The following is a 57671-nucleotide window of genomic DNA, read 5'->3' as shown; positions in this document are numbered from 1 at the left end:
GTATCAAATGGTTAATATTCATCAAAAGGATGATTATTTATACCACCATAGTGTTAATGTTGGAATACTATCTTCAGCATTAGGAATGTCCTTAGGTTATAATAACAGTGATATACGGGAACTTGGTATTGGTGCAATGCTCCATGATATAGGGAAAACCAAAGTCCCAATGGAGATATTATGTAAGCCTGACAGATTAACTACAGAAGAATTTGATATTATGAAAAAACACGCAGAATATGGTTATGAGATATTAAAATCTCAACCTGGAATATCTTTAAAGTCTGCCCATGTTGCTTATCAACACCATGAGCGCTATAACGGCACAGGCTACCCTAGACAAATTCAAAGTCAAGATCAGCACGACTTTGCTAAAATCGTATCAATCACTGATGTGTATGATGCTCTTACGTCTAATCGAGTGTATAGAGCTTCTCATTTACCTCACGAAGCCTTTGAATTAATCTTAGGTGGTGGAGATTATCACTTTGACCACAAAATCATTAAAAAGTTTGTGGAAAATATCGCCATATACCCACTTGGTGTAACAGTGAAATTAAACACTGGTCAAATAGCAGTAATTAGCAGAATAAATCCAAGCTATCCACAGCGTCCCGTTGTTAGATTGCTAACGGACCCTAATGGAAAGCACTTAAAAATACCGTATGAAATTGACCTCATGAGCAATTTTACAATCATGATAGTTTCATCATCAGCAGGCTAGTAATTATAGCCTGCTTTCTTATTTTACATTATAAAATGTTTTGTAACAGTTTGTCGTTTTCTGTTCCATTAATGATTATAGTACGTTATAATGATTGGGGTTCTACATATTATTTGCATTTTTCCACATCGATAATTACATGCTTTTTTAATAAAATACTATCTTTAAAGGGGATATTGGAGAAACATGGAGATAGAATGGCAAAGTTTAATCTTCAGCTTTTTTGGTGGCCTTGGTGTTTTCCTATTCGGTTTACATTATATGTCAGATGGACTACAAAAAACTGCTGGAGAAAAATTGCGTAGAATGTTAGAACGCATGACAACAAACCCATTTATGGGAGTGGTCGCAGGAGCTTTAGTTACTGGCATTATACAAAGTAGTACTGGTACTACGGTCATGGCCATTGGCTTTGTAAATGCTGGACTCATGACACTTAAGCAAGCGATAGGTGTCATTATGGGTGCTAATATTGGTACAACAGTAACTGCCTTCTTAATCGGTTTCAAAATCAGTAAATATGCCATGCCAATGATTGGTGTTGGAATGGTTTTATTGTTCTTTACGAAACGTAAAAAAGTTAATTACTTCGGACAAGTCGTATTTGGTGCTGGAATGTTATTCTTAGGACTTAACCTTATGTCTGATGCTATGAGACCTCTTCGTTACTGGCCTGTTTTTACTGAGTTAATGACAACTTTAGGTGATGTAAAAATTCTTGGAGTTTTAGTTGGAATGATGTTTACTGCGGTAGTGCAAAGTAGTACAGCGACTATTGGTGTGCTACAGGAGCTTGCTTATCAAGGCGGAGTAACCTTCCACCAAGCTCTACCAATACTTTTCGGCGAAAACATCGGTACAACAATTACTGCAGCCCTTGCAGCTATCGGCGCATCTATTAGTGCTAGACGCGCTGCCTTGACACATTTTATCTTTAATGCTTTTGGTACAGTTATTTTTATAATATTCTTAACTCCAGTTGCTGCTTTAGTATTATGGCTTGCATCATACACTGGCGCCGATATAAAGTTACAAATCGCCTATGCACATGGTATTTTCAACATTACTAACGCTTTAATATTCTTGCCACTAACTGGTTTATTAGCTGCTGTAGTAACTAAGATGATACCTGGAGATGATATCGAAATTGAATTTGGCACGAAGCATTTAAATCAACATTTCCTTTCTACACCAAATATTGCACTTGGACAAGTAGTAAACGAGCTTACACGCATGGGTAATATAGCTCGCGAAGCATTTAATGACGCTACTGAATACTTCTTCGAGGGCAATCATAAACGTGCCGCAATTGCTAAACAAAAAGAAGCTTTAGTAAATGAGCTTGATAAGCGTATAACAGAATATATGGTTCAATTGTCACAAAGCTCTTTATCTGAAAAAGACTCAAGCCGTCATAACCAGCTATTTCAAACGATTAATGACATTGAACGAATTGGTGACCATGCAGAAAACATTCTAGAGCTTGGAGAATATAAAATTGATAAAAAGATTGTCTTCTCTCCAGATGCATATAAAGATCTCAAGCAAATGGTTGAGATTGTTGACGAGTCAATTCAAATGGCCATGGAAGCATTACAGAAGAACGATAAAGAATTAGCTCGCAAAGTCATGGAAAACGAAGAACGTATCGACAAATACGAGCGCGCCTTTAGAAAGGGCCACATAAAACGCCTAAATAAAGGAATATGTAGTGGCAATGCAGGAATAGTATTCTTAGACACCTTAAGTAATTTAGAAAGAATGGGAGACCACGCTTATAACATCGCCAGGTCTGTTCTAGGTGAATATTAGTATTTTTAAGTAATAAATGACAACTTGTTCTTCAAAAAGTGTAGGCAAAATGAAAACAAGACCTTAAGTGAACGCTTTGGTCTTGTTTTTTCTATTAATTGTTATTACATGTGTTTCCACCAGCACCAATACATTCCCAGTATCACACTAAACTGATGTCACATAATAAGGGTACACCATTGAGAAAGGAGGTGTAGCAAATGGGTGTAGGTCAAGAACGTCCAAGCAACTGGTTAGTAGTACCTGAAGCTTACCAAGCTTTAGACCAATTCAAATACGAAGTAGCTTCTGAACTTGGAATCCAAACACCTCAGAATGGTTACTGGGGTACGATGACTTCTCGTGATTGTGGAGCTGTTGGTGGTAACATCACTCGTAAGTTAGTTCAACTTGGAGAGCAACAACTTATGGGATCTCAAAGTAACATGCAGTAACATGAAAGCTCATATAGATTTGGGGCACTAGTTAGCTAGTGCCCCTTAGTATATTTAGTATATCTAACAGTTAATCATTTAACAGTTGATATTGTTCACGTATTCTTACTTGACCATATATTTGATTAAGTCTACGACACGACATGAATAGCCCCATTCATTGTCGTACCATGCGAATACTTTAATTGTTTTGTCACCAATTTGCATAGTTGTTAAACTATCAACAATACTAGACATGCTATTCCCAACGTAATCAGATGATACTAGAGGTTCTTCAGAATAACCTAAAATACCTTTTAATTCATTATTAGCTGCACTTTTAAGTGCATCGTTTACTTGTTCTTTAGTTACAGGTACTTTTAATTCCGCAACTAAATCAACTACAGATACATTAGGTGTAGGTACACGTAATGAAATTCCATTTAGCTTGCCAGCAAGTTCAGGGATAACTTTAGCTACTGCACTGGCTGCTCCTGTAGATGTAGGGATGATTGACTGTGCACATGCTCTAGCACGACGTAAATCTTTGTGTGGGTTATCTAAATTTTTCTGGTCGTTAGTATATGCATGTACTGTTGTCATTAAACCATGCTCTATACCAAAGCTATCATGTAAAACTTTAGCTATTGGAGCTAAGCAATTAGTAGTGCATGAAGCATTAGATACAATATGATGTTTTTCTTTATCGTACTCTTGTTCATTTACACCCATCACGATAGTTACATCTTCATTTTTGCCTGGAGCAGTGATACAAACCTTCTTAGCGCCTGCCTTTAAATGTAATGAAGCGCCCTCTTTAGAGGTAAACTTACCAGTAGCTTCAACTACAATATCTATGTCTAAATCTTTCCACGGTAGCAGCTCTGGATTTCTTTCTGCTAGCTTAGTGATTGTTTTTCCATTGACTGTTATTGTATTGTTGTCATTATCAGCCGAAATCTCCGCATCAAATGTACCATGAATAGTATCGTATTTTAATATGTGTGCTAAGATTGACGAATCATAACTAGCATTTATAGCTACTACCTCAATTTGCTCGTCACCTATTACCCTTCTGTGAACTAAGCGCCCTATCCTACCATACCCGTTAATTGCAATTCTTATCGGTTTCATAATTAACTCCCTTCAATAATAATTTATACTTGCTTCTCAAATTACTACTTACTATTTCCTGATATATTTCGACATTTATAATTTTAAATCCTGCTCAGAAACATATATATTTAGTAAATCTTTTTATACCTTTCATAGAAGTGAGTCACCCTTTGTATATAATGTCTAGTCTCCCCAAAGGGTATTTGTTCGATGCTTTCACCATCCCACACCCCATACTGTAACCATTCATCAACCCTAGTTGGACCACTGTTGTATCCAGCCAATACTAGAGGTAGTTTGTTTTCGTATTTATGATTTAGGAATTTCAAATACCACGTGCCTAAATATATATTTGTATGAGGTTCAGCTAATTCCTCAATATACGTATATTCTATCCCATTAATTTCTGCTGCCCACATAGCGGTATTTGGCATTACCTGCATCAAGCCTAATGCCCCTTTTTTTGAAACACTGTCTTTTCTGTATTTGCTTTCGACCATGATAACTGCAGCTACAAGCCTTGGATCTTGCTCTAGCAACTCTGCCTGCTCCCATATAATATCTTTATATGGGATAGGATATACCAGCTTCCAAAAGAAGTTAGTATTTAACACAATTAAGACTATGGCTAGCAGGAGCAACCACCAACGCTTTTGTTTAATAAAATTCATCTTATTCTCCCTTTAATATTGCTTCTACAACCTTTTGAGTTTGTTCTATAGTGCTAGAGGTTGTCCCATTGTTATCAATTATATAATCTGCAAGCTCTTTTTTTCTCTCTAAAGACATTTGTGAGCTTATTTTTGCTTTCGCATAATTTTCGTCAATAGCATCGCGCTGTATTAATCTTTTTACTTGAATTGAATGGGATATATAAACTAACACCGTTCTATCTACAGCGTGTTCATAGCCAGTCTCAAAGAGTAAAGGAATGTCTAAAAAGACGATTCCTTCACCCTCTTCTATTTTGGCGGCTTCTGCTAACACCAAGCTACGTATAACTGGGTGTGTAATTTGATTTAAACGCTCACGTGCCTTTAAATCACTAAAAATGATTCCCCCTAGCTTCTTACGATTTATTTCTCCAGTTACTTCTAGTATATCTTCACCAAACTCAGAAACTATTTGCCTGTAGCACTCCGTTCCCTGTTTGACAACATCCCTTGCCACTATATCAGCATCAACTACGTGATAGCCTAAGTTTTTTATAGCTTCTGTAACTAAGCTCTTGCCACTGGCAATTCCACCTGTAATTCCAATTTTCATATCATTATACCTCAACTGATATTATAAATTCTGATGCACTTAGTAAAAAATCTTAGTCAATCCCAAAATAATCAGCATTGTCCCTGGTAAATACGAAATCTTTTGAAATAGCTTGATACTGGAAAAAGTTCTTCCAAGCAACACACCAAAATATAGACAAAGAAAACTACAAATAGCAATTAGTACCGCAGTTTGTAATGGGGGAAATCCAACTAATGCTGCTCCAATCCCAGCACCAAAAGCGTCAAGTGATAAAGCCAACCCCAAAACAGCTGCCTCCGCTATACTAATTTCTCCTGATTTATCTATATCAGCCTTACTTGGCGTCTTCAATATTTGGATTAAGATACCTAGTCTCTTTACTTCTATAGTTATGATGTTATCAGACCCTGTATGCTTACGCTTTTCAGGTTTAGACTCTGAATTTTTCTTATCCTTTTGTGTTAACAGATTATAAATAGCCCAGATACCAATTGCAATTAAAATTATGCCACCTAAAGCTTCTGCTAAAGATTCTGGGATAACATATAATAAACCACTACCGACCTGTGTAGCTAATAAAATCATCAATCCCGATAGCAATGAGATTAGTAATAAAGGAAATATGGATATTCGTATATTTCGAAGACCATATGTCAATCCGACGCCAAAACTGTCTAGGCTAACCGCAAATGCTAAAACAAAAATAGATATCCACGTCATGCTAACTCCTCCTCATACCTAGAATATGGGCACATGAAGGAGTTGGTGCATGTAATAACTCTTAAGTTAGCTACTTGTTATGCTTATTATATTTATTATGCTTATTAAGCTTACGATTTCTGACATTTAGAGCAGTAATGAGTACCTCTGCCAGCTACTCTTGTTTTCAATATTTCCCTTCCACAGACGGTACATGGTTGACCATGTTTTTGGTAAACGAACAACTGCTGCTGAAACATCCCCATTTTACCCTGTCCGTTCACATAGGACTTAACGGATGAGCCACCAGCTTCTATCGCTTCAGCTAATACCTGTTTTGTGTTCTCATAGATACTTTTTGCTTTCTGCTTAGACAAATCTGCAGCTACTACCATTGGCGCTACCTTTGAACGGAACAATATCTCATCTGCATAGATATTACCAACACCTGCTACAACCTCTTGATCTAGTAAAGCTGCTTTTATATTCTTTTTCTTGCTCTTTAGTTTTTTATAAAAAACATCTGAAGTCCAATCCTCAGCAAATGGCTCAGGTCCTAGTTTGTTTATTGGAGGTCTATTATCAACTTCGTCAGTCTTCATTAAATCCATAGTACCAAATTGTCTAACGTCACGATACCTCAGCTCTGTACCATCGTCAAAGACGAATATTACATGGGTATGCTTTACCACTGGCTCCGAACTTGCAAACACCCCATAATTACCTTCCATACGCAAATGGGATATTAGAGTCCAACCGCCACTTAAACGAAATAATAGGAATTTCCCTCGGCGATCTATTGCAGTTATAGACTTGCCTGGCAAAATATTTTCAAAGTCCTCTAGCAGGGGACTGCGTACAATCCTTGGCAAAGATACTTTAACTTCTTTAATTGTTTTGTTTAAGACGAGCTGCGTTAATGTTTGACGTACCGTTTCAACCTCAGGTAACTCTGGCATTACTATCACCCACTCTATCTAATAGTTGTCGATTAATATTCTAACATATTATAATAGTTATCTTGTATTACTTCGCATCATACCAGTTATCTCCAATGCTAACGTCTACCTGCAAAGGCACTGATAATTTCGTGCAGTTTTCCATGATTTCTGGTACGAGCTTTGTCATGATCTCTAGTTCATGCTCAGGTACTTCGAATATTAGTTCATCATGTACCTGCAGTAGCATGCGGCTGTCTAGCTTGCGTTGCTTGATTTCTTCAGCCAGCTTTACCATAGCTAGCTTAATAATATCTGCTGCTGTGCCTTGGATAGGTGTATTCATGGCTGTTCTCTCTGCAAAGCTTCGTAGGTTAAAGTTAGAGCTATTTATTTCTGGCAAGTAACGTCTTCTTTGCAAAATAGTCTGGACGTATCCTTGTTTTTTAGCAACTTTAACTATTTTCGTCATATAATCATGAACGCCTTGGAAGTGCTTGAAGTATAATTCGATAAATTCCTTCGCTTCTTTACGGGCAATATTTAAATTCTGCGATAAACCGTAATCACTTATGCCATAAACGATGCCGAAGTTTACAGCCTTTGCCTGCCGCCTCATTAAAGATGTAACCTCGTCTAATGCCACACCAAAGACATCACTGGCTGTTTTCGTATGAATATCAATCCCTTGCTGGAATGCCTCTATCAAGTTCTCATCCTGAGCAATATGAGCTAGGATACGAAGCTCAATTTGAGAATAATCTGCTGCTAGTAGCTTCCACCCTGACTTTGCTGGAATAAAGGCTTTACGAATTTTGCGTCCCTCTTCTAGTCTTATTGGGATATTCTGAAGATTTGGCTCTGTGCTGCTAAGTCGGCCTGTAGCCGTAAGTGCTTGGTTATAGTAGGTATGGATTTTATTAGTATCTTTGTTAATCACCTTAAGCAAGCCTTCTATATAGGTTGATTGCAGTTTTACAAGCTGACGATGAAGCAAGATATTATCAACAATAGGGTGCTGGTTTGCCAGCTTTTCTAACACATCGGCGCTCGTAGAATAGCCAGTTTTCGTCTTCTTAATCGGTGGTAAACCAAGCTTGTCAAACAGAATAACACCCATTTGCTTTGGAGAATTTATATTAAACTCTTCGCCAGCAAGCTCGTAAATCTCCTGTGTAATCGTTGTTATTTTTTCTGTAAGCTCATCTCCGATATTTTCTAGGATATTAGAGTCTACATTGATACCCTGTCGCTCCATATCCGCAAGGACAAGGGAAAGCGGTAATTCGATATCATATAGTAGCGAGTCTAGGAAGTTTTCCATTAATTTAGCTTCTAAATTAGCAACTAGGCTGTTAACTGCATTGGCCTTCGTAGCTACATAAGAAAATAGCTGTTCCTTAGAAATCTTCGTAATATCCTTTCTATTTTTGCCATATACCGTTTCCTCTGTGGCACTCTTTACTCCATATGCATTTGCAATTTCTGCAAGCTCTTTATCGCTATTTGTAGGGTCTATCAAGTAATTCATCAACATAATGTCTGTCTTTATTTTACTCATAGAAATGCCTAGTCGTTTGCCTAAATAGTACGTCCTTTTAGCATCATAGACATAAAGAGTAGCTTGCTCTATTAGTTTAAGAAGATTTTTATCATCTAGAATTTGCTTGTCGCAAACAAAATTAATATCTTTTTGAGCTATTGCAATAGCTAAGATTTCATCGGTATGGTAGTTCGTGCCACTAGTCTCAATATAGATTGCAACAGGGCATGACTGATTTATTGCTGAGAGTGAAGCTTCTAGCGCTTGCGCAGAAGTGATTTCCGTAAATTCTATCTTTTGTCTATCTGCTATATTATCTGTTCCTCGCTCGCCGTCTATATCTAAACCAAGGCGGTCGATAAGCTGCTTGAATTCAAGCTCTTCAAATAGAGGTCGCACCTTTTCCTTTTGATATCCTTCATAGGAAGCTTTTTCCCAATCTATCGACAGGGGTACATTTGTATTGATAGTAGCAAGCTGTTTGCTTAAGATTGCCTGCTCTTTATTGTCTGTTAGTCGCTCCTTAAGCTTGTTACCGCTAATATTATCTATGTTTTCTAAAACATTTTCTAAGGAGTCGTATTCATGTAATAGCTTGAGTGCCGTCTTCTCCCCTACACCTGGTACTCCAGGGATGTTGTCTGAAGAGTCACCCATTAAGCCTTTCAAATCTACCATTTGTGTTGGTTTTAAATTATATTTTTCCATTAAAGCTGCTGCATCAATTACTTCCATATCGCTAATGCCTTTTTTCGTCATATAGACAACTGTTAGGTCATTGATTAATTGGAACGTATCCTTATCACCAGATACTAGGGCGGTTTTTACTTGCTCCGCTTTTGCTTGTTGTGCAAATGTACCCATGATATCATCAGCTTCATAATTAGCTAACTCATAGGTAGGGATATCGAAAGCGTCTATAATCGACTTTATAATCGGGAACTGCCCAGATAACTCATGTGGTGTTTTTTCTCGCTTCCCTTTGTAATCCTTATAGGTATCATGACGGAAAGTTTTCTTACCAGCATCAAAGATACAAGCTATGTAATCTGGCTGTTCATCCTCAAGTAGCTTTAACAGCATCATAGTGAATCCAAGGGCTGCATTAGTATAGACTCCCTGTTTATTAGATAGCATTGGCAAAGCATAAAAGGCTCGATTGGCCACACTGTTTCCATCTATAAGTAACAATTTTTTAGTCAATGTGATTTACCTCCATCTAAAACTTTCTGAAAGTATCATACCATAAAAGTAAGTAAAGAACATTATCAAGCATTGATAAATATCGCATCTAGACATTTATCTTACAAACAGAAAGAGTAGCATAAATTGTATGCTACCCAAAAAATTCCACATCAATAATTCTAGTCTATGACGTCTTTATAATCTCCTATTTTTATTATTCTTCAATTTTAATTATTCTCCAGTTTTAGAAAACTCTAATATGCGCTCACCTATTTGGTCACGCACACGTTGAAAGCATCGCCATATTTCTGCTTCTGTACCTTGTGCTTTCGCAGGGTCGTCGAAGCCCCAATGAACACGCTTAATGTGTGGCGGGGTTAACGGACAATGATCATTGGCATGACCACATAAGGTTACGATTAAATCTGCTTTGTTTAAAATCTCTGAATCAATTGTATCAGAAGTCTGCTTTGATATGTCTATACCTACCTCAGCCATTGCCTTAACAGCATTCGGATTTAATCCGTGGGCTTCCAAACCAGCACTATAAACCTCCCATTGATTGCTATCTAAATAGTGCTTTGCCCACCCCTCAGCCATTTGACTTCTACAGGAATTACCTGTGCACAGGAAATATATAATTTTTTTGTTCATAATAGCCTCCTTAACTTTTATGCTTATACTATTCAATTTCTTATATTGTACATTTTTTTATTATTCGTTTTCATGTTCAATAACAATTGAATTGCCAGCAACCTTTTTTGCTTGTTTTTTTAATGCTGCCGCCTTTTCTCCTACCTGAATCGCATTATTAAGTGAATCATCAATATAGGTAGCCCCTATAGATAATGTCGACAGCGGATACACACACTGCTGACCTATTCGATCAGTCGATACGATAGACTGTGCTTGCCAATCATCTTCATTATAATAATACTTTATTACCCTATTATATACTGCTATCGTTCGTTCAGCAATTTTGCGAGCAAGCTTCGCAGGACATATAATTACAAAATCATCTCCACCTATGTGACCTAGGAAGGCATCTTGATGCTTTTTAGTTACGTGCTTTAGAATTTTGCTTATCATAAGTATAAAGCGATCGCCGTGTTCAAATCCGTAGGTGTCATTGTAAGGCTTGAAAAAATCAATATCTATATACATTACAACATCTTTACTTCTTCTTAATAAGCGTTCTTCTATTTCTTTTTCAATAATTATATTCCCTGCGAGTCCTGTTAACGGGTTAGCATAACGAGCTTGTTCAACCTTCATTTGCGTAAGGCATTCAAGCAGATTCTGAACAGTAATAATGCCTAGGAAGTGGTCACGGTCTACAACAATAATAAAATCATACAAATGCTGTGCATCACGCTTCATAGCTTGCTTTGCTACCACATTAATTGGAGTACCTGCTTGGACAACCAGTGGACTAATATTCATTACGTCTTTGATTGGCTTTTTATAATACAGCGCTACTCCGTACCTAGCAATTAGTATTTTATATAGAGTTTGCCTGAGCAAGAAACCAATAGGCTTGCTAGCTTGGTCTAACACTACCACACCTTGAACATCTGATTGACTTTCAAACAAATTAGCGACTTGCTCAACTGTAATCTCGCCAGTAACTGTTGGTATGTCTGTCAACAAATCATTTGCGACTATATCTTTCTGCAGCCAATTATTTTTAATTTTTTTGTTGGATGCTTGAGAGATTGTTTGAATACTCTCAGTGCTAACCGTGGTTTTAGGATAACTTGGTCTGCCAATATAATATCCCTGTGCGTATTGTACACCGAGCTTAGTGACAACAGATAATTCGCTATGGGTTTCGATGCCTTCAGCTATAAGCTGAGAGTTAATTTTTTGTGTTAAATTAACAAAGGTATCTACCATTGCTTTCTTTACCATATCTTTATCTATATCTCTAACTATGGACATATCTAACTTTATAAAATCCGGTCGTATCTCTGCAATCGTTTGTAAGCTTGAATAACCAGCTCCTGCATCATCAACAGCTACTAAATATCCTTGATTTCGATAGTGATCAATCGTTCTGCGAAAGTTATGAAAGTCTTTAATAGACGTTCTCTCTGTAATTTCAAATACTATTTGCTGTGGTGAAAGGTTATATTCACTTAATAGTTGACGTGTAACACCTTTACTAAACTCTGGATCATTCATAACCGTAGGGTTAACATTTAAAAACAGCTTATGATTAGATTGCATATTACCAACCTTCTGAATCGATAGCTCACGTGTAATTTTCTCTAATGCAAATAATGCCTCTGTTTTTTCCGCAAAAGTAAATAGCTCCTGAGGAGAGTAAAAAAAGCTTTGTCTAGGCCCCCGACTTAATGCCTCCCATCCAAACTCAGCACCAGTATCCAGTGAGATAATCGGCTGGAATAGACTCTCAATTTTTTTGTTATTAACTATAGCTTGAAATTCTTTTGATATATGCTTGGGATAACTATTGTAAGATCTTTTTGAAATTTTATATGCTTCCTTTAAGGCCTTATAATATTGTCTATCTATTTGTTTAGGTGGCGGCGCAATTGTAGAAAAACCTAAATGCATGCCATAATATTCATTAAAATAACCTGGTAGTGTGTTAGTAAACTTTTGTTCAACGTCATATTCAAGTTTGGATAGACTTTTAAGCACGAGCTCCTCATTCAAGGTTTTTGTTGATAATATAACAACAAAGTCATCAGCCCACAAATGGTATATATCTACTAAAATTAAATCTGTCGTACTCATTTTTTGGAACTGTTCAGTGAGTATATTTGCAAATGCCTTTAGAAATTCCTGAGTATGCATATCGCCATAGCTATCTTCAACCTTTTCAAAATCCACTAAGTCAATATAGATAACATAAACATAATGATTAGAGCTAAGCTCGTCATATATACTTTTTAGTATCTTATGATTTTGTCCATAATTATTGGACAAGAACGGGCGCAAGCTATCTTTCACAATTTTCAGCACCATTAGTCCTCCGTTACTAAGCTTAAGGCATTTTCTTTTGTAGATTCATATAATTGCTGTAGGATAATAGTTAATTTCTCTGCGTCTGTAGCAGCCTGCTGGGACATTAAGTTCACTTTTTCCATTTCTATATTTGAGTTAGTTATTTCCAATGCTAATTGATCAAAGGATTCATTAGTTGAATATAGAACTTTCCGCACTTCCTCAATTTCTTTTAGTCCATCTATAGTAGTATTCGAATTATCCTTTATCATGTTGAATATTGTTACCATTTGCTCCTTTATTTCCTTAGAAACTTTTGATGTATTGCCTGCAAGCTTTCGCACTTCTTCAGCAACAACGGCAAAACCTCGCCCATGTTCCCCTGCTCTAGCTGATTCAATTGAAGCATTTAACGACAATATATTTGTCTGCTCTGCTAGGTGCAAAATGTTTTCCACATATTTAAGCAGCTCTTCGCTTTGTTTCTGCAAAGAAATAGATAAATCACTTTGCATCTTTGAAATATCAGTAACGCTGGCATATACATTGTTCATTTCTAAAAACTTTTCCTTGCTTTTCTCCATGATTTTTGTCATTTCTTCAAAGTTTTTTACGTGTTCAGAAAGCTGCTGTCCAACTGTTTGAAATGAACTGTTTAATTCTTGGGCGTTACTAACTGTATCCGTTAACTTCTCAGCCTGTAAAAGCATGCTATCCTTCTGAAATGCATTAAGCTGTAATAGCAGTGCCCTAATACTTAGAGTACGTATTCCTTGACTCGTATTTACAAGTATTGGGTCATACAGATTTTCTTCGCTTCTTGTCATCGCTTTTTTCACAACTGAATGCAATGCTTCGTCTTCGCTTATAAATAAGTAACTGGTATCCATAAGATAGGTTATAGATTTGTTAAGGAATAAATCATTACCAAATCGATGCCCTAAATGGCGATATAGATGAGCCCGAACAACGATACCTGCAATTTTAGAATGCTCCATAATAACAATTACTGTAGTTTCAGGATTCTTCTCAAACATTTCTGTAACTTCCTTTACCTTATGTAGTTCAGTAGCAAACATAGGTAAACGTGTTATTTCTGAATATGTACTTTTGTAATCTAATAATATGCTCATAGGAAAGCCTCTCTTCACCTTGTATTTACCGCACACTTTTTAAAATACCAGATGAATATTAAGTAAACGTAAATTTAATAACAAGATTTTGTTAAGTCATTTTTATCTGAAAAAAATAACCGTCCTATGACAGTTAAAATTTTTGCTTCATTAGATATTAGTTATTAGTTATTTAAGTCAAACTTTTTAGCTTCTTCTAGATATACTAATAATTCTGCTATATTAGTTACATGATCTCCGATTCTTTCTAAATGTCTACCTATGAACGCGTATTGAGTTGCTTCTTCAACTGATTTTGAATTTACATCTACTGCACTAAATAAATAATTTAGATAGTTTTTGTAAAGACTGTCTAGTTTGTCGTCTATAGCAGCTACCTCTTTAGCTAATTCGCCATTCTCTTCTAAATATGCTTGCATTATGCCACGCACCATTGACTGCACAACACTAGCCATTTCTGCTATTTTAACAGCAGTAGCGTCAGAGGGTTTTTTGTCAATTCTTACTGCAGCACTAGCGATATTTCTTGCTAAATCTCCCATACGCTCTAGACTAGCATTCATTTTTAGTGCAGTTATAACTTTGCGCAAATCTTTTGCAACTGGTTGTTGCTGTGTGATTAATTGAATTACCTTATCATCAGTGATATCTTCCATATCATTGATTTTCTTATCCCTGCTAATAACCTTTTCTGCTAATGCTATATCGTTTTCTATCAGCGCTTTTATAGACCTTTCAACTGCTTTATCAACTCGCTCACCCATTTTAAGCAGGTGTTTTTTTAGCTCTAATAAATCATGGTCAAATGTTTTTCGAACCTCAGCCATTAATTGTTCCTCCTTTAATCGATAACGTATAAATATACATATTATGAGTAAATCAATATATTACCCGAAACGTCCTGTAATATAATCTTCCGTCCTCTTATCACGAGGATTAGAGAATATTGTTGTCGTGTCATCGTACTCTATAACATCACCAGTTAAGAAGAACGCTGTTTTGTCAGATACACGGGCCGCCTGCTGCATGTTATGGGTAACAATTATAATAGAATAGTCTCTTTTTAATTCTTGAATAAGTTCCTCTACTTTAAGCGTTGAAATAGGATCTAGTGCTGATGTAGGCTCATCCATAAGAATAACTTCTGGTTGAACTGCTAAACACCTAGCAATACATAATCGCTGTTGTTGTCCACCAGATAAACCAAGTGCCGAATCATTCAGTCTATCCTTCACTTCATCCCACAGCGCAGCACGCTTTAAGCTTTTTTCAACTATTTCTTGTAGCTCTTCTTTTTTTCTAACACCGTGTATTCTCGGACCAAATGCTACATTTTCGAAAACAGATTTAGGAAATGGGTTTGGTTTTTGGAATACCATTCCTACTGCACTGCGTAACTCTACGAGATTTGTTTTATCATCGTAAATATTTACACCATGAAAGTTAATTTTCCCTTCAACTCTGACTCCTGTTACTAAATCAACCATTCTATTTAAAGTTTTAAGGAATGTAGATTTACCACAACCTGAAGGTCCAATAATAGCTGTTATGTTTTTTGATTCGATATTGAGATTAATGTTTTTAAGGGCATGTTCTGAACCATACCAAAGATTTAAGTTTTCAGTTTCGAATACAGTATTCAGATTAGCCTTCTTGTTTGACTCTTCCATAGCCTTTGTTGTCACGTTTTGACTCACTATATATCTCTCCTTATAATCTCTTATTATATTACCATGTTCTCTTCTTGCGGAAATGGTTACGTATTAAGATAGCTCCCATATTTAGAAATAATACTAATCCTATCAATACTAACGCTGTACCAAATGCTAATGGACGCACATCAGCTACCCTAGAGTGCTGCGTTGCTAGTATAAATAAATGGTACGGCAGCGCCATAAAACGATCGAAAACCGAAGACGGTAGTTGTGGTAAGAAATATGCCGCTCCAGTTAGAATTATTGGTGCAGTTTCACCTGCTGCGCGAGCCAAACCTAGAATCGAACCAGTCATCATACCTGGAACTGCAGATGGAAGAACCAACATGCGTATTGTTTGCCATTTGGTTGCTCCTAATGCTAATCCACCTTCACGGAAGGATTTTGGCACTGACTTTAGCGCTTCTTCAGAAGCAGTTATAATCCACGGAAGCACCATTAGAGCTAGTGTGCAGGCTGCTGCCAATAGAGATGTTCCAAATTTCAGCATAGATGCAAATAATCCAAGTCCAAATAATCCGTATACAATTGAAGGTACACCCGAAAGATTTCGAATACTTAAGCGAATTATTCTAACAAGTCGCCCTTGTTTAGCGTATTCGTTTAAATATATAGCTGCAAATACTCCTAACGGTACAGACAAGAACAGCGTTAACGAAGCTACATAGATTGTCCCTATAATTGCAGGCCTAATTCCACCAGCAGTCATATTACTACGTGGAGCTTGTGTGATAAATTCCCAGCTAAGAACATGCGCTCCTCCTCGGATTAGCCAATAAAGCAAAAGAAAAAGTACAGCAATGGTCATTACAGCAAACAGCGTGCATATTCCAAACCAAATCGTCTGGGTAATTTGTTTTCTATTATTAGTCATTACGCATCGCTCCTTGCTGTCGTTGTATCAAAATATCTGCGATAAGATTTACGGTAAATGTTATAACAAATAAAATCATCGCAACTACAAATAATGCGCTATAGTGCAGACTTCCCCAAGGCACATCAGAAGCTTCAATTGCAATGTTTGCTGTTAATGTACGGACAGATACTAGAAAATTTGGTATTGCTATATTCCATACATCTTTTACTGGCATACTCAAAGCATTTCCTGCTGCCATAAGCACAGTCATAGTTTCGCCTACAGCCCGGCCAAAACCAAGCATAACACTAGCGACAATACCTGATCGTGCTGCAGGTATAACAACCATTTTTACAGTTTCCCACCGAGATGCCCCTAAAGCAATTGCCGCTTCACGGAAATCATTTGGAACCGTATTTAATGCGTCCTCAGTAATACTAATAATTGTCGGTAATGCCATAATTGCCAGCATAATACTAGCAGTTAATGCTGTTCTACCATTAGACAAATCGAATACAGTGGCTATAATTGGAGAAACAATTACTAAAGCAATAAATCCTAAAATAACAGACGGGAAAATCGCCAATACCTCTACAATAGGTTTTAAAAATTCTTTAACTCTCTTTGGAGCTACTTCAGAAATGAAAATAGCTGTAGCAATACCCCATGGAATAGCAATTGCAAGAGCTCCAACTGTTACCATAACTGATCCTAATATAAAAGGTAACGCTCCATAACCAGCTTCTCTAGGAGAGGACGGCATCCAGCGCGTACCCGTTAAAAACTCCATAAGACCTACTTCTCGTAAAGCAGGCAAGCCTTCACGAATTAAGAAACCAAAAATCAATATCAAAATCATAACTGCTAAAGTTCCATTTAATAGAAACCATTTTTCTATAAACCAGTTTGAAATGTTGGATGTATAGGAGCTACTAGTCAAACGTTCAGCAGTTGTTAACTGTTTTTTTGCAGGTAATGTGCCTGTGTCTTGTACTCCTGTCTTTTTGCCCGAATTAATCGGTAGTTTCATCTAATATCCTCCTCGTGATAATCAAAACGTAGTAATCTCATATATATATAAAAGTAGTAAATTCTTATATATAACTAAATGTAGTAAACTCTTAAATTTGTAGTGTATTTTTATAAACATAGCAATAGGAATCACCTTTATATAAGGCAATCCCTTGCTATTGTACTTTTATTATCAATAAAGTAATTGAGTACTTTTTTTCAAGACTCTAGATGTAATTTAATATGTCACTTCAATTCCTAAGCTTCTAAATAATTCTTTGTTTGTAGAGTCATATGCAGTTGCTGGATCTACGCGGTAGAATCCTACTTCTGCTATAACTGCTTGACCTTCAGCACTTAACACCCACTGAAGATAATGGTTAGCTAAACCTTCAGGTGTCCCATTTACGTAGAAGAATAACGGACGAGCAACCTTGTATAATCCATCACCAACCGCTTGCTCATCTTGCGGAGAATACCCATCTACCATTAAAGCTCTAGTTTCTCCACCTACATATGCTACCCCAAAGTACCCAAGACCTGCTACATCTGTTTGTAATGCTTCATTGATGTTTGAAGAGCCTGGTAAGAACTGAGTATTTGGCGCCCAATCTGCACCATCCATTACAACTTCATTTACAAAAGCGTAAGTACCAGAGTTAGATTGGCGAGAATATACTGTGATTTCGCCACCTTCAGCCCAACCTAGCTGAGACCAATTTGTAATTGCACCAGTAAGAATATCACTAAGCTCTTGCATCGTAACGCTTTCAATTGGATTTGCTGAGTTAACACCTATTGCTACTCCGTCAACGCCTACGATGAACTCATGGACATCTACGCCTCTTCCAGTAGCATCATCTAATTCAGATTGTCTAATTGCACGAGAAGATTGCGCAATATCTAAGTCGTTATTGATAAGACCAGCAATACCAGTTCCTGATCCACCACCAGTTACTGCCAGGTTAGCATTTTGATTAACATTATCCATGTAATATTCAGCTAATGCTTGACCCATGTTCACCATTGTGTCAGATCCACGAACATCTAGGAACCCTGAAGGTAATTGCTCCGCTGGTTGTGCAGGTGTTGATGGTGATGAAGGCTGCTGTGGCTGTTGGTTGTTACTTGGTTCGCTGTTACCCCCACCACAAGCTACAATCAATAACATTAGTGCTGCGATTAACCCTAGTACTGCAATTCTTTTTAACATCTTAGTAATACCCCTCCTGAATTTATCTTTTAATATTTGTGCGAGGTCGTCCCTCACTTACAAATTCATTGTAACTTCTGTATGTTGAGGTGGTATAAACGCTTTGTAAAGGTTTTGTAAAGAAATGAAAAAGACTGCCTTTACAAAAAAGATGAATTTGAACGATACTAATGATAAAGTAACTACTTGCTATTTTAAATTCTTTCTTGTAAAATATAATTTGTAGCAATTTTTTGCCGGAGTGGCGGAATGGCAGACGCATACGACTCAAAATCGTACGGGGTAACTCGTGCCGGTTCAAGTCCGGCCTTCGGTACCAACACAAATAAGTGAGGCATAATCAACCTGTTGAAAGTTGATTATGCCTCACTTATTGTTTTTAAGTATCCATTTGATTGTCATATAGCTATTTGTTTCTTTGTGTCCTTTGTTTATCTTCCGTGAATTAACATTGGTAAGCATTTAACACAAACGTAAGTATCTTTACCGTCCACAACAGCGTGGATTAATACTCTATCATCCTCACTATTTGTACAAACCGAGCAAGCACGTTTTTCCTCAGACATTTTAAGTCCTCCTCACTAGAAATTATTTGCTTCTAATTGTCTTAAACCTTTTTTGTATTTCTAGTGTAACACAAGGAGCAAAAATTATTTGTGATACGTGGCAACAGCTTACTGTGAACTATATCACTAATTACTAATTTTAGGTAAAGTTATGCGGAATGTTGTTCCTATCCCAACATTACTATCAACATCAATCTTACCTTGATGCACATCTACGATATGCTTTACTATAGACAATCCTAGTCCAGTACCACCAGTAGCACGACTTCGATGCTTATGCACTCGATAAAAGCGTTCAAAAATTCTAGCTAAATCACTCTCTGGAATACCAATCCCATTATCTTCAACCTCGATAACTACATCCCGCTCATTATCAAATATACGCACAAATACCGTCGATTCTTCTTTAGAGTATGCAATTGCATTACTAATCAAATTAATAAATACCTGCTTTATTCTATCGTGGTTTACTAAGTGTAGAATTCGCTCCTTATTAGAGCATAAAGATATATCTACGTGGTTTTTATCTAACTGATTTCTGAGATTTTGGATTACTTCAGTGGCAATTTCTACGATATCATCGTCCTGCATCTCTAGTGCTGTATTGCTTTCAATTTTCGATAAGTCTAATAAGTCCTGAACTAAATTGCTCAACCGTTCAGACTCTTTGTATATGATATTGGTAAAATCCAAGGTTACATCCTTATCTTCAATCGCCCCATCAATAATCGTCTCTGCAAACCCTTTGATAGACGTAATAGGCGTTTTAATCTCATGAGAAACATTTGCCACGAATTCCGCCCGCATGTTTTCAAGGCGCTTTATATCACTGATGTCATGGAGTACAATTATTACACTGGTAATTAGGCGATTAATATTTTTAATAGGTATTATACTTATCTCAACAATACGTTCGGTAATTCCCTTAGTAAATGTTATTTGATCGCGAAAAACCTCGCCCTTAGTAAGGGTCTTCTCAATATCATTATTAATACCATAGGCCTTTAATAACTGGTGATTTTTCATAACAATCTGATCTTTTTTAACATTTAATATTTTTTCAGCAGAAGAGTTAACATATTCAATATTACCGTGCTGATTTACGACTATGACACCACTTAGCATATTATTTAATACGCCTTCTAGTTTGCTTTTTTCGTCTGATAATTCTGTTACTTTCTCTTTGCTAGATTGAATCATAAGATTAACATTTTCCGCTAAATCATATAGTTCATCTTTTCGATTAACAAAAATTCTATGATCGAATTGTCCCCTAGCAACCCACTTGATAACGGTAGTAATCCGATCCAATGGTAAGAATATATCTTTCCATATAAAACGGCCAACTAACAAGCCAATAATCGATAAAAAAGCAATAAAGAAGTATACTACAGGCATTTTGTACTGCAGCATACTATTTAACTTCGACTCTTGATTAAGCTTTACTACTATATAAAGTTCTTCATCAAATTGCTTAAGTTGATAAATCAACAGATTATCAATCAACACAAATTCATCTATTAGCGTTAATATGTATTCTTGGTTTTCTACTGTAGACAACATATATTCATCGACGGACCAATATGATTCTAAAGACATGTTATATAAAAAAATGTTTCCCATAGCATCTGACGATGATTTTATGAATCGCAAATAATCATACAACAAAGCTTCATCAGTAATTTGAGCCGCATATGTAATCTGATTCACCACTTTATCTTCTAGCAAACGTTGTACATCATTAACATACCAGCTCTTCCATACTGAATTAACCAAGGCAGAAGAAATTATAGTGATTATTACAAATGATAAAATTATTGTCCATCTTAAACTTTTTAACATACAAGCGACTCCTACTAAACGAATGGGATATTAAACTATACCTTATGGTCGAGCTTATAGCCTATGCCACGTACTGTTTTTATATATTTTGGGTTTTTCGGATCTTCCTCAATCTTTTCACGCAAATGACTTACATGAACATCAACAATACGTGTATCACCTACAAAGTCGTAGTCCCATACGGTATTTAACAACTGGTCTCGACTGATGACTCGTCCTTTATTTGTGGCAAGCACCCTTAAAAGTTCGAATTCCTTAGGGGTTAATTCTATAGTTTCGTTATTATAAACTACCTCATATGTAGCTGTGTTTATTGATAATTCACCAATAGAAATTGTTTCATTATTATCATCATTATTATTATCTTGTTGGTTATCCTCAACCCTTCTGAGAATTGCCTTCACCCTTGCCAGCAGTTCACGTGGACTAAAAGGTTTTGTCAGATAATCGTCTGCACCTAGTTCGAGTCCAAGTACCTTATCAAATTCATCATCCTTAGCCGTTACCATTATTATTGGTACCTTAACTTTATTTTGTCGAAGGGTTTTACACACATCAATACCATCCATACCAGGTAGCATTAAATCGAGAATTACTAGCGAAAGCTTTTCCTCTGACGCTATTGCTAATGCCTTCTCGCCATCGGAAGCTGTGATCGTATCAAAGCCAGCTTTTTCAAGATTATATTTAATTAATTTTAAAATTGATTCTTCATCATCTACAATTAAAATTCGCTTGCTACTCATAGTTATAGCCCCCATTTTTCATCATACATTGTGCAAATATTTAGTATATCTTATCAAAAACTTTGATTTTAGCATAACAAAAAATTATTAAAATGCAATATAATAGGGAAAAACAGAGAGAATAGCTCCCTCTGTTTTATAATGTTCATGTAAATATGCTATTTATATATTGATATAATTATAAGTTTGTTTACTGTTGTTCGTACTGCTTCTTACCTTCTTGGTATAAATCGTTACCAGCAACATCATTTACAACAATAGCTGGGAAATCTTCGACCTTTAATTTGCGGATTGCTTCCGCACCTAAGTCTTCATAGGCAACAATCTCAGCTTCTTTTATTGATCTAGCAATTAGTGCTGCTGCTCCACCAACGGCAGCGAAGTACACTGCTTTATGGGTGGTCATCGCATCACGCACCTCTTGACTACGTGAGCCCTTGCCAATCATGCCCTTTAAGCCCTGTTCGATTAATCTAGGGGCGTAAGGATCCATGCGATAGCTAGTTGTAGGTCCTGCTGAGCCAATTACTTGCCCTGGTTTTGCGGGGGTTGGCCCAACATAATATATTAGCTGACCCTGCACGTCAAATGGTAGTACTTCTCCGTTGTCTAATAGCTCTACTAAGCGTTTATGTGCAGCATCCCTAGCAGTATATATATACCCAGAGATAAGCACCTTGTCTCCGGCTTTTAGCTTTGTAACATCTTCATTAGTCACTGGTGTATTAATACGAATCCATTCCATCCTTAGCACCCCCTATAATTTTACCGATTTATGTCTTGCTGCATGACAGTTAATATTAACTGCTACAGGTAATGAAGCAATGTGAGCTGGGTATACTTCAACGAATACATCAAGGGCCGTTGTTGTACCTCCTAAGCCCTGTGGTCCAATCCCAAGCTTGTTAATTTTCTTTAATAACTCCTGTTCTAATGCTGCCATTTCAGGGTCTTGATGACGTTCTCCAATATTACGTAAGAGTGCTTTCTTCGCTATCATTGCTGATTTTTCAAAGGTTCCTCCGATACCTACGCCGACCACAATTGGTGGACATGGATTAGGTCCAGCTTCCTTTACCCTTTGAATAACGAAGTCTTTCACACCTTCAACGCCGTCAGCAGGCTTTAGCATTTTAATACCACTCATGTTTTCACTACCGCCACCCTTTGGTGCAATCGTGATTTTCAAGTCGTCACCTGGCACTAAGTCTAAATGAATGACTGCTGGTGTGTTGTCGCCAGTGTTTTTTCTGTTTAGTGGATGTTCCACGATTGATTTTCTCAAATAGCCTTCCTGGTAACCCTGACGAACACCTTCATTAATAGCATCTGTTAGGCTTCCACCAGTAATATGTACGTCCTGTCCTAATTCTACGAAGAAAACTGCATAACCAGTGTCCTGGCACATTGGTGCGCGCTCTGTTGTTGCTATTTCAGCATTTTCAATTAATTGTTCAAGCACACCCTGTCCCGTAGGGCTAGCTTCCTTTTCTTTAAAACTCTTGAAAGCTTTGATAACATCTTCCCCAAGGTCGTAATTGGCTGTCATACAAAGTTCTTTTACAGCACTGGTAATTGCATCAACCTGAACGTCTCTCACGCTAATTCCCCCTATTATATAGCAAAGCCCCTGGGATTTTTCCCAGGAGGTTTGCTTGTCTACAAAGCTTTTGAAGTTTCGCGAACCATATCTGCTGATTTCTGCAGGGCTTGCTTTTCTACTTCTGTCAATTCGATTTCAATAATTTTCTCTATTCCGTTACCACCAATAATCGCTGGAACACCTAGGTAAATACCGTCTTGTCCGTACTCACCTTCTAGGTATGCCGCAGTTGGCAATATACGCTTCTTGTCTTTAAGAATTGCTTCTACCATTTGGATAGTAGAGGATGAAGGCGCGAAGAAAGCACTACCCGTCTTCAACAGGTTTACAATCTCAGCTCCACCTTTACGCGTACGCTCAACAATTGCATCTAAGCGGTCCTTCGGAATTAATGTTTCAATCGGAATCCCACCAGCATAGCTATAACGTACAAGTGGTACCATCTCATCACCATGACCACCTAGAACGAATGCACTTACGTCCTCAAAGGAGATGTTTAGCTCTCTAGCAATAAATGTACGGAAACGAGCTGAATCTAATACTCCAGATTGTCCCATAACACGATGTTTAGGGAATCCACTAGCATCTAACGCTACCTTACACATAACATCAAGTGGGTTAGTTACAACAACGATATATGCCTCTGGTGAATATTTAACAGCTTCCTTCGTCACTGAAGCAATAATCTTAGAGTTCATTTGCACTAAATCTTCACGGGTCATTCCTGGTTTGCGTGCAAGACCTGCAGTAATAACAATAACATCAGAATCTGCAGTGTCTTCGTAGTTGTTAGTTCCAATAACTATGGAGTCAAAGCCTTCTACTGGTGCCGCTTCCATTAAATCAAGAGCCTTACCCTGTGGTACCCCTTCAGCGATATCGACTAACACGATATCCCCTAATTCTTTACTTGCAGCCCAATGAGCTGCCGTAGCGCCAACATTACCAGCACCAATAATTGTGATTTTGTTTCTCTTCTTCACTTACTTCATCCTCCCATACGTTATATATTAATTGAATTAATAACTTCTTACATGTTTTCGATAATCGCGTTAGCAAACTCTGAAGTCTTAAGCTCAGTAGCACCTTCCATTTGTCTAGCTAAATCGTAGGTAACGTGCTTACTTTGGATAGCTTTTTCCATACCGTCAACAATCATTGTAGCAGCTTCGTTCCAGCCAAGGTATTCAAGCATCATGACACCTGATAGAATAACTGAGCTTGGGTTTACCTTGTCTAAACCAGCATATTTAGGAGCAGTACCATGTGTCGCCTCGAATAATGCTATATGATCAGCAATGTTACCACCTGGTGCTAAACCTAAGCCACCTACTTGAGCAGCTAAAGCATCAGATAAATAATCACCATTCAGGTTCATCGTAGCTAATACGTCATACTCCTCTGGGCGAAGTAGTGCCTGTTGGAACATATTATCTGCAATGCGATCCTTAACTACAATCTTACCTTCTGGTGCTTTTCCATTAAAGTCGTTCCAAAGCTCGTCCTCAGTGATGATATAATCACGGAATTCCTGAACTGCTACTTCATATCCCCAATCCTTAAACGCACCCTCAGTAAACTTCATGATGTTTCCTTTGTGTACTAGGGTTACACTTGAGCGCTTTTGGTCAATTGCAAATTGGATTGCTTTACGGACAAGACGTTTACTTCCTTCAATTGATACTGGTTTTATACCTATTCCAGAATCTGGTCGAATATTCTTATTGAATTCTGTATTTATATAATTAATTATTTTGTTAGCTTCTTCACTGCCCTGACTCCACTCAATACCAGAATACACGTCTTCAGTATTTTCACGGAAAATAACCATATTAACCTTTTGTGGTTCCTTTACAGGACTTGTAACACCTTGGAAATAGCGAACTGGTCGCACACATGCATACAGGTCTAAAATTTGGCGAAGTGCTACGTTAAGGCTACGTATTCCCCCACCTACAGGTGTAGTTAAAGGCCCTTTAATTCCTACTATGTACTCACGCATTGCATCAATTGTTGCATCAGGTAGCCACTCACCCGTTTGATCCTTAGCCTTTTCACCAGCTAAAATTTCTTTCCAAACTATTTTCTTTTCGCCTGCATATGCTTTCTCAACAGCTGCGTCAAACACCCTAACAGATGCTGCCCATATATCTGGTCCAATCCCATCACCCTCAATAAAAGGAATAATTGGGTCATTTGGAATCTGTAGTTTACCATTTTCAATCGTAATTTTTGTACCTGTCACTTTCTCTACCTCCTAATTTAATCTGCTACTTAACTATTCTATAACAAGTAAGCATTATTGCTACTGTGTTTCATTAGTTGAAATTATATCCTAGTTACAGTGTTTTTTCAACAATTATCAGCAACAACACGTATTCATCTAGCAAACATTATTTTACCAAAACTTAAGTAAATCTAACCCTTTCAATAGTACTACGGCTATTCCTGCTCCAATTAGAGGACCAACGGGTACCCCTTTAAATAATACGATGCCAAGGATAGTCCCTAATATAAGTCCCACTGTGACTTCTGGATCGTCAGCAAGTAATCCTAGTCCAGCAGCACCAAGAATCGCTACTAATATGCCAGCGATAATAACTACCCATCCCTTGTGTGAGTTAATTACATTATATAAGTCCTGTAATCGAACATCCCCTGTAGCAATAGGAACTAGTACCGCCACCGTAATGACAATAATCCCTAAATTCAGCCCGTTTTCTTTCATCCATGGTAGCACGTATGGAGCTAGCATTGACCAACGGATTAGTAAAAGTATGATTGCGGCAATTACTACTGAATTATTTTTACTTAGCAACCCAAGCATAAGTAAAATCAATAAAAAAATCGTTTCCTGCGTCAAACTATCCACCTCAAATATTAATCAGCAAATTTAAAAATCTATGTTATATTGAATATAGTTACATCAGCGTCAAACTATAGAAAGAGGTTGCAAAATGAAATTGGACTCTACGCAACGCACCTACCTACTCTTAATACTATCCACCTTCATCTGGGGAAGTGCATTTATTGCAGCAAAAATATCTGTTGAGGAATTACATCCCATAACTGTCGCTTTTTTTCGCTTTTTAGGTGCTTCTATAGCGCTCTGGTGGTTTATGAGTAGACGCGAGCCTGTCCGCCCTAAGCTTCAAAAAAAAGACTTAATTATTTTCACAGTCTTAGGCCTAATCGGAATCTTTGGATATAACGTCTTATTCTTTTATGGGGTTATGCTCACTACTATAACTAAGAGTTCACTAATAATAGCTACGAATCCAATTGTGATTACGATATTATCAATCCTATTTCTCAAAGAAAGGCTATCCTTGCTACAGGCCTTTGGTATTAGTTTAGGTATTATCGGTGCCTTCACCATTATTACCGAAGGTTCCTTGCAAACATTTTTGCAGCTCGGTGTAGCTCCCGTTGATTTTATACTGTTAGGTGCTGTCTTTTGCTGGGCTATATACTCTGTTGTCGGCAGGGTTAGCCTAAATCGTTTTTCACCGTTAGTGGCTACAACTTACGCCTGTGTAGCTGGAACAATATTTCTACTTCCGTTTGGCATTGCAAAGCTAACCATCGATAGCCTAGCTCAGACAACCGTACTTACTTGGCTGTCAATATTACACATGGCGGTCATTGTATCGGCACTAAGCTTCGTGCTTTGGTATGACGGAATTAAAAAAGTTGGTGCAGCGAGGGCCGCGTCTTTTATTAATCTCATGCCAGTGTCAGCCATTATATTAGCTAGTATTATCTTTAATGAAAAAATCAGTCCTATACAATTAGCTGGAGCTGCATTAATTTTGTTCGGTGTATACTTAACTAATAGAAAAGCTGCCCCCAGTAGTATCAGGAAAAGCAGCGATTTGAGCTAGGTTTGAACTAAGCTTGAGCTAGGGTGGTAAAGGCAAAGACTTTACCACCTTCTTGATGTGTATATGTGAACATTTCCGTTATTTATCATTTTCGTAATCCAGTTCCTCATTGCCAGCTTGAACATACCTCTAGTTGTTGGAACCAATAAGAAAAAGCCGAATATATCAGTTACAAAACCTGGGGTTAGTAAGACTACACCACCAACTAAGATAGCCAGCCCATCTAAAATTAAATCGCTCGGAACCCTACCTTGCTGTAAATCTATTTGGGCAAGCATAAGTGTCTGTCTGCCCTGGCTTTTTGCCAAGTAGGCACCTAGAAATCCAGTCAACACTACGATACCAAGGGTAGTAAGGGCTCCAAAGATCTGCCCTACTTTAATAATTAAATATATTTCAATCGCAGGTACAACGATGAATAATAAAGCTAATATTTTAAACATTGCTCCCCTCCATCACATTTGTAATTAGTTCCGCAAATTCAGGATGCTGTTTCTTTAGGTTAATTGGTCGCCCGTGCTTTAGAAAAGCGTGCACCGTTTCACCTTCAGCTAATAGCTCCTGGCGTTCTTTATGGATAACCTTATAACGAAAAACCAGCTTTACGCCTGTAAAGGTAATAATCTGAGCGTGTACTTCTAAGATGTCATCGTATGTTGCAGGGCGTTTGTATTTGCAATTCAATTCAACTACAGGCATAACAACCCCTAGTTGTTCCATTTCTTTATAGCTATGGCCTGTTTCCCGTAGCGCGTTTGTTCTTGCCACTTCAAACCAAACTGCATAGTTAGCATGATAGACGACCTTCATTTGATCAGTTTCTTGATAACGTACTCTAATCTCCGATATATGAGCCAAGCAATACCCTCCTTAAATTATCTCTGCCCTTCCAGCATAGATTAAACCCCTAGATGCATCTACAGTAATTTCATCGCCCGTTTTTAGCTTTTGTAGAATACCCTTTGCGCCGACAATAACTGGAATACCCAGGCTAATCCCTACGATGGCAGCGTGTGAGGTAACACCAGATTCCTCAGTGATAATTGCCTTTGCTTTCCCAATTGCAGACATTGTATCTTTGTCAGTAGAATAAATTACGAGAATTTCACCGTCGACCATCTCTTTAATTGCTTGCTGATTAGATGTACATACCCTAGCTTTGCCACTTATACTTTTCTCTCCTACACCAATGCCTTTTCCTAGGATATCACCTATGGCATGGATTTTCATTAGGTTAGTCGTTCCAGGCTGTCCTACTGGCACCCCTGCTGTAATAATTATGATATCTCCACTTTTTATGCTCTGTAATTGCATAGCCGCATCGACGGCTACCCTAAACATTTCATCAGTAGATTTAGAGTCCTGTCCTAATACTGGTATAACACCCCATGACAATAACAGCTGCCTACTAACTATCGGACTTGGTGTAACGGCTATAATTTGTGAGTATGGCTTATATTTTGAAATCATTTTTGCTGTGTATCCGCTAGAGGTCGATGTTACAATCGCCTTAGCGTTTAATTCACTGCTTACATTCGCTACCGCTAAGCTCAAAGCACTGGTTACAGAGCTAGTAGCAATGCGCTCCTGCTCTTGACGGATAAACTTCTGATAAATAGCAGAGTTCTCTGTAGTTTCTGCTATTTGAGCCATAATCTTAACTGATTGAACTGGGAAATCCCCAGCAGCAGTTTCCCCTGAAAGCATTACAGCATCAGAGCCGTCAAGAATTGCATTAGCTACATCACTTGCCTCTGCCCTTGTCGGACGAGGGTTTCTTTGCATTGAGTCTAGCATCTGTGTAGCCGTTACTACTGACTTACCAGCTTTATTACAGCGCTTTATTATGTCCTTCTGCACCAATGGCACTTGTTCAGGTGGTATCTCCACGCCTAAATCCCCGCGGGCAACCATTATTCCATCAGAGACCTCTAAAATCTCATCAATATTCTCAACTGCTTCAGTACTCTCGATTTTAGATATAATTTGTATTTGTGAGTCGTGTCGATCTAGAATCTCTTTTATTTGTAAAACATCGAAGCCCTTACGAACAAATGATGCGGCAATGAAATCAACATCATTTTCGATACCAAATAAAATATCTTCCTCATCTTTTTCTGTTATACTAGGTAGTTTTGTATATACCCCTGGCAGGTTAATACCTTTTTTATTTTTTAAGACCCCACTATTAATGACACTACAGACAACTTCACTACCATTTATTTCAACAACCTTTAATTCAATTAAACCATCATCGATAAGAATACAATCGCCAATCGTAACATCACTAGCTAGTTCATTATATGTAATAGCAACTCTGCTTTCATTTCCGACGAAATCTCCTGGAGCGAGAATAATTTGTTGACCTGTTTTAAGCTCGACCCTACCGTTTTCAACTTCCTTCGTACGAATTTCAGGCCCCTTGGTGTCTATCATAACCGCTACTGGAATTCCAGTTTTTTCACTCGCCTGCCTAATTGTTTCTATTCTTTTTTTATGCTCAGCATGTGTACCATGGGAAAAGTTAAGCCTGGCTACGTTTATCCCTGCTTTTAATAATTCACTTAGCTGTTCTAAAGAATCAGAGGCTGGTCCGATTGTTGCTACTATTTTAGTTCTTCTCATAATCTTTTCCTCCACTATATTTATTATATTGATAATATTTTTGACAACTCGTAGGCATCTAAATCAAGCTTTGGCCTTTCAGTAAAGGCTTGCGTAAAAGGAATGCCAACAATTTGTTGATTAACTATTCCAACCATTAACCCAGATTGCGACTCAAGTAATAAATCAACAGCTTTAGCACCCATCAGGCTAGCTAGCCAGCGGTCGTAAGCCGTAGGAGTACCACCTCGTTGCACATGGCCTAGTACCGTTACCCTCGTATCTAAACCTGTATGTTTTTTGATTTTTTCAGCAACCATTTCACCTGAGCCGACACCTTCAGCTACTATAATAATACTGTGCTTTTTCCCTCTACTATAGCCTTTTTTTAATCTTGCACTAATATCTTCAAAGTTATAGGCAGCCTCAGGTATCACAATCGATTCCGCACCACCAGCTAATCCAGCCCGCACTGCAATATCTCCAGCATGCCTGCCCATAACCTCAACTACAAAGGTGCGGTCATGGGAGCTAGCAGTATCTCTTATTTTATCTATTAATGAAATAACCGTATTCACAGCGGTATCAAAACCAATTGTTTGGTCAGTGCCTGGAATATCATTGTCGATTGTTCCTGGAATCCCTATAACTTTAATCCCTTGTTTAGCAAGCTCCATTGAACCTCGAAACGAACCATCACCACCAATGACTATTAAACCCTCTATGCCACGATTTGATAGGTTTTTGATTGCCTTCTGTTGTCCTTCTTTACTTCTAAATTCTTCGCTACGTGCTGTTGAAAGCACCGTACCGCCACGTTGAATAATATCTGCTACTGAATGCACCTTTAACTCTTTAATATCATCTTCAATCAAACCCTGATATCCTCGATATATTCCATATATATCAATCTGATGATAGATACTCTTTCGCACAACTGCTCTGATGGCTGCGTTCATGCCTGGAGCATCCCCACCACTGGTCAACACTGCAATCCTATTCAAATGCACACCTCCAACCATAGCTTTACCTGTTTTTTCTATTATAGCCCTTACCAACATTCAAACACAACAATAGTTACAGTTTATGCAGACAATGTTTAGTTTTTTAACAAATTCTTTATAAAAACAATATAATTAGGTTCTATAATTAAAGCACCGGGTGCAGTTCCTCCCAGTGCTTACTTGGTAATGGTTATTGATAACAACCTATATCTTTATATTTAGTATAGCGATCCTTTACTAAATCGCCGTCAGACTTCGCTAGTAATTCTACAAGTGTTGCTTCTATAGACTTCTTAATATTTATAGCTGTATGTGGCAAGTCTTTGTGCGCGCCACCCAACGGCTCTTCTATAATTCCATCAATAATTTTAAATTGGTATAAATCTTTAGCAGTAATTTTCATCGTTTCTGCGGCCTTTTGTGCAAGCCCTGAATCCTTCCACAGCAATGCTGCAGCTCCCTCTGGCGAGATAACTGAGTAAATAGAGTTCTCTAGCATAAATATTCTATCAGCAACCCCCAGGGCTAACGCACCACCACTACCACCTTCTCCTGTGACGATTGAAATAATTGGAACCTTGAAGCCAGCCATTTCAAAGAGATTTTTAGCAATCGCTTCTCCCTGCCCACGTTCCTCCGCAGCTTTACCAGGATATGCGCCTGGTGTATCGATAAAGCAGATGATTGGACGGTTGAACTTCTCCGCTTGCTTCATCAGTCTAAGTGCCTTTCGGTATCCTTCAGGGTGTGGCATACCAAAGTTTCTCGCTATGTTTTCTTTCGTATCCTTACCTTTTTGATGCCCTATCACAGTTACAGGACGACCATTTAAAAAGGCGATTCCACCAACTATTGCTGGGTCATCTGCAAAGCTGCGATCTCCATGCAATTCAATAAAATCATCAAATATTTCGCTGATATAATCTAAAGTCGTTGGTCTCATACTATGGCGAGCAATTTGTGTTTTCTGCCATGGTGATAAATTTCCGTATATATCAAGCTCTAGTGCCCTAGCACGTTCTTCTAATTTAGTAATTTCATCTGTTAAGTCGATTTCTTTTTCACTTGTAAACTTCTTTAGCTCATCAATTTTTTGACGCAGCTCTAAAATCGGCTTTTCAAACTGCAAATCATTTTTCAATTCGTTCACCTCCAAAGGCATGCAACTTCAACACCGTACTTAAGAATTCACGCATATCCTTGCGGTGAACTACTTTGTCTAAGTGACCGTGTTTTACTAAAAATTCCGCCGTTTGGAAATCGTCAGGTAGCTTCTGACGAATTGTTTGCTCAATGATTCTTCTACCTGCAAAACCGATTAGTGCGCCAGGCTCTGCTACGTTGATGTCACCTAATGAGGCAAAGCTTGCCGTCACCCCACCTGTTGTCGGATTCGTCATAACAGACACAAATAAACCGCCAGCTTTATCATACTCTTTAAGTGCTGCCGATGTCTTAGCCATTTGCATAAGACTAAATATCCCTTCCTGCATTCTTGCACCACCTGAAGCAGAAAATAGAATAAACGGATACTTCTTAATCATCGCTTTTTCAATTGCCCTTGCAATCTTTTCGCCGACTACAGAGCCCATACTTGCCATGCGAAATCTTGAATCCATCACTGCAACCACTAATGGAATTCCCTCGATTGTTCCTTCACCTGTAATTACAGCTTCATTTAATCCAGTCTTTTCCTTATCTGAAGCTAGCTTTTCATTGTAATCTGGAAATTCTAAAGGATTACACGAACTCAAATCAGTATCATACTCGAAAAAATTGTCATTATCTAATGTATAGCTGATTCTTTCCTTAGCTGTAATTGGAAAATGGAAGTTACATTTTATACAAGTACGGTAATTCTTATCTAGCTCCTTTGCGTAAATAATAGCGCTACAATCAGAGCATTTTACTATGATACCTTGTGGTACATCCTTCTGTACTGCCTTTGCCGAAACAGAAGCGTACTTCTTTTTCTTCGTAAATAAATCCTTAAGCACCTTGTCACCTCACCTAATGTGCACCTTGTAATGCCCTATGCAATGCATCTTGAACTTCTTCTAGTTCACTTTCTGGAACTAAAATTTCGTATTGGTTTTTTGATCCACTAAGCTGTTTTACCTTTATGAGAAATCCTTCATCTGTTAAACGACTGCGAAGCTTTTCCGCTACTTTCTCCGTTGGAGATATGTAGATAACGGTCCACATGGAGTTTCCTCCTCTTATAAGTAGTGATATATAGACAGAATAAAGCAAAGCATACTGATTTAATCTAAAATTCAGTATGCCTATAGTTTTAATTTTAAGTTATGATATCACAAATTATGCCTATTACGCAATCTTTCATGCTTCTCCAAACAGTTCCTTTTTCACTGTTTTCAGATGTTTCCTCATGGCTTCTCTAGCTTTATTACCATCTTGCTCTTTTACAGCTTGTAAAATTTCGTAGTGGTCTTTAATAGATTTATGTGGCCGACCAGGAATTGTTAGACTTCCTTCTCTGCCCTTTCTTATGAAATCAGCGATTGTATGCATAACTCGCATGAGAATATCATTTCGAGAAGCCTCCGCAAGCGCATTATGGAAATCACTGTCTTCAGCTAACGGAATCTTTCCTGCCGTTACAAATTCTGTAGCCTTTGCTAAGATTTCTTCTAATTTCTCTATGTCATCACCAGTTGCACGTTCAGCGGCTAAGCACGCCATCTCACATTCTAGAATCTCTCGCACTTCAAACAAGTCATCAAGCGTGTCCTTCTCTTTTAGGATAAAGAAAGCCATTGACTCTACAATGTCGGCATTAGAGTGATTCTTAATGAATGTACCTTCTCCCTGACGACTCTCTAAATATCCTAATAGCTCAAGGGCACGCAGCGCTTCCCTCACGGACGATCTCGCCACGCCAAGCTTTGTAGCAAGGTCTCGTTCTGACGGCAGCTTATCACCTGGTTGAAACTTACCATCTATAATAAGCGAACGTATTTGTTGCATTATTTCTTCATACAACCGTTTTTTCTTCACTGGCTCTAGCATAATAATTTCCTACTTTCCTATTGCAGAAAGAAGCATGGTCTTACGCTCAATTTCATCAGGGTCAACTTTTATTCTAGCGACACCTGTCTCCATCGCTGCAACAGCTACAGCCTTAGCAACTGCTGGCGCAACTCTAGAATCAAATGGACTCGGAATAACGTAATCATCGTGCAACTCATCCTGCTTTAATAGGTTGGCTATAGCTTCAGCTGCTGCAACCTTCATCTCTATATTAATACAAGTTGCCCGTACGTCAAGTGCTCCACGGAAAATCCCTGGAAACGCAAGCACATTATTGACCTGATTTGGGAAATCTGATCTACCCGTTCCAACAACCCTCGCACCTGCAGCTTTGGCTTCCTCCGGCATGATTTCTGGTATAGGATTTGCCATGGCAAAGATAATTGGATCACGCTTCATCGATTTAACCATCTCTTGTGTTACAGCTCCCGCAACACTTACCCCGATGAAAACATCAGCATCAACAAGGCATTCTGCTAAATTACCCTTCACCTTATGCTTGTTAGTCATGCTCGCTATATCTTCCTTGATAGGATTCATGCCAACTTCTCGACCTTCATAGATAGCACCTTTTGTGTCACACATAATAACGTCTTTAACGCCTAGGTGCATAAGCAGTTTAATGATAGCTATGCCTGCGGCTCCTGCTCCATTTGCTACTACCTTAATTTCATCAATACTTTTGTCCACTAGCTTAAGTGCATTGAATAGCCCTGCTAGGGTGACTATTGCTGTTCCATGCTGGTCGTCATGGAATATTGGTATGTTCATCTTTTCCTGTAATTTCTCTTCAATAATAAAACAGTTAGGTGCTGCAATATCCTCTAAATTAATGCCGCCAAAGGTAGGCTCAAGATACTGTATAGCATCAATTAGCTTTTCTGGATCGTCATCATGACGAATACAGATAGGAAATGCATCTACTCCAGCAAAATCCTTAAAAAGCACAGCCTTACCTTCCATTACAGGCATAGCCGCCTCTGGACCGATATTACCTAACCCTAATACAGCAGTGCCGTCAGAGACGACTGCTACTAGATTTCCCTTTGCTGTATATTCGTATACTTTATCTACGTTAGCATGTATCTCCTTACATGGCTCTGCTACACCTGGAGAGTAAGCTAAGGATAAGTCATTAGCATTTCTTATTTGTACCTTTGCTTGTACTGATAGTTTACCTCTATTGTCTCTATGCATTTGTAAAGCTCTCTCTTTAAGACTGTTCAAAGCCTTCAACTCCTATACAATTGGTCTAGTGGTCCTACCACTATCATCCTTTTGTATCATTATAGCAGTAATACAGTTTGTTGTACAGAGGTTTCAATTAAAATATTGTTATAAAACAGTTAAAGTCATATTGGTCATTTTGATTTTTTTGTTTCTATATTATGGTCTAAATAACTGCCTATTGATTGATGAGCTATCCTCGCTGAAGCGGCAGCAGCAATGCCAGCAACTAAGTCATCTAAGAAAGTGTGGATTTGGTCTGCATGATTGTCAAGCTTTCTTATAATCCCTAATTTCTCCTTATCTAAATAACCAAAGCTCGTCAGACCAATCGATCCATATACATTAGTAATGCCAGCAGCTAAGACTTCATCTACACCATATAAAGGCTCATCCGTTTCAATAATACCCTGTAACGGCTCTGGTAGTAGGTTCTTTTCTGCAAGCTGATCTAAAGCAATCCCCGTATATAAAGTAAATTGTACTTCCCTCTTATTAAGTACGCGTAATATGCTTTCTTCACATACTTCTTTAGAAATATCTGCCACATAAGGAGATTGTAGCTTATATACAATATCAGCAATATCAGCTACAGTGACGCCTCTTTCCTGCAATAAGTTAACGATAGCTTCCTGCTGTTTATTCATAGCTCCCTCCAGAAATTTTATTGTATTATTTTCCAAATACTTTTGTAATTTATCTGAAAATTTTTGTAATCCATCTAAAAATTTTGTATTCTATTTAAAAACAATTGACTCTTTTGAAATAAGTTCTATTAGCTGCTCCATTAGATTGTCGCTATTACTAATATTATATTCAGCTTGTAAGGCTCGGTATTCTTTAGTTTTTTCATCAAATAAGATAACTGGGATAGAACCAGGATTTTTTCTCAAAACATTTAATAGTTTATCGAAATCGTCCGTCCGATTATTATATTCAAATTTAATAAATAACCTATTCGGCTCACTTTCTAGCTTCATAACGTCTGCAATTTTTACTGCGAGCATCTTCGTTACCTCATCCTGATGTTGCACCTTGCCCTTTAGCAATATAGGTGTATCTTTTTCTAGCATATGAAGGGTATCTTTATATAGTTCTGGGAAGACAACCACTTCTACTGTAGAAGTTAAATCTTCTATTACTAAAAAAGCCATCAGTTGTCCACGTTTTGTCATGATTTGCTGTTTACTTTGAATCATACCCATAATATTATGTGTACTATCGTCCTTAGCTTCTGGCAATTCACTAATACGCGTAACTTTATACCGCGTCATCAAAGGCCTAAATTTCTCCAAAGGATGGCCTGATATATATAAGCCTAGAAGCTCTCGCTCCATCTCTAATAGTTCATCATTTTGAAACTCTGGAACCTCAGGCAGCTTTGGTATTTCTTCCACATGACCTGCCTCTTCTAGCATGCCGAACAAGCTAATCTGATCATCAGCTAGTTCCTTTCTGCGTCGCGCCCCATAATCTAATGCTAATTCTAAACCAGCAAGATGCATAGCCCGACTGCCAAAGCTAGCAAAGGCACCACATTTAATTAAATTCTCCATAACATTCTTCTTACATACATGACTACTCATGCGTTCGCAGAAATCAAACAATGATGTAAATGGCTTTTGCTTACGTTCTTTAATAATCTCTAATAACACTGCTTGTCCTACACCTTTTACGGCAGCAAGACCAAATCGAATTGCTGCATCTGACACCGTAAAATTAGCATAGGATTCATTAATATCTGGAGGTAATATTGTAATGCCAGATTTTTTTGCGTCATCAATATATTGTGCAACCTTGTCCGAGCTGTTCATAGCACCAGTAAGCACAGCTGCCATAAACTCCAACGGATAATTTGCCTTCAAGTAAGCTGTTTGATAAGCAATTACCGCATACGCTGCCGCATGTGATCGGTTAAAGCCGTAGTTAGCGAAGGCTACAATTGTATCATAGACCTGATTGGCAACAGCTTTATCAAAGCCTGTATTAATACATCCTGTGACAAATAGCTCCCTTTGTTCATCTAGAACCTCGCGCTTTTTCTTAGACACAGCTCGACGCAATAAATCTGCTTGTCCTAAGCTAAAGCCAGCCATTTCCGACGCTATCCGCATAATCTGCTCCTGGTACACTATAATTCCATATGTATCCTTAAGGATTGGCTCAAGCATTGGGTGCGGGTATGTAACTGGTATACTTCCATGCTTGGACTTAATATATACAGGTATGTTCTCCATCGGCCCAGGACGATATAAAGCTAGTACCGCAACAATATCCTCAAAATTTGTCGGCTTTAGCTCCTTTAGTACATTACGCATACCAATCGACTCTAGCTGGAATACCCCAGAGGTATCTCCACGACTTAACAGCTCATATGTAGACGTATCATCATAGGTGAATGTATCTAAATCTATTGTTATCCCCTGTCTGTGATAAATATTTTTCAGTGTATCATTTATAATCGTTAAAGTACGTAAGCCCAGAAAATCCATCTTTAATAGCCCAATACTCTCTAATATATCCATCGGATACTGGGTAACGACACTATTATCATCATTGCCTTTTTGTAATGGCACATATTTAGTTAGCTCTTCCTTAGCTATTACTACGCCAGCTGCATGTGTAGAAGCATGGCGAGGTAATCCTTCAATTGCCATTGCTGCATCTAATAATTGCTTTATATTCTCATCCTGCTGATATACCTCTTTAAGACCTGGGTTTACCTCTAGTGCTTTTTCTATCGTAATCCCTAGGGTGTTAGGAATCATCTTAGCAATCTTATCTACGTCACCATATGGCAGGTTCATAACTCTGCCAGCATCACGAACAGCAGCCTTAGCCGCCATCGTACCAAAGGTAATAATTTGGGCTACCTTATCCTCGCCATATTTATTGACGACATAATCGATAACCTCTCCCCTTCTTTCATAGTCAAAATCTATATCAATATCAGGCATAGAGATTCGATTCGGATTAAGAAATCTTTCAAAGAGTAGATTATATTTAATAGGATCAATATTTGTTATACGTAAAACGTAGGCTACTATACTTCCAGCAGCTGAACCCCTACCAGGACCTGTGAGTATTTTATTTTCATGGGCAAATTTCATAAAATCCCAAACAATTAAAAAATAGCTATCAAATCCCATATTATTAATAACCTGTAATTCATAGTCTAACCGTTCTATATAAATCGACTGTTCACTATCGTCTCTATAACGCTCCTTTAACCCAAGATAACATATTTTTTTGAGATAGCTTTGATGGCTTTCGCCTTCTGGCACTTCAAAATGCGGCAAATGACGTTGGCTAAAATCTATCTTAAAATCGCACATGTCCATGATTTTCATAGTGTTAGTGAGCGCTTCTGGAGCATAGGAAAATAACCTATGCATCTCGTTATAGGTTTTTAAGTAAAACTCATTAGTTGGAAATTTCATTCTCGACTCATCAAGTAGGGTCTTGCCAGTCTGGATACACAAAAGCTTATCATGGTATATTGCATCCTCTTTACTTACATAGTGAATATCATTAGTAGCAACAACTCCAATACCGAGTTCTCTACCTAAATTCACTAGCGCTTGATTTACCGTTTTTTGCTCTGGGATTCCGTGGTCCTGAAGCTCTAAGTAGAAATTATCCTGACCAAACATTTGCAGAAATTCTTGGGCGACTTCCCGCGCCTTTTGTTGTTCATTATACATTAGCAGCCTTGGAATCTCTCCAGCTAAGCAAGCACTAAGGGCAATCAAACCATCAGCATGCTTAGCTAATAGTTCTTTATCAATCCTCGGTCGATAATAAAAGCCTTCAATACTAGCTTTACTTACTAAATATAATAAATTTTCATAACCCGTTTGGTTTTTAGCTAATAAGACTAAGTGATATGAATTGTCACCTTTATGCTTCTGTTTATCATGTCTACTACCTGGTGCAACATATACCTCACAACCAATAATTGGCTTAATTCCAGCATCTATACATGCTCGATAAAAAGGAATCGCCCCGTACATAACTCCATGATCAGTTAATGCAATCGCAGGCATACCGCACTCTTTAGACTTCTTTACTAAATCTTCAATCCTTCCAGCTCCGTCTAACAGACTATATTGTGTATGTGTGTGTAAATGAACAAACTCCATAGTCACTCCTCCTATGAGAATAAAGACGGTTTTTTGCTAATTGCAATGCTCAGTACGATACCCATACTGAGGTACGTAGCCAATAAAGAGCTCCCACCATAGCTAATAAAAGGTAGAGCTAGTCCAGTAATTGGCATCAGTCCAACTGACATCCCAATATTCTGATATACCTGAAATACAATTAGTCCAATGACTCCAGCTGCCACATAACTACCGAATAAATCAGTTGTATTTCCAGAAATTAATAGAATGCGGTAAATCAGCAGGAAGAATAGACATATCAAGAAACTAACACCTAGAAACCCTAACTCTTCACCAATTACTGCAAAAATAAAGTCAGTATGATGCTCAGGCACCCAACCACCCTGAGTTTGTGTGCCACTATTCAAGCCTTTTCCAGTTAGCTGTCCTGAGCCTACTGCTATTAGCGACTGTGTAACCTGAAAACGGCTACCTAGCGGGTCTGCCTCTGGATTAGCAAAAGATGTTAATCTATCTAACTGATACTCCTTAATAATCTTAAAAAATACATCTTCGTTTAAATAGTATAAGAATACGAGACTAACAATCAGGATTGTCACAATTAAAAATAAAATTAAAAAAATCCGCCAATTAACCCCTGCAATTAAAAACATGCAAATCATAATACCAACTAGCACCAATGCTGTGCCCAAATCTGGCTCCATCAATAACAGCAGAAAAGGCACGCCAACAATAATAAAGGAAACCAACAAATCCCTAATACGATCAATTTTACCTTCGTATTTAGCTAGTTCTTTAGCGAGCATAAGTATAACAAAAATCTTTACAAATTCAGAAGGTTGCACACGAAAGAAGCCCAAATCTATCCAGCGCTTAGCCCCTCCCGAGGTATGTCCCTCAATTTCAACATATAATAACAGCAAGATACCAACTATATATAATGGCAAAGCATATTGCTCAAATTTTCGATGATCAATCAGGGTTACTGCTACCATAACAACAGTGGCAATTAGCACCCATAATAGCTGCCTTTGTGCAAAAAAAGAAAACCCTTCATCCGTTCCGCTACTAGTAGCACTTTGGATAATTGATACACTAAGAACAGCAAACAAAAAAATAATCAAAATAATTACAAAGTCAAAATTTCTCCAATTCTTCTCAGTTAGTAGTTTATATACCATCGTCCACACTTCTTCCTAATTGCTCTAAATAAATATTATGTTAACACACTAGAGCAAAGAAAAAAAGCACCCTTTTTCAAAGACTGTAGCCAGTGAATTAGCTAATGAAAAAGTTTACTTTTCTTCAATCATATCAAAATCACCCATATATAGTTCTACACGATGCAAATGGTCATACATCATTTGTTCTGCTAAGGTTGAGTTTTGTTGCTTAATTGCCTGATATATCTTCTTATGCTCATCATATAACCGCTTAGGCATGCCATACTGCTCGAACAACAATCGTCGATTTGCTTTCATCGATATCTTCATATTATCTGCAACTGTATGCATAAGTCTAATAAGAAGGGAATTACGCGAGGCTTCAGCGACAGCAAAATGGAAATCCCAGTCTGCTCGTTCTCCTAAGTTTCCTGCTAATATGTCCTTTTCCATTTCCATTAAAGCCTTTTCCATCTTTGCTAGTTCTTCTTCTGTTCTTTGTCTTGCTGCAAGTCCTGCGGCGCCAACTTCTAAAAATTTACGCACATGCAGTACTTCTAACGATAAATCTCGTTCAAGTAGTAGCATCATGCTTAGTGGCTCAATTGTGTCATCAAGTTGGGTTTGCCTGATATAAGCTCCTCCGCCTTGCCTAATTTCCACAATACCCATCGCTTCTAAAACTGTAAGGGCTTCTCGTACAGCTGATTGTCCGACCTTTAGGTCTTCCGCTAATTCTTTCAATGTCGGCAGCTTATCTCCTGATGATAATTTCCCATCTTTGATTAAATCTTTAATTTGCTCGACTATTTCTGCATATATTTTTCTAACTTTAATTGGTTTAAAGCTCATACCAATCACCCCATTTTCGGAAGCCTCCTATAACTTTTAACTACAACCTTACGAAAACATAACAGTAACATAATATATTACAACTCAGTTCTAATCAACAGTATTATATAACACCATGTAGAAAAATTTTTTTGGTTCGAGGCAGAGGGAGTTGCTCCCCCTGCTTCTCACCATTAAAGTTTTATTTTTTCATTACATCGGTAAGTTGACACCAAAGCCCATAGCAATTGCAACAATCGTAAGGACACCAGCCATAAATAGATAGTATGCTAGAGGAATTAACGTTTTACGAATAATTTCTCCCTCTCTATCCATCAGACCAACGGTAGCTGAAGCTGCTACAACGTTATGAACAGTAATCATATTACCTGCTGCTCCACCAACTGCTTGAACTGCTACAATAATAGACTGAGGTACACCAATTTCAGTAGCTACACCAAATTGGAATAACGAGAACATCATGTTACTTACAGTATTACTACCTGCAATAAATGCTCCAAGAGCTCCAATAATTGAAGCGAAGAACGGCCATGCACCACCAGCAAGAGCTGCTGTTCCAGCTGCTAACTCTAGAGGCATGCTTTGAAGATCAGACCCCATACCAGAGTTAATGAATACACGTACCATTGGTAAAGCAAATCCTAATGCTGCAGATGCTGCTAATACAGTCTTAGCAGATGTAGAAATCGCTGCACTCATCTCTTTCCACTTCATGCCTTGAATAAAGAAGGTCAAGAAGATAACCATGACGAAAATTCCACCTGGCGAATAAACTGGCTGCCAGCCTTGGGAAATTCCAGTGCCAAGGATATCACTAATTACCCAGTTTACAGATGTAAATGCTTCTGTAATCGGTTGCACAGTTCTACTAATAACAAGGAAAGCACCAACTAATACGTAAGGAATCCAAGCTTTAGTTAAAGTCATACCAGGTCTTTCTGCACCAGCATCAATTTCAATTGTTCCAAACCATTTCTTATCCCACTCGTTCTTAGGAGCAAAATCCCAAGAAGTTTTTGGAGTTAAGAACTTGTTCTTTGCTGCAATTACAACGATACCTAATCCAATTAATCCACCTAGTAATGATGGGAATTCAGGTCCTAATAGATATGCTACTGCCATATAAGGAACTGTTAGCGCAAGTCCAGCAAAGATAGCGAAAGGAGCTGCCTCTAAGCCTTCCTTAATTGTTTTGTTTTTACCAAAGAACTTAGTTAATAACATTACTAAGAATAACGGAATGAAAATTCCAATTAATCCGTGGAATACCGCAACATTCACACCAATTTGGTACAAATATTCAGACCATTCCATACCAGCTGCAGCTACAGCTTCTCTTACAGCCTCAGTATCAAGACCACTGTTAACACCTACTAAAATCGGTGTACCAACAGCCCCGAAGGATACTGGTGTACTTTGGATAATTAACGCCATTGTAACTGCTGCCATCGCTGGGAAACCTATAGCAACAAGTAATGGTGCTGCGATTGCCGCTGGTGTACCGAAGCCTGCAGCCCCTTCAATAAATGCTCCAAACATCCAAGCGATAATGATAACCTGGATTCTTCTGTCGTCAGTAATATCCATAAACCCACGACGAATTGTACTAACTGCTCCACTGTTCTGTAGTGTGTTTAATAGCAAGATTGCTCCAAATACAATCCATAGTAATGAAATTGCTACATACACACCCTGGATAATAGAAGCTGCTACAACTGTTCCTGTAGTACCCCAAACTGTTAAAGCCAAAATCGACGTAACCGCTAACGCTACTGGCATAGCATACTTAGCTGGCCATCTTAGAACAACTAAGAAAATAAATACCGTAATAATAGGTGCTGTTGCTAACAATGCATACATGCTTTAACCTCCTCAATATTGTGTACTTCTTATAGTCTTACTACTCTCTGGTGTTTTGTCTATTGATGCTCTTGTCTTTCTTTTTGTGTTTCTCTTTGTCTTTTTCTCTCTGTTCCTTCTTAACTATATTACTTGTTGACTTCTTCTCTTTTTCTATTTTCTCCCATTAACACCTCCTTAACATCGTAACTCGTCTGCTAATGCTTCTGCAGTTCTCTTTTTTTTCTACATCTACCTAAAGATTTCCTGCCTCTAATTTCAGATTATTCATTAGCTGAGAAAAATCCCATTTAGCTACTTTTCCAGTATTATCATTAGCCTTTTTAGCCTTTTGTATTCCTTCTCTTTTCCATAGTTAATCCTATCCATTTTTCTCTATATAATTATGTCTAATTTATAGTTTCTATTTCTCTTTATTTCGATATGATTCAGCTAAAATTTCCATTGTATGCATGATTGGAAGCTCTGATTTTATCTGATCGTTCCCATCTGCAAATTGCATCATGCAAGATCCACATCCAGTAACTATGGTATCAGCACCAGACTTGGCGACTGCATCAGATTTAGTCTTGTGTATATCCATCGACAAATCAAAGTGTGTTAAGCTAAATGAACCTGCACCACCACAGCAGCGATCAGCATTCTGCATCTCAACAAATTTTAGTTCAGGAATACTTTTTAATAGCTCCCTAGGTTCAGAATGAACACCCATACCGCGTTTTAAATGACAAGGGTCGTGATATGTTACCGTGCGATTAACTGGTCCTAGATTTTCAGGATTATACTTTATAACGTCTGTTAAGAAGTATGCTATATCGTAAACCTTTGCTCCAATCTCCTTGGCCGTAGACTCAAGTTCATCTCCACTTAGCATCTCTGGAAAATACTTTTGCCACTGACTTCCACACGTACCACAGGCCGTAATTATTGCATCTACGTCATATTTTTTCATAACATTGACGTTAGATTTTGCTAGCTCTGTAGCAGATTTACGATCACCATGTATATACACTGGCGCACCGCAGCAATGCTGATCCTTAGGTATAACAACGTCAATTCCATTAGCATTTAAAATATCGACTAACGATTTTCCTACGTTAGGATATATATAATTTATTGAACAGCCTGTAAACAAAGCAACTTTCATAGTCTTTTTTGCTGCTTCTTTAGCTTTCTCTGTTGCTTTATTCGCCTCTGGATAACGATCACGGAACGGTTTAGTCGCTAGATTAGGGTATACCTTCTTCGTATTTAATATAGGAAACCTAAGCTTACCCTTCCTATCTATGGCTATCGGACTAAAGACAGCCCCTGTTTTCATAGAAACATCAAATAGCTTTGGTCGTTTCACAAGCTCAAAAATTGCTCTTTTCACCTTTGGTAGACCGCGCTGAGCAACCAACGCCTGCCTTGCTGCAATAATAATCTTCGTGCAATCTACACCACAAGGACAGGTAACTGAACATGCTTTACAGGTTAAACAATTTAATAGTCTCTTCTCAAGACTTTTTGAATAGCCTAGTTTACCTTTCAACACAGCCGCTGCAAGCTGAATTTTACCCCTTGCTACATCACCTTCCATTTTTGTTTCTTTATAAATAGGGCAAGCAGCCTGGCAATTACCACATTTCATACATTTGATGATATCTTCATCTAGTTGCTCTAGTAAATATTGGGCCACATTACTCACTCCTCTGAACCATTTTGCCTGGGTTTAACAGGTATTTCGGATCAAGTGCTTCTTTGACCTTCCTCATAACCTCTAGACCTTCTTCTCCTAATTCCCAGCCGAGGTAGCGCATTTTTGCCATACCAATTCCATGCTCACCCGTCAGTGTTCCTCCTAATTTAAGTGCAGCTTCGAAAATCTCATCAACTGCCTTATGAACACGTTTCATTTCTTCTTCATTTCTCTCGTCTGTAAGGATTGTAGGATGTAAGTTTCCGTCTCCCGCATGACCAAAGGTTCCAATCCTCAAATCATATTTTTCAGCTATGCGCTTCAGTTCACGCAACATAGCGGTAATCTCACTACGAGGAACAGTTGCATCCTCTAGTACAGTTGTCGGACTAACTTGCGCCAACGCAGGTAATGCAGCTCTACGAGCAGCCCACAGCTTATCTCTTTCAGCATCTGTCTGAGCAATTTGGATATCTCCATTGTTGTTTTTGACAACTTCCTCTACAACCTTAGCTTCCTTCTCTACAACCTCAGGAATACCATCAACCTCTATCAGCAACACTGCCTCAGCATCCGTTGGCAGACCTGCCTTAACATAGTTTTCAACAACATTAATTGTTGTATTATCTAAAATCTCAAGGGTTGCAGGTATTACTTTACCAGCAACTATACTAGAAACAGCATTACCAGCATCATCTAGTGTTTTAAAAGAAGCTAACATGCTTTTTCTAGTCTCTGGTGCAGGTATTAATTTAACTATAATTTTTGTAATAATTCCTAAAGTACCTTCAGAACCTGTAAATAACTTTACGAAATCATAGGCAGTAACATTTTTAACTGTTTTCCCGCCGAATTTTACTAACTTACCGTCAGCAAGTACGATTTCTAAGCCCATAATATAATGCTTCGTCACACCGTATTTAAGACCGCGTAAGCCACCTGAGTTCTCAGCAACACTGCCGCCCATAGTAGCTGTCTTAACAGTCCCTGGGTCAGGTGGGTAGATTAACCCATGCTTCGATACTGCATCATTTAAATCTTGAATAATTACTCCTGGTTCAACTGTTGCAGTTAAGTTCTCAGCATCAACCTCGATGATTTTATCCATCTTCACCATCAGCAGTACAATACCTTTATCTATCGGAATTGTTCCACCACTGAGATTTGTGCCAGCTCCACGAGTATAGATAGGGATATTGTACTTATCCGCAATCTTAGCAATTTCGATTACATGCTCTGTTGTCTCAGGCGTCACTACTGCATCAGGTTGTTGACTAGGCATGTCAGGTGTCGCATCATAAGAATAACTAACTAAGTCAGCGTCCTCATATAGTACATTATCACTACCAATTGCAGAAATCAATTCATTAATAAGTTTTTGGTTCATATATATCCTCCCTTTTGTATAGGCATTTATAACCGTCTCATTTCACTAGTTAATATAACATAGATTGTTAAATAATTGCTATCTATTGATGGTCTGACCAATAGTGCGTTGTTAGATGTAGTTTATATGAATTCAAAATAGTAATATAGTCTTTATGCAAATTAAAAGAGCATAACCAGATAGGTCATGCTCTTTTTGTATATGATACAGGTATGCGCTTGTATGTATAACAGTTCAATTTACTAGTGATTCACTAGGCATTAGCGCCAATAACACCATGTCAGCAATATAGTCACAGTGCTTATTTCCGTTTTTTTCATCACTATCCAATTAATTAAAAAAATGATTTATTATGGTTGCCAACATTTTGTCTTTTATATACATTTATAGAGATATTTTTTTGACTTTGTTTGACTTTTTTTGACTTTCGTTTATTGTGTTTAGCTTACTTTTCTAAAACCTGGGCTGTTAATAATGATTTACAAACTAATTGTTCACCATGATATACTTCTATATCAGCCTTACCAAACTTTCTACTACTATCGATAACCCGCGATTTTACAGTTAAATTCACATCAATTTGAACAGGCTTTAAAAAGTAAATAACGATATTTTCCACTACTAAGTCGCTATTTTTTGTTTTTCTCAATGCTGAATATCCAGCCTCAGTAATCAGCATCATAAGCACACCACTGGAAACTCCACCTAGCTGATTTGACATTTGTGGTGTTATTTCACCATGCAAGCGGATAGATCGATCATCTACTTTTTCTTCTGTAAAGTTAGACAGTACAATATCCTCGATAGTCTGTCCAATTTGCGGCTGTTTTTGAATGTACTGCAATGCCTTGATTACGTCTTGCCTACTGATGACCCCAACTAGCTTTCTATTCTCGACAACTGGCAATAATTCAATCCCTTCCCAAACCATAACATGGGCAGCCGATGCGACAGATGTTTTCATAGCAACAGTAATCGGATTTTTAGTCATAACCTTTTCTATAGACATATCTTCTTCTTGTCCTAAAGTATCCTTTGGAGTGACAATCCCTTGCACACGCATGACCTCATCAACTACAGGAAAACGGCTATGCTCTGAGGCTTCTGCGAGTGTACTATAGTCCTTAACAGTATCGTATATAGACAAATAGCTAATTTCTGCACTTTTAGACAATATATCTTCAATTAGGACAATTTCCTTTTTAATTAATCGATCGTAAATTGCCCGATTAATTAGAGAAGCCACCGTAAATGAATCATAGGTTGAAGTGATTATCGGTAGCTCGAATTCATCAGCTAGCCTTTTTATCTCTTCAGTTGTTTCAAATCCACCTGTAATAAGAACTGCAGCTCCTTGCTTAATAGCTACTTTATGCGCTTCATTTCTATTACCTACAATTAATAAGCTACCAGGGTCAACATATTTAAGCATAGCGTCAATTTCCATGGCGCCGATTACAAACTTATGTAGTGTTTTATGAAGTCCTGAACGCCCCCCAAGTACAGAGCCATCAACGATGTTTACAACCTCTGCAAATGTAAGCTTCTCAATATTTTTCTTTTGCTTCTTTTCTATACGAACTGTACCAACACGCTCTATTGTACTAACATACCCCTGTGCTTCTGCTTCCTTGATTGCTCTGTAAGCTGTTCCTTCACTGACATCTAAATCCTTAGCAATTCGACGCACAGAAATTTTGTTGCCTACAGGAAGGTCTTCGATATATTTAAGAATTTGTTCGTGTTTTGTTGGCATACTGCACCTCCGCTTATTACCTGTCTCATTTAATTTTTGTTTATAAATATAATAATATCCCTTTTGTTTACAACTGTATTATAACTGTTAATCATAACTAATACAACAGTAAACACACCAACCACACACAAATTCCGACTATTTCACACATTTTTTATAAAATAAAAAAGCTTCAATAGTAGAAGCTTATTATAAAAAATATAGAAGCTTAAAATAAAATGTTAATGCTTAAAATAAAAACAAGAAAGAGCCTCCAACTAGTCCTACAGAAATCATAATTATTACAATTATCATTACCACTCTCATGATATTAACCCTTCTTCTTTTCTTTTTAGACATTACTGGTTCATTACTACGTTTTTTTGATGTTGACATAAAAAAGCCTCCCCATGATAAAAATATACCTAAACTTGATACTATAAACTATTATGCCAAGTAAGTCGCTTGGTGTAAAGTATTGGAGGAATTATTCTGAAACACTTTAAGCCTGAGAGGGCCTATTTTGAAGCAGAAGCTCTTGAATATTCACTTGGTCGTACCTTATTCAAAAAATTGCCTGACGTAGGCGTTCCTGTCGAAATGATACCCTCACATAACAGAGTAACTGGTATTCCTGGTAAAAATCCAATAGATGCATACAGAAATGCTAAACGTACTATAGTGGTTGGTGTGAAAAAATCTATGGAACTTGATATATGCAAACCCTCAGCAAACTACCAGTTCTCAATGTCGACTGGTTGTATTGGTAGCTGTCATTACTGTTATCTACAAACAACTATGGGAAAAAAACCATATATTCGTGTCTATGTCAACACAGATGAAATATTAGATAATATCAACCAACACATTGAAAAGAGGGCACCTAGACTGACCTTTTTTGAAGCTGCAAGTAGCTCCGACCCAGTAGGTGTAGAGCATCTAACTGGCTCACTAAAAAAAGCGATTAACTTTTTTGCTAAATCAAAATACGGTCGATTACGTGTTGTTACTAAATTCGCTCATATAAATTCGTTACTTAAGCTTGAGCATAATGATCATACTCGGTTTAGGTTTAGTCTTAATTCTAGCTATGTTATTCGTAATTTCGAACAAATGACCGCAACCCTTGATGAACGGATTGAAGCTGCCGAGAAGATAGCTAGCGCTGGGTATCCCCTTGGCTTTATCTTAGCGCCTATAATGCATTATGAGGGCTGGCAGGATGATTATGAGGACATGTTCAATAAACTAAAAAGAAGGCTAGATCCTTCGTCGATCAAGGACCTAACCTTCGAGCTAATACAATATAGATTTACTAAAGCAGCAAAGAAAGTAATACTTGAACGTTTTCCTAACACAAAACTCGATATGAATGAGGAAACACGCAAATACAAATGGGGTAAATATGGGCGCGGAAAATGGCTGTACCACAATGAACAAGCGGCAGAATTAGATGCTTTTATGCGCTCGCAAATCCAAAATAAATTCCCCACAGCTAGGGTTCAGTATTTTACCTAAACCAGCTTATTGATTTAATTTTTTAATTTCTGCTTTATATGTTTCTTCATCGATCTCGCCAGCTATAAGTTTTTTCCTAAGATCTTTCTGGGCCTGCGATGCATCTGCAACCTGCATTTTAGGTTTCGACTTGGCAACTGCTTTTCTTGGTTTTTCTTCGTTGTTCGCTGCTTGCTGTTTTGGCTGTTGCTTTGCTTGTTTCTTTGGTTGTTTCTCAATTACTTCTTGCTCTTGATTACGTTTGCGAGTTTTTCTATCCTGCTTCTCACTTGGCTTACTCTTTAATACTAGAAAAAATACAAAACCAATAATAATCATTAGTGCTACAAAGCCAATTAACATATTATCGCCTTCCCTAGCCTGTCCACCTTGATTTTGTGGCAGGTTTGTAGGTCTGTTATCTGCTTTGTCATATGCTATATCTATTGTTATTGGATTATCTACATTTACATTTGTGTGCGTAACATCCCTAAGGGCATATTCAGCAGGCTCAACTCTAGCATTTCTTCCTGCTGGTGGAATTTGCAAATCAACCCTAACCTCTTCAGCATTAAATTCTGGCGCAAACTCAAAGTCAAAAGATTTTCTGGCTCCATCAATAGTGAATGGGTTGTAATAATATTGAACAGTTAATCTATAATCCTCATTGGGCATGATTGGATAATCCCTTAAGTCTAGGTGAATATGCCCGTCCGACAACACGTGAGGTGCTGGGAAATACCTACCCGCTTGATCTGTTCGCATCTGACCTACAGCATAGACGAAAAAATTAGGTTCATCAATAGGTGCTGGGTAACTCAATGTTGTAATCGGTTCATTTGTGTTGTTTACAACGTCTGCAATGTTAATAACTAACACTGCTGGAATCTCTGAATCAAACCAACCTGGCGGATGATCAAACTCTGGTCGAATTGATAACATTATACTTTCAAAGGTAAAATCGTCTTGCTCTTGTGCAAAAACTATCGCTGGGCCTGCTAACAGACTTAATAGCATAGCTATAGCTATCACTGAACATCCCAGCTTTTGATAAATATTTTTTTTCATTAAAAATGTGCCCCCTCAAGGTTCGCTTATGATATCAATAAAATGCTATCGTAAACTTGTGAAAAAAATATGAATTTTGTTATTTAGACAATATTACGTCACAATTATCACACTCTTATTTCACAAATTATGTTTAAATTACGCATTAGTAAGCTTATTGCTGCGGATAGTTATTTTTTTGCGTCTGAATTCTTTAATAATTGTAACAACGGTATTAACGCATACAATTTGCTAGAGGGCAAGCTTTTAATAAGTGCGATAGCTTCATCCCTAACGTCTTCCTTAAACTCTTCTATCTTGGGTGCTGATTTATTAAATTGCTTTTGTAATTGTTTTGCAGGAGCATTTGTAGGTGGTTTTTCATATGGCTGTATATCTTCTATTTCGTTCATTGAAAAATTATAATTTTTCTTTTGATCCAAATCGTAGAAGAGAAAGCTTCCACTCTGTTCGTCAGCATATAAAACATTTCCCACGTGTACTTGATGACCCTTACCTTTTTCCACAGTAATAATGCGTAGCAAGGTTTTATTTTTTTGCCATAGTGTTAGCTTTTCAGAAACCATGTGTTAAACTCCCTTTCTAAAAGGTTAGATAGTATGAGAAATATTATAACATATCATTCGTTTAATATATTCTAAAACTACAAGAATATAATAGCAACCATATTAATTATAATTACAAATAGCGCTAATTATAATACAATTTAATTACGCAAAGTATAAAAGCTTCGAAAATACGTTAATACTAACATCTGTTAGGAGGCTACCAATTCACCATGATACGATACTTTTTATTTGTTGTTCTCTCTGTTGCAACAGTATTCATAATCGGCTCACAGGTTGTCCAGCAAACCTTCCCAAACCATTACAACGACAGCTTGCCTAGTAATCAATTAGAATCAAGTAATCATGGAGCATTAGCTCCACTGGGAATTAGTACTCTCGAAAACCTATTGTACGAATATAACAACGCACTACAATATGATTATAATGCACTTGTTAAATCGGGTATAGTTAATGCTAGTACTTTAAATATTCGACTTCACCCAAATACAAATTGGAACTCTGCCATACTAGCAACTGTATCAAAGGGTGAGCAACTAGATATTATCGGCGAACACTCCACATGGTATCAGGTTTCTTATAACGGAAACATAGGCTGGGTCAGCAAGAGGTTCATTACACCCGCAATTGAATTATTGGCTATAGACCGTTCTGGTATTAATCTAGAAATTATCAATAATAACTCGTTAAAGCTTACATCAAACACACCATTTGAAGCTGTTTTGAGTGATAATAATAACGGTAAGTATACCATTTATTTTAACAACATGTTACTACCTAATAGTATTTTCGATTTGAATCATTTTGACATCCCATTATTCAGAACATTTTCAAATCAGCTGGAAGTTTTCACTCGTGGTTGGACCTATGCAACACTAATACAGGATACTGAAACTAGTTATACCTTGTCCTTTACTCCCGTTGTGTATCAAGCCGCTTTGCTTGAATTAGATGACCGCCAGCAATTAAAATTCATTACCAGCGGACGACCTGATTATAGCTTTACTATCGAGGAAAATCAGTTAATACTAAGCTTCACAAACGATGTCTCAATAGAATATAATGCTTTAGATATAAATAATTCAGCTAAAATTACTGAAATACAACGTAGGCCACAGGATATTATTATTGAAGCAAAACAATCCGTAACGTGGAAGGTTTTTAGTGATAGTAGCTCATTGACAATAGATATTAGCAATCGTGGCATTAAAGGTAAACGGATAATGCTTGACCCTGGCCACGGAGGCTCAGAGGTAGGTACCTATGGTAGACAATCGGGTGTGCTAGAGAAGGATTTCAATCTTAACGTAGCATATTTATTAAAGGCAGCTCTCGAAGACGCTGGAGCTGTTATCAGCATGACCCGCTACGATGACAACACTGTATATCAAGGCAAGTATTACGAAACCTATAAGGATTTAATGAAGCGCCTAGATATCACCTGTGACTTTGAAGCAGATCTCTTTATTAGTATTCATGCTGATAATTTCCCGGCTGACCTATCTATAAATGGGACAGCAGCTTTCTATTACGATGGCAGTCCACACTCGTTTCAAAGTAGAGAGCTTGCACTACTGCTTGGCTCGCATGTATCTGAAGCAATTGGAACTAGGTGGCTAGGTGTAAAGGAGCAGTCTTTTGTTGTTGTGCAGCATAACCCTTTCCCATCAGTGCTTATGGAGCTAGGTTTTCTCTCTAACAGACAGGATGAGGCCAAGCTAATCGACCCAGCTTACCAGCAGAAAATGGCTGAAGCTATGACGCAGGCAATTATCGACTATTATGAATAGAAAAATGTATAAAAAACAAATAACCTCTACTTTGAAATAGTTAGGTGAAGGAAGAGTTATCTACCTTCACCTATTATAATTTCACCCTTCGTCATCATCGTCCTCTTTTTCAATTAATTCTAGACAATCCTCTAGCTTAAATTGAAGTAGCATTTCTTTCTTAATCGTATCCCGTAGTATTTTATTCACACTCTTATTGACTAGTAATAAGTCTTCTAGTCTTTGTTGTTTGACTCGCTGCCCATGGAGCGTACCAAGTACAGATTGAAGCTTCTCCGCTTCAGCATTTATTACATGAGCTAATGCTAACTCCTCAAAGGCAATTGATGCTAACAGGATATTGATTACATCATCACGGTCTAAACGTATATCTGGAGTGATATTTGGAATTTTCGGCATCGACATTATGAATTCAACTCCTTATGTTCACATGCAACTAAAGTTTCTTTATTATACGTTCTAATTTAGTCGCTTGCTTGTATGTTTGCCCAACCGTAATCAGTAGCTGCTTCATATACTAAAGTATTGGCTATACATTGAACAAAGCATTAGGAGTGAGTTTATGCTTGTTAATTTAAAACGCTTAACATTTACAGATGCAACGGTTTCTCACTGCCTTCTTCCCCCATCATTATTTAACCAGCTTGGATTAGAAGAACATGAAACCTATACATTAGTAGCTGGAAAGCTTCACACAGAAGCTAGCTTTTCCTACGAACAGAATACGTCAAGTGCTGAGCAGCTTGCTCACAGCTTACAAATACCGAGTTTACTTCTAGAACATCTGTCTTTATACGAAGATATGCAATTGCATATTTGGAAAAAAGATGACAAAATCCATCTGGGGCCTGTTGTTGGTGTGTTTTTAAATACACGGTACATACAGGAGCTTGAACAGGGAGAGGAGACACCTACTCTAATCCAAAATCATATGCTTGCTAATGAGCATTCCAAATGTGTCACCTACTTTTTTTCAGTAAACGATATCAATTGGTTTGATTGTATAATCCACGGTTATAGCTACAATATAAACACAAAAACATGGCACAAGAAATGGTACCCAATGCCTGATGTTTTATATGATCGGGGTGCTTCATTTGAACCAGAACACAAAGCACTGGTTAAGCATATCCGTCAGCAATTTAGCTATGACAAAACCATAAAAAAGATTAATAGCTTACATTACTTGGGTAAATGGCAGCTTTATAAAGCACTTTCTAAATACAGCTTCATTAAACCATACTTACCAGAGACCATAGAATATAAAGAATTGGCTGACATCACTTGCATGCTAGAACGCTATTCATTACTATTTATTAAATCATTTTATGGTAGTCGCGGACGTGAAATCATTACCATCGAGAAATCTGACCAGTATAAAGTAACCTACTACGACAATAATCTAGGTCTAAAAGCGCTACATTTAGAGAGCTTACAGGAGGTTCTAACTTTACTTGAGACACTAATACTTCCAGATAAAAGATACTTGATCCAACAGGGAATCAATCTACTACACTACGAAAATCGACCTACCGATATTCGTGTATTAACGCAAAAAAACAGCGCAGGTGAATGGGAGGCCGTTTATCGCCACGTTAATATCGCTGGGGAGAATTCCTACATTACAACCCTAGACTCCGATGATATGTACTATCAAGACTACTACGAACATTTTCGTAGCCATAGTGCCCTCCTTCCCACACAAACACAAATCAATCAAGTTGCTATCGAAATCTCACAGATTATTGAAAGAGAGCTTGGTCCAATGGCAGAAATGGGTCTTGATATTGCCATCGATAAAGATTATCAAATCTGGTTTATAGAGGCTAACAGTAAACCAGAGAAGTATCCAGGCCCCGGCATCTATAATAGCGATTATCCTACAAAGCAGTTCTATAACATATTAGAATATGCAAAATATTTAACAATTACAAAACACCCAGCAAAGGAGCTATTGCAATCACTTGTAATTAAACCTTCTACCCTTACTAACGAAGCTGATTATGAAGCTAGCCATGAACAAATACCGTCAGTTTCTGTCCCAGAATTGTTATATCAGTATATGTCAGAATCTAAACAAAAAACGTTCTATTTGGCTATCGGGCAATGGCGTGCTCCTGTCATCTTTACACCTAACTCCACAGATAACCAAATAATAATTCCCTATCACTTATTAGCAAAGTATTCCGACCTCTTCAACATAAAGTGTAGCTTTAAATGGAGCAACAACACCCTTACCCTTGGCCCTGTTATTGGTGTTTTTGTAAGCAATGGTAATATTAGACGAATGCGACAGCAGAAACCGAAATTTCGCCATTATGAGCTTTCTAATGCTAACAATAGCTGCAATACCATACTCTATTATTTTTCAATTAAGGATGTAGACTTTGTTAACCAGCGAATCTTAGGGATGTATTACGATTCAGATGATAAGTGCTGGAAGCGTAGAGCTTTTCCGCTACCAGAAGTCTTTTATGATCGCGGTGGAGGCGTACTTGCGAAGCAAAAAATAAAATCTCAATATATTCGCGAGCAATTAAATAATATTCCTAACATGAAAAAAATTAACCCACAACACTATTTTGACAAATGGTTGACCCATAAAAAACTAATAAATCAACCTGACATGATACCATTTTTGCCACCAACAATTAATTATGAAAGCATCGACAGCCTAAAATCTATGCTTGATAAACATAATCATCTATATGTTAAGGATAGCTTCGGTAGTAATGGTCGAGGCATCTTAAAGGTTAGCAGATTATCAGAACATGAATATACGTATAGCTACTTTTCCAATAGGGTCTACGAAGAAACAGTAGGCTCAATTAAAGCATTACACAGTGCAATTGAATCGTTCATTAATAGTGAACACTTGGTAATCCAATACGCTATACCACTAATCGAAATTGACAATCGAAGTATAGATTTACGAGCGACTATGCAAAGAACTGGCAGAAACGAGGTAGACATACTTTCACTACCCGTTCGTATGGGCTGTCAATATTCACCGATTACAAGTACACAGTCTGGATCCAACGTATTCGAATTTAATAGCTTTTTTGAAGATTATCTAAGCTATACTAAATCAGAAATTGAAGCCCTAAGGCAAAAAATCGAATCCTTCCTCCACACCTGCTATTGCTCAATCGAAACCTGTTATGGAGTCTTTGGCGAAATAGGCATCGATTTTGCCGTTGATGTTAATGGGCGGATATGGTTTATCGAATGCAACGCTAAGCCTGGATATGATGCTATGTATAAATCCTACGATAGAAACACAATTGAAAAAACATTTACTAACCCACTTGAATATGCAAAGATAATTACAATGTACAATTAAAAAGCCTAATTTTTTAAGAAATATTAGCCTATTTTCATTAGCAAAAAAAAATAATCTGCATATTATAAATCGAAAATAAAAAACGCCTAGGAGGTTTGCATATGTCATTCCCACAAATACCTGATGTTAAGCCAGAAATTGATCTCTCCCGTGAACAAGTAGTCAATATTTTATTAGCTTCAATTGCTTTTGAAGAGCTTGCTTTAGCACACGTGGTTAATGCAGAAGCAGAGAAAATCCAATCTGTGCTCGGAACATTAAAGGGTCAATCGGTTAAAAACCCCAAGCTAGAAGACCTTGAAGCTATCAATAAGAGCGTTAGCACTACTTTGCGAAACGTAATTAAAAAGGAAATGCTTTTACAATTCAAGCTAGAAGATGTGTTAGAAATTCCTGAAGAAGATATCGATAAATACTAAACGCTTTGACTTAAAAAAGGATCTCATTAGTAAGATCCTTTTTGCTTTGGAAACGTAACTTCATTTGGTTTGTTTGGAATGTATATTAAAGGTACTGGATTTTTGCCTGTGTTATTATTTTGCTTCTTATAATTTTGCTTTTCTAGTATAGACTTATCTCTTTGCTCAGAAAATATAGTTTTTATATCTAAAAGCACTTTTTTGCAGATAGCCTTGTATTCTTCTGATAATGGCACTTCTTCAAAGCATCGCAAAAGCTTAATAATTTCATAGCTTAGAGAATCTATTTTATTAAGGCTCAAATTATTGTCCCTACTATTATCTACATTCATTCTAAAGCTTACCCTTGTAATGATATATAATACTTCTAAAAACTGATGCACTACAGCTTCAAAGTCATAATCCTGCTTGTTTATACTCTTAATGTAAACCCTTTTATTCAAAGCCTTCCTAATAAATATAAGACAAGAGCGCAATAATAGATAGCATTGTTCTTGATTTGCAGGTAACATATTGTGACTACCCTCAACTGTTCCAAAAAACATAGCTGTTGTAAGTTTTTTTTTTACATGAAAAGAATGTACCTGCTGTAGCTTTTGTAGAATATCCACCAATGAAGTAATATATTCCGTATCCATAGAATTAATATACTCTTCATCGATTTTACTAATCTTATAGCTAATATCTTGCATATTAAATACATCTAGCTCTGTTATGACCATGACCTGTTTTGAAATAACTAGATACATATTTTGTATGCTATTAATTTTAAAATTTATTGATTTATCTACTAATGCCCTGGTGTCTTCCATAAAAGTAGCACCCTCTTAATGAGTAATATTTTAGAAATGAACCACGTGTGTACTTGAAATGAGCCACCATGTTCATCAGATAGAGCCACTATGGTCATGGCGAGAGCCACCTCTTGTATAATGGATAAATGCACCATCAGGTGCAAATCAAATACAGGAGGTCAAACCAAATGACCAAATATCGAGAAATCCTTAGGCTTAATAGTCAAGGTATGAGCCAACGCAGTATTTCATCTAGCTGCCAGTGCTCACGAAACACCGTCAAGAA

At 37.6% G+C, this 57671-nt stretch carries 53 protein-coding genes and 1 tRNA gene (1 of these 54 running past the window's edge); 10 read left to right on the top strand and 44 right to left on the bottom strand.

Annotated elements, in window-relative coordinates; genetic code table 11:
* The 3 genes from BHF68_RS14630 to BHF68_RS14620 all read left to right on the top strand — a co-directional run.
* On the top strand, positions 1 to 724 hold the 3' portion of the coding sequence (locus BHF68_RS14630) for an HD-GYP domain-containing protein (RefSeq protein ID WP_069644417.1). Its footprint begins 365 nt before the window's first position; 724 of the gene's 1089 nt are visible here — the last part of the coding sequence; its start codon lies beyond the left edge, outside the window; the stop codon is at positions 722 to 724.
* A 186-nt stretch (positions 725 to 910) separates the two neighbouring features.
* Complete coding sequence (locus BHF68_RS14625; protein WP_069644416.1) at positions 911 to 2536, top strand: Na/Pi cotransporter family protein; 1626 nt, start codon at positions 911 to 913, stop codon at positions 2534 to 2536.
* Positions 2537 to 2736: 200 nt separating this feature from the next.
* A complete protein-coding gene (locus BHF68_RS14620) occupies positions 2737 to 2970 on the top strand; it encodes an alpha/beta-type small acid-soluble spore protein (protein WP_069644415.1) in 234 nt (77 codons plus the stop codon).
* 105 nt (positions 2971 to 3075) lie between these two features.
* Here the strand turns inward: BHF68_RS14620 and BHF68_RS14615 are convergent, their stop codons facing one another.
* The 14 genes from BHF68_RS14615 to BHF68_RS14550 form a co-directional block, all read right to left on the bottom strand.
* Positions 3076 to 4083, bottom strand: a complete 1008-nt coding sequence (locus tag BHF68_RS14615) for a glyceraldehyde-3-phosphate dehydrogenase (protein WP_069644414.1) — start codon at positions 4081 to 4083, stop codon at positions 3076 to 3078.
* A gap of 110 nt (positions 4084 to 4193) precedes the next feature.
* Complete coding sequence (locus BHF68_RS14610; RefSeq protein WP_069644413.1) at positions 4194 to 4736, bottom strand: lytic transglycosylase domain-containing protein; 543 nt, start codon at positions 4734 to 4736, stop codon at positions 4194 to 4196.
* A 1-nt stretch (position 4737) separates the two neighbouring features.
* Complete coding sequence (gene coaE / locus BHF68_RS14605; protein ID WP_069644412.1) at positions 4738 to 5331, bottom strand: dephospho-CoA kinase; 594 nt, start codon at positions 5329 to 5331, stop codon at positions 4738 to 4740.
* Positions 5332 to 5370: 39 nt separating this feature from the next.
* Positions 5371 to 6033, bottom strand: coding sequence for a sporulation membrane protein YtaF (ytaF, locus tag BHF68_RS14600; protein WP_069644411.1), 663 nt, complete (start codon positions 6031 to 6033; stop codon positions 5371 to 5373).
* A gap of 110 nt (positions 6034 to 6143) precedes the next feature.
* The gene (gene mutM / locus BHF68_RS14595; protein WP_069644410.1) at positions 6144 to 6971 is read right to left on the bottom strand and encodes a DNA-formamidopyrimidine glycosylase; all 828 of its coding nucleotides are present in this window, start codon (positions 6969 to 6971) and stop codon (positions 6144 to 6146) included.
* 67 nt (positions 6972 to 7038) lie between these two features.
* On the bottom strand, positions 7039 to 9684 hold the full coding sequence (gene polA / locus BHF68_RS14590; RefSeq protein WP_436796445.1) for a DNA polymerase I: 2646 nt from the start codon (positions 9682 to 9684) through the stop codon (positions 7039 to 7041).
* Between the two features lie 225 nt (positions 9685 to 9909).
* Entirely contained in the window at positions 9910 to 10332 is a 423-nt protein-coding gene (gene arsC / locus BHF68_RS14585) for an arsenate reductase (thioredoxin) (protein ID WP_141706307.1), read from the bottom strand.
* Positions 10333 to 10392: 60 nt separating this feature from the next.
* Positions 10393 to 12672 carry an EAL domain-containing protein gene (locus BHF68_RS14580; protein WP_069644408.1) on the bottom strand — a complete coding sequence of 760 codons (2280 nt, stop codon included), beginning with the start codon at positions 12670 to 12672 and terminating at the stop codon, positions 10393 to 10395.
* Positions 12672 to 13784 (bottom strand): methyl-accepting chemotaxis protein, encoded by a 1113-nt coding sequence (locus BHF68_RS14575; protein ID WP_069644407.1) that lies wholly within the window; start codon positions 13782 to 13784, stop codon positions 12672 to 12674. Before BHF68_RS14575 ends, BHF68_RS14580 begins: the two co-directional genes overlap by 1 nt.
* Before the next feature lie 164 nt (positions 13785 to 13948).
* Positions 13949 to 14611, bottom strand: coding sequence for a phosphate signaling complex protein PhoU (phoU, locus tag BHF68_RS14570; protein ID WP_069644406.1), 663 nt, complete (start codon positions 14609 to 14611; stop codon positions 13949 to 13951).
* Positions 14612 to 14671: 60 nt separating this feature from the next.
* The gene (gene pstB / locus BHF68_RS14565; RefSeq protein ID WP_069644481.1) at positions 14672 to 15454 is read right to left on the bottom strand and encodes a phosphate ABC transporter ATP-binding protein PstB; all 783 of its coding nucleotides are present in this window, start codon (positions 15452 to 15454) and stop codon (positions 14672 to 14674) included.
* Between the two features lie 58 nt (positions 15455 to 15512).
* Positions 15513 to 16373 (bottom strand): phosphate ABC transporter permease PstA, encoded by an 861-nt coding sequence (gene pstA / locus BHF68_RS14560; protein WP_069644405.1) that lies wholly within the window; start codon positions 16371 to 16373, stop codon positions 15513 to 15515.
* A complete protein-coding gene (gene pstC, locus BHF68_RS14555; RefSeq protein ID WP_084019495.1) occupies positions 16366 to 17385 on the bottom strand; it encodes a phosphate ABC transporter permease subunit PstC in 1020 nt (339 codons plus the stop codon). The genes pstA and pstC overlap by 8 nt, the downstream gene beginning before the upstream one ends.
* Positions 17386 to 17604: 219 nt before the next feature.
* Positions 17605 to 18579, bottom strand: coding sequence for a PstS family phosphate ABC transporter substrate-binding protein (locus tag BHF68_RS14550; protein ID WP_069644404.1), 975 nt, complete (start codon positions 18577 to 18579; stop codon positions 17605 to 17607).
* A gap of 235 nt (positions 18580 to 18814) precedes the next feature.
* Here BHF68_RS14550 and BHF68_RS14545 point away from each other — a divergent pair.
* Positions 18815 to 18898: transfer RNA gene (locus BHF68_RS14545), tRNA-Leu, on the top strand.
* Between the two features lie 112 nt (positions 18899 to 19010).
* Here the strand turns inward: BHF68_RS14545 and BHF68_RS15740 are convergent.
* The 8 genes from BHF68_RS15740 to BHF68_RS14510 all read right to left on the bottom strand — a co-directional run bounded on the left by BHF68_RS15740 (position 19011) and on the right by BHF68_RS14510 (position 26199).
* On the bottom strand, positions 19011 to 19145 hold the full coding sequence (locus BHF68_RS15740) for a hypothetical protein (RefSeq protein ID WP_301553651.1): 135 nt from the start codon (positions 19143 to 19145) through the stop codon (positions 19011 to 19013).
* Between the two features lie 126 nt (positions 19146 to 19271).
* Complete coding sequence (pnpS, locus tag BHF68_RS14540) at positions 19272 to 20987, bottom strand: two-component system histidine kinase PnpS (RefSeq protein ID WP_069644403.1); 1716 nt, start codon at positions 20985 to 20987, stop codon at positions 19272 to 19274.
* A 35-nt stretch (positions 20988 to 21022) separates the two neighbouring features.
* Positions 21023 to 21733: a response regulator gene (locus tag BHF68_RS14535; RefSeq protein WP_069644402.1), complete on the bottom strand. Its 711-nt coding sequence runs from the start codon at positions 21731 to 21733 to the stop codon at positions 21023 to 21025.
* Between the two features lie 190 nt (positions 21734 to 21923).
* The gene (locus tag BHF68_RS14530; RefSeq protein ID WP_069644401.1) at positions 21924 to 22478 is read right to left on the bottom strand and encodes a Fe-S-containing hydro-lyase; all 555 of its coding nucleotides are present in this window, start codon (positions 22476 to 22478) and stop codon (positions 21924 to 21926) included.
* A gap of 12 nt (positions 22479 to 22490) precedes the next feature.
* Positions 22491 to 23333, bottom strand: a complete 843-nt coding sequence (locus BHF68_RS14525; RefSeq protein WP_069644400.1) for a fumarate hydratase — start codon at positions 23331 to 23333, stop codon at positions 22491 to 22493.
* Between the two features lie 59 nt (positions 23334 to 23392).
* Positions 23393 to 24319 (bottom strand): malate dehydrogenase, encoded by a 927-nt coding sequence (gene mdh / locus BHF68_RS14520; protein ID WP_069644399.1) that lies wholly within the window; start codon positions 24317 to 24319, stop codon positions 23393 to 23395.
* 47 nt (positions 24320 to 24366) lie between these two features.
* Complete coding sequence (gene icd, locus BHF68_RS14515) at positions 24367 to 25581, bottom strand: isocitrate dehydrogenase (NADP(+)) (RefSeq protein ID WP_069644398.1); 1215 nt, start codon at positions 25579 to 25581, stop codon at positions 24367 to 24369.
* A 153-nt stretch (positions 25582 to 25734) separates the two neighbouring features.
* On the bottom strand, positions 25735 to 26199 hold the full coding sequence (locus BHF68_RS14510; protein ID WP_084019493.1) for a DUF441 domain-containing protein: 465 nt from the start codon (positions 26197 to 26199) through the stop codon (positions 25735 to 25737).
* Between the two features lie 94 nt (positions 26200 to 26293).
* Between BHF68_RS14510 and BHF68_RS14505 the strand changes: the two genes are divergently transcribed.
* Complete coding sequence (locus BHF68_RS14505; RefSeq protein ID WP_069644397.1) at positions 26294 to 27220, top strand: DMT family transporter; 927 nt, start codon at positions 26294 to 26296, stop codon at positions 27218 to 27220.
* A gap of 41 nt (positions 27221 to 27261) precedes the next feature.
* On the opposite strand, the gene BHF68_RS14500 is transcribed toward BHF68_RS14505, so the two are convergent.
* The 18 genes from BHF68_RS14500 to BHF68_RS15460 all read right to left on the bottom strand — a co-directional run bounded on the left by BHF68_RS14500 (position 27262) and on the right by BHF68_RS15460 (position 48304).
* Positions 27262 to 27663: an FxsA family protein gene (locus BHF68_RS14500; protein WP_069644396.1), complete on the bottom strand. Its 402-nt coding sequence runs from the start codon at positions 27661 to 27663 to the stop codon at positions 27262 to 27264.
* A complete protein-coding gene (locus tag BHF68_RS14495; RefSeq protein WP_084019492.1) occupies positions 27656 to 28078 on the bottom strand; it encodes an acyl-CoA thioesterase in 423 nt (140 codons plus the stop codon). Before BHF68_RS14495 ends, BHF68_RS14500 begins: the two co-directional genes overlap by 8 nt.
* 12 nt (positions 28079 to 28090) lie before the next feature.
* Positions 28091 to 29845, bottom strand: a complete 1755-nt coding sequence (gene pyk, locus BHF68_RS14490) for a pyruvate kinase (protein WP_176719953.1) — start codon at positions 29843 to 29845, stop codon at positions 28091 to 28093.
* A gap of 23 nt (positions 29846 to 29868) precedes the next feature.
* Positions 29869 to 30828, bottom strand: coding sequence for a 6-phosphofructokinase (pfkA, locus tag BHF68_RS14485; protein ID WP_069644395.1), 960 nt, complete (start codon positions 30826 to 30828; stop codon positions 29869 to 29871).
* A gap of 190 nt (positions 30829 to 31018) precedes the next feature.
* Complete coding sequence (locus BHF68_RS14480; protein WP_141706306.1) at positions 31019 to 31969, bottom strand: acetyl-CoA carboxylase carboxyltransferase subunit alpha; 951 nt, start codon at positions 31967 to 31969, stop codon at positions 31019 to 31021.
* Complete coding sequence (accD, locus tag BHF68_RS14475) at positions 31959 to 32825, bottom strand: acetyl-CoA carboxylase, carboxyltransferase subunit beta (protein WP_069644393.1); 867 nt, start codon at positions 32823 to 32825, stop codon at positions 31959 to 31961. The genes BHF68_RS14480 and accD overlap by 11 nt, the downstream gene beginning before the upstream one ends.
* A 13-nt stretch (positions 32826 to 32838) precedes the next feature.
* Complete coding sequence (locus BHF68_RS14470; RefSeq protein ID WP_069644392.1) at positions 32839 to 33033, bottom strand: SPOR domain-containing protein; 195 nt, start codon at positions 33031 to 33033, stop codon at positions 32839 to 32841.
* A 135-nt stretch (positions 33034 to 33168) separates the two neighbouring features.
* The gene (locus tag BHF68_RS14465; protein ID WP_069644391.1) at positions 33169 to 33858 is read right to left on the bottom strand and encodes a FadR/GntR family transcriptional regulator; all 690 of its coding nucleotides are present in this window, start codon (positions 33856 to 33858) and stop codon (positions 33169 to 33171) included.
* 9 nt (positions 33859 to 33867) lie between these two features.
* Positions 33868 to 35076, bottom strand: coding sequence for an NADP-dependent malic enzyme (ystJ, locus tag BHF68_RS14460; RefSeq protein ID WP_069644476.1), 1209 nt, complete (start codon positions 35074 to 35076; stop codon positions 33868 to 33870).
* 164 nt (positions 35077 to 35240) lie between these two features.
* Positions 35241 to 35753: a phosphatidylglycerophosphatase A family protein gene (locus tag BHF68_RS14455; RefSeq protein WP_069644390.1), complete on the bottom strand. Its 513-nt coding sequence runs from the start codon at positions 35751 to 35753 to the stop codon at positions 35241 to 35243.
* Between the two features lie 90 nt (positions 35754 to 35843).
* Positions 35844 to 39248, bottom strand: a complete 3405-nt coding sequence (locus BHF68_RS14450; protein ID WP_069644389.1) for a DNA polymerase III subunit alpha — start codon at positions 39246 to 39248, stop codon at positions 35844 to 35846.
* 11 nt (positions 39249 to 39259) lie between these two features.
* The gene (rodA, locus tag BHF68_RS14445; protein WP_069644388.1) at positions 39260 to 40411 is read right to left on the bottom strand and encodes a rod shape-determining protein RodA; all 1152 of its coding nucleotides are present in this window, start codon (positions 40409 to 40411) and stop codon (positions 39260 to 39262) included.
* Positions 40412 to 40525: 114 nt separating this feature from the next.
* A complete protein-coding gene (locus BHF68_RS14440; RefSeq protein WP_069644475.1) occupies positions 40526 to 41245 on the bottom strand; it encodes a FadR/GntR family transcriptional regulator in 720 nt (239 codons plus the stop codon).
* A gap of 192 nt (positions 41246 to 41437) precedes the next feature.
* Positions 41438 to 43105 (bottom strand): L-lactate permease, encoded by a 1668-nt coding sequence (locus BHF68_RS14435; protein ID WP_069644387.1) that lies wholly within the window; start codon positions 43103 to 43105, stop codon positions 41438 to 41440.
* Between the two features lie 403 nt (positions 43106 to 43508).
* The gene (locus tag BHF68_RS14430; RefSeq protein ID WP_069644386.1) at positions 43509 to 44786 is read right to left on the bottom strand and encodes a (Fe-S)-binding protein; all 1278 of its coding nucleotides are present in this window, start codon (positions 44784 to 44786) and stop codon (positions 43509 to 43511) included.
* Position 44787: 1 nt separating this feature from the next.
* Entirely contained in the window at positions 44788 to 46173 is a 1386-nt protein-coding gene (locus tag BHF68_RS14425) for an FAD-binding oxidoreductase (RefSeq protein WP_069644385.1), read from the bottom strand.
* 445 nt (positions 46174 to 46618) lie between these two features.
* On the bottom strand, positions 46619 to 47929 hold the full coding sequence (locus BHF68_RS14420; protein ID WP_069644384.1) for a DRTGG domain-containing protein: 1311 nt from the start codon (positions 47927 to 47929) through the stop codon (positions 46619 to 46621).
* A 228-nt stretch (positions 47930 to 48157) separates the two neighbouring features.
* Positions 48158 to 48304, bottom strand: coding sequence for a hypothetical protein (locus tag BHF68_RS15460; protein ID WP_176719952.1), 147 nt, complete (start codon positions 48302 to 48304; stop codon positions 48158 to 48160).
* A gap of 81 nt (positions 48305 to 48385) precedes the next feature.
* Here BHF68_RS15460 and splB point away from each other — a divergent pair, with 81 nt between their 5' ends.
* Positions 48386 to 49426, top strand: coding sequence for a spore photoproduct lyase (gene splB, locus BHF68_RS14415; protein ID WP_069644383.1), 1041 nt, complete (start codon positions 48386 to 48388; stop codon positions 49424 to 49426).
* Between the two features lie 6 nt (positions 49427 to 49432).
* Here splB and BHF68_RS14410 read toward each other — a convergent pair whose 3' ends face one another.
* Complete coding sequence (locus tag BHF68_RS14410) at positions 49433 to 50473, bottom strand: hypothetical protein (protein WP_069644382.1); 1041 nt, start codon at positions 50471 to 50473, stop codon at positions 49433 to 49435.
* Positions 50474 to 50643: 170 nt separating this feature from the next.
* Complete coding sequence (locus BHF68_RS14405) at positions 50644 to 51039, bottom strand: hypothetical protein (protein ID WP_069644381.1); 396 nt, start codon at positions 51037 to 51039, stop codon at positions 50644 to 50646.
* Between the two features lie 212 nt (positions 51040 to 51251).
* On the opposite strand from BHF68_RS14405, the gene BHF68_RS14400 reads away from it, so the two are divergent.
* Positions 51252 to 52829 (top strand): N-acetylmuramoyl-L-alanine amidase family protein, encoded by a 1578-nt coding sequence (locus tag BHF68_RS14400; protein ID WP_069644380.1) that lies wholly within the window; start codon positions 51252 to 51254, stop codon positions 52827 to 52829.
* 81 nt (positions 52830 to 52910) lie between these two features.
* Here the strand turns inward: BHF68_RS14400 and BHF68_RS14395 are convergent, their stop codons facing one another.
* Positions 52911 to 53234, bottom strand: coding sequence for an alpha-helical endospore appendage domain-containing protein (locus BHF68_RS14395; protein ID WP_069644379.1), 324 nt, complete (start codon positions 53232 to 53234; stop codon positions 52911 to 52913).
* Between the two features lie 157 nt (positions 53235 to 53391).
* Here BHF68_RS14395 and BHF68_RS14390 point away from each other — a divergent pair, with 157 nt between their 5' ends.
* Together BHF68_RS14390 and BHF68_RS14385 are read left to right on the top strand one after the other, a co-directional pair.
* On the top strand, positions 53392 to 56172 hold the full coding sequence (locus BHF68_RS14390) for a YheC/YheD family endospore coat-associated protein (RefSeq protein ID WP_069644378.1): 2781 nt from the start codon (positions 53392 to 53394) through the stop codon (positions 56170 to 56172).
* Between the two features lie 101 nt (positions 56173 to 56273).
* Positions 56274 to 56591 (top strand): alpha-helical endospore appendage domain-containing protein, encoded by a 318-nt coding sequence (locus BHF68_RS14385; protein ID WP_069644377.1) that lies wholly within the window; start codon positions 56274 to 56276, stop codon positions 56589 to 56591.
* A gap of 26 nt (positions 56592 to 56617) precedes the next feature.
* Here BHF68_RS14385 and BHF68_RS14380 read toward each other — a convergent pair whose 3' ends face one another.
* Complete coding sequence (locus BHF68_RS14380; protein ID WP_069644376.1) at positions 56618 to 57403, bottom strand: hypothetical protein; 786 nt, start codon at positions 57401 to 57403, stop codon at positions 56618 to 56620.
* A gap of 170 nt (positions 57404 to 57573) precedes the next feature.
* Here BHF68_RS14380 and BHF68_RS15885 point away from each other — a divergent pair.
* A partial coding sequence (locus BHF68_RS15885; protein WP_141706230.1) for a LuxR C-terminal-related transcriptional regulator occupies positions 57574 to 57671 on the top strand: 98 nt, incomplete at its 3' end.

It is taken from the genome of Desulfuribacillus alkaliarsenatis (genome assembly GCF_001730225.1).
In the GTDB taxonomy this organism is placed as follows: Bacteria; Bacillota; Bacilli; order Desulfuribacillales; family Desulfuribacillaceae; genus Desulfuribacillus; species Desulfuribacillus alkaliarsenatis.
The sequence above is the reverse complement of the archived record's forward strand: the minus strand, read 5'-3'. Positions and strand labels throughout refer to the sequence as shown.

What these genes read in the sequence shown, in the direction of transcription:
- pyk (WP_176719953.1), bottom strand. Translation starts at nt 29,845, where the DNA reads ATGAGAAGAACTAAAATAGTAGCAACAATCGGACCAGCCTCTGATTCT.
- BHF68_RS14405 (WP_069644381.1), bottom strand. Translation starts at nt 51,039, where the DNA reads ATGGTTTCTGAAAAGCTAACACTATGGCAAAAAAATAAAACCTTGCTA.
- BHF68_RS14410 (WP_069644382.1), bottom strand. Translation starts at nt 50,473, where the DNA reads ATGAAAAAAAATATTTATCAAAAGCTGGGATGTTCAGTGATAGCTATA.
- BHF68_RS14550 (WP_069644404.1), bottom strand. Translation starts at nt 18,579, where the DNA reads ATGTTAAAAAGAATTGCAGTACTAGGGTTAATCGCAGCACTAATGTTA.
- pstB (WP_069644481.1), bottom strand. Translation starts at nt 15,454, where the DNA reads ATGGAAGAGTCAAACAAGAAGGCTAATCTGAATACTGTATTCGAAACT.
- coaE (WP_069644412.1), bottom strand. Translation starts at nt 5,331, where the DNA reads ATGAAAATTGGAATTACAGGTGGAATTGCCAGTGGCAAGAGCTTAGTT.
- BHF68_RS14615 (WP_069644414.1), bottom strand. Translation starts at nt 4,083, where the DNA reads ATGAAACCGATAAGAATTGCAATTAACGGGTATGGTAGGATAGGGCGC.
- BHF68_RS14390 (WP_069644378.1), top strand. Translation starts at nt 53,392, where the DNA reads ATGCTTGTTAATTTAAAACGCTTAACATTTACAGATGCAACGGTTTCT.
- BHF68_RS14575 (WP_069644407.1), bottom strand. Translation starts at nt 13,784, where the DNA reads ATGAGCATATTATTAGATTACAAAAGTACATATTCAGAAATAACACGT.
- BHF68_RS15460 (WP_176719952.1), bottom strand. Translation starts at nt 48,304, where the DNA reads ATGTCAACATCAAAAAAACGTAGTAATGAACCAGTAATGTCTAAAAAG.
- BHF68_RS14625 (WP_069644416.1), top strand. Translation starts at nt 911, where the DNA reads ATGGAGATAGAATGGCAAAGTTTAATCTTCAGCTTTTTTGGTGGCCTT.
- rodA (WP_069644388.1), bottom strand. Translation starts at nt 40,411, where the DNA reads ATGGTATATAAACTACTAACTGAGAAGAATTGGAGAAATTTTGACTTT.
- BHF68_RS14420 (WP_069644384.1), bottom strand. Translation starts at nt 47,929, where the DNA reads ATGCCAACAAAACACGAACAAATTCTTAAATATATCGAAGACCTTCCT.
- arsC (WP_141706307.1), bottom strand. Translation starts at nt 10,332, where the DNA reads ATGAACAAAAAAATTATATATTTCCTGTGCACAGGTAATTCCTGTAGA.
- BHF68_RS14505 (WP_069644397.1), top strand. Translation starts at nt 26,294, where the DNA reads ATGAAATTGGACTCTACGCAACGCACCTACCTACTCTTAATACTATCC.
- ystJ (WP_069644476.1), bottom strand. Translation starts at nt 35,076, where the DNA reads ATGCATAGAGACAATAGAGGTAAACTATCAGTACAAGCAAAGGTACAA.
- BHF68_RS14530 (WP_069644401.1), bottom strand. Translation starts at nt 22,478, where the DNA reads ATGGAATGGATTCGTATTAATACACCAGTGACTAATGAAGATGTTACA.
- BHF68_RS14535 (WP_069644402.1), bottom strand. Translation starts at nt 21,733, where the DNA reads ATGAGTAGCAAGCGAATTTTAATTGTAGATGATGAAGAATCAATTTTA.
- BHF68_RS14620 (WP_069644415.1), top strand. Translation starts at nt 2,737, where the DNA reads ATGGGTGTAGGTCAAGAACGTCCAAGCAACTGGTTAGTAGTACCTGAA.
- BHF68_RS14400 (WP_069644380.1), top strand. Translation starts at nt 51,252, where the DNA reads ATGATACGATACTTTTTATTTGTTGTTCTCTCTGTTGCAACAGTATTC.
- BHF68_RS14380 (WP_069644376.1), bottom strand. Translation starts at nt 57,403, where the DNA reads ATGGAAGACACCAGGGCATTAGTAGATAAATCAATAAATTTTAAAATT.
- BHF68_RS14450 (WP_069644389.1), bottom strand. Translation starts at nt 39,248, where the DNA reads ATGGAGTTTGTTCATTTACACACACATACACAATATAGTCTGTTAGAC.
- BHF68_RS14500 (WP_069644396.1), bottom strand. Translation starts at nt 27,663, where the DNA reads ATGTTTAAAATATTAGCTTTATTATTCATCGTTGTACCTGCGATTGAA.
- BHF68_RS14465 (WP_069644391.1), bottom strand. Translation starts at nt 33,858, where the DNA reads ATGCTAGAGCCAGTGAAGAAAAAACGGTTGTATGAAGAAATAATGCAA.
- ytaF (WP_069644411.1), bottom strand. Translation starts at nt 6,033, where the DNA reads ATGACGTGGATATCTATTTTTGTTTTAGCATTTGCGGTTAGCCTAGAC.
- BHF68_RS14470 (WP_069644392.1), bottom strand. Translation starts at nt 33,033, where the DNA reads ATGTGGACCGTTATCTACATATCTCCAACGGAGAAAGTAGCGGAAAAG.
- pstC (WP_084019495.1), bottom strand. Translation starts at nt 17,385, where the DNA reads ATGAAACTACCGATTAATTCGGGCAAAAAGACAGGAGTACAAGACACA.
- phoU (WP_069644406.1), bottom strand. Translation starts at nt 14,611, where the DNA reads ATGGCTGAGGTTCGAAAAACATTTGACCATGATTTATTAGAGCTAAAA.
- BHF68_RS14425 (WP_069644385.1), bottom strand. Translation starts at nt 46,173, where the DNA reads ATGAACCAAAAACTTATTAATGAATTGATTTCTGCAATTGGTAGTGAT.
- pnpS (WP_069644403.1), bottom strand. Translation starts at nt 20,987, where the DNA reads ATGTTAAAAAGTTTAAGATGGACAATAATTTTATCATTTGTAATAATC.
- mutM (WP_069644410.1), bottom strand. Translation starts at nt 6,971, where the DNA reads ATGCCAGAGTTACCTGAGGTTGAAACGGTACGTCAAACATTAACGCAG.
- BHF68_RS14435 (WP_069644387.1), bottom strand. Translation starts at nt 43,105, where the DNA reads ATGTATGCATTGTTAGCAACAGCACCTATTATTACGGTATTTATTTTC.
- BHF68_RS14395 (WP_069644379.1), bottom strand. Translation starts at nt 53,234, where the DNA reads ATGTCGATGCCGAAAATTCCAAATATCACTCCAGATATACGTTTAGAC.
- BHF68_RS14610 (WP_069644413.1), bottom strand. Translation starts at nt 4,736, where the DNA reads ATGAATTTTATTAAACAAAAGCGTTGGTGGTTGCTCCTGCTAGCCATA.
- BHF68_RS14455 (WP_069644390.1), bottom strand. Translation starts at nt 35,753, where the DNA reads ATGAATAAACAGCAGGAAGCTATCGTTAACTTATTGCAGGAAAGAGGC.
- BHF68_RS14385 (WP_069644377.1), top strand. Translation starts at nt 56,274, where the DNA reads ATGTCATTCCCACAAATACCTGATGTTAAGCCAGAAATTGATCTCTCC.
- BHF68_RS14580 (WP_069644408.1), bottom strand. Translation starts at nt 12,672, where the DNA reads ATGGTGCTGAAAATTGTGAAAGATAGCTTGCGCCCGTTCTTGTCCAAT.
- BHF68_RS15740 (WP_301553651.1), bottom strand. Translation starts at nt 19,145, where the DNA reads ATGTCTGAGGAAAAACGTGCTTGCTCGGTTTGTACAAATAGTGAGGAT.
- BHF68_RS14440 (WP_069644475.1), bottom strand. Translation starts at nt 41,245, where the DNA reads ATGAGCTTTAAACCAATTAAAGTTAGAAAAATATATGCAGAAATAGTC.
- pstA (WP_069644405.1), bottom strand. Translation starts at nt 16,373, where the DNA reads ATGACTAATAATAGAAAACAAATTACCCAGACGATTTGGTTTGGAATA.